36 protein-coding genes and 1 pseudogene (1 of these 37 running past the window's edge) are annotated in these 57,671 nt (G+C 64.6%); 18 read left to right on the top strand and 19 right to left on the bottom strand.

Annotation, left to right across the window (positions count from 1 at the left end; genetic code table 11):
* Both mce and JW958_07095 read left to right on the top strand, forming a co-directional pair.
* Positions 1-327 carry the 3' portion of a methylmalonyl-CoA epimerase gene (gene mce, locus JW958_07100; protein MBN1826015.1) on the top strand. It extends 21 nt beyond the left edge of the window, so the window shows 327 of its 348 coding nt (coding positions 22-348); its start codon lies off the left edge, out of view; its stop codon occupies positions 325-327.
* Between the two features lie 88 nt (positions 328-415).
* Positions 416-2,113, top strand: coding sequence for a glycosyltransferase family 39 protein (locus tag JW958_07095; GenBank protein MBN1826014.1), 1,698 nt, complete (start codon positions 416-418; stop codon positions 2,111-2,113).
* A 71-nt stretch (positions 2,114-2,184) separates the two neighbouring features.
* Here JW958_07095 and JW958_07090 read toward each other — a convergent pair whose 3' ends face one another.
* The 7 genes from JW958_07090 to JW958_07060 form a co-directional block, all read right to left on the bottom strand.
* Positions 2,185-2,982, bottom strand: a complete 798-nt coding sequence (locus JW958_07090; protein ID MBN1826013.1) for a hypothetical protein — start codon at positions 2,980-2,982, stop codon at positions 2,185-2,187.
* A 120-nt stretch (positions 2,983-3,102) separates the two neighbouring features.
* Positions 3,103-4,683, bottom strand: coding sequence for a T9SS type A sorting domain-containing protein (locus JW958_07085; GenBank protein MBN1826012.1), 1,581 nt, complete (start codon positions 4,681-4,683; stop codon positions 3,103-3,105).
* Between the two features lie 40 nt (positions 4,684-4,723).
* A complete protein-coding gene (locus JW958_07080; GenBank protein MBN1826011.1) occupies positions 4,724-5,734 on the bottom strand; it encodes a PorV/PorQ family protein in 1,011 nt (336 codons plus the stop codon).
* A gap of 14 nt (positions 5,735-5,748) precedes the next feature.
* Positions 5,749-9,063: a hypothetical protein gene (locus JW958_07075; GenBank protein ID MBN1826010.1), complete on the bottom strand. Its 3,315-nt coding sequence runs from the start codon at positions 9,061-9,063 to the stop codon at positions 5,749-5,751.
* Between the two features lie 5 nt (positions 9,064-9,068).
* Positions 9,069-11,732, bottom strand: a complete 2,664-nt coding sequence (locus tag JW958_07070) for a TonB-dependent receptor (GenBank protein MBN1826009.1) — start codon at positions 11,730-11,732, stop codon at positions 9,069-9,071.
* Between the two features lie 92 nt (positions 11,733-11,824).
* The gene (locus JW958_07065; protein ID MBN1826008.1) at positions 11,825-13,720 is read right to left on the bottom strand and encodes a T9SS type A sorting domain-containing protein; all 1,896 of its coding nucleotides are present in this window, start codon (positions 13,718-13,720) and stop codon (positions 11,825-11,827) included.
* A 113-nt stretch (positions 13,721-13,833) separates the two neighbouring features.
* A complete protein-coding gene (locus tag JW958_07060) occupies positions 13,834-14,901 on the bottom strand; it encodes a LacI family DNA-binding transcriptional regulator (protein MBN1826007.1) in 1,068 nt (355 codons plus the stop codon).
* A gap of 279 nt (positions 14,902-15,180) precedes the next feature.
* On the opposite strand from JW958_07060, the gene JW958_07055 reads away from it, so the two are divergent.
* Genes JW958_07055 through JW958_07045 form a run of 3 tightly spaced genes read left to right on the top strand, consistent with a single transcriptional unit; the run spans position 15,181 to position 21,135 of the window.
* The gene (locus JW958_07055; GenBank protein MBN1826006.1) at positions 15,181-19,056 is read left to right on the top strand and encodes a glycosyl transferase; all 3,876 of its coding nucleotides are present in this window, start codon (positions 15,181-15,183) and stop codon (positions 19,054-19,056) included.
* Positions 19,034-20,434 (top strand): beta-glucosidase, encoded by a 1,401-nt coding sequence (locus tag JW958_07050; GenBank protein ID MBN1826005.1) that lies wholly within the window; start codon positions 19,034-19,036, stop codon positions 20,432-20,434. The genes JW958_07055 and JW958_07050 overlap by 23 nt, the downstream gene beginning before the upstream one ends.
* Complete coding sequence (locus tag JW958_07045; protein ID MBN1826004.1) at positions 20,431-21,135, top strand: hypothetical protein; 705 nt, start codon at positions 20,431-20,433, stop codon at positions 21,133-21,135. The genes JW958_07050 and JW958_07045 overlap by 4 nt, the downstream gene beginning before the upstream one ends.
* 16 nt (positions 21,136-21,151) lie before the next feature.
* Here the strand turns inward: JW958_07045 and JW958_07040 are convergent, their stop codons facing one another.
* From JW958_07040 to JW958_07015, 6 genes are all read right to left on the bottom strand, one after another.
* Positions 21,152-24,346: a discoidin domain-containing protein gene (locus JW958_07040; GenBank protein MBN1826003.1), complete on the bottom strand. Its 3,195-nt coding sequence runs from the start codon at positions 24,344-24,346 to the stop codon at positions 21,152-21,154.
* A 7-nt stretch (positions 24,347-24,353) separates the two neighbouring features.
* Positions 24,354-25,175 carry a carbohydrate ABC transporter permease gene (locus tag JW958_07035; protein MBN1826002.1) on the bottom strand — a complete coding sequence of 274 codons (822 nt, stop codon included), beginning with the start codon at positions 25,173-25,175 and terminating at the stop codon, positions 24,354-24,356.
* Positions 25,172-26,056 carry a sugar ABC transporter permease gene (locus JW958_07030; protein ID MBN1826001.1) on the bottom strand — a complete coding sequence of 295 codons (885 nt, stop codon included), beginning with the start codon at positions 26,054-26,056 and terminating at the stop codon, positions 25,172-25,174. The genes JW958_07035 and JW958_07030 overlap by 4 nt, the downstream gene beginning before the upstream one ends.
* Positions 26,057-26,061: 5 nt before the next feature.
* Positions 26,062-27,414, bottom strand: coding sequence for a sugar ABC transporter substrate-binding protein (locus JW958_07025; protein ID MBN1826000.1), 1,353 nt, complete (start codon positions 27,412-27,414; stop codon positions 26,062-26,064).
* Positions 27,411-28,880, bottom strand: a complete 1,470-nt coding sequence (locus tag JW958_07020; protein ID MBN1825999.1) for a Tat pathway signal protein — start codon at positions 28,878-28,880, stop codon at positions 27,411-27,413. Before JW958_07020 ends, JW958_07025 begins: the two co-directional genes overlap by 4 nt.
* Before the next feature lie 160 nt (positions 28,881-29,040).
* Positions 29,041-30,060, bottom strand: coding sequence for a hypothetical protein (locus JW958_07015; GenBank protein ID MBN1825998.1), 1,020 nt, complete (start codon positions 30,058-30,060; stop codon positions 29,041-29,043).
* Positions 30,061-30,493: 433 nt separating this feature from the next.
* Between JW958_07015 and JW958_07010 the strand changes: the two genes are divergently transcribed.
* The 11 genes from JW958_07010 to JW958_06960 all read left to right on the top strand — a co-directional run bounded on the left by JW958_07010 (position 30,494) and on the right by JW958_06960 (position 44,845).
* A complete protein-coding gene (locus JW958_07010; GenBank protein ID MBN1825997.1) occupies positions 30,494-32,296 on the top strand; it encodes a 3-isopropylmalate dehydratase large subunit in 1,803 nt (600 codons plus the stop codon).
* Positions 32,297-32,326: 30 nt separating this feature from the next.
* Positions 32,327-33,595, top strand: coding sequence for a 3-isopropylmalate dehydratase large subunit (locus tag JW958_07005; GenBank protein MBN1825996.1), 1,269 nt, complete (start codon positions 32,327-32,329; stop codon positions 33,593-33,595).
* A complete protein-coding gene (locus JW958_07000; protein ID MBN1825995.1) occupies positions 33,592-34,074 on the top strand; it encodes a 3-isopropylmalate dehydratase in 483 nt (160 codons plus the stop codon). Before JW958_07005 ends, JW958_07000 begins: the two co-directional genes overlap by 4 nt.
* A 580-nt stretch (positions 34,075-34,654) precedes the next feature.
* Positions 34,655-35,977: a KamA family radical SAM protein gene (locus JW958_06995; GenBank protein MBN1825994.1), complete on the top strand. Its 1,323-nt coding sequence runs from the start codon at positions 34,655-34,657 to the stop codon at positions 35,975-35,977.
* A gap of 9 nt (positions 35,978-35,986) precedes the next feature.
* Positions 35,987-36,982 carry a D-alanine--D-alanine ligase gene (locus tag JW958_06990; GenBank protein MBN1825993.1) on the top strand — a complete coding sequence of 332 codons (996 nt, stop codon included), beginning with the start codon at positions 35,987-35,989 and terminating at the stop codon, positions 36,980-36,982.
* Positions 36,973-37,938, top strand: coding sequence for a D-alanine--D-alanine ligase (locus tag JW958_06985; protein MBN1825992.1), 966 nt, complete (start codon positions 36,973-36,975; stop codon positions 37,936-37,938). Before JW958_06990 ends, JW958_06985 begins: the two co-directional genes overlap by 10 nt.
* A complete protein-coding gene (locus JW958_06980) occupies positions 37,935-38,447 on the top strand; it encodes a GNAT family N-acetyltransferase (protein MBN1825991.1) in 513 nt (170 codons plus the stop codon). The genes JW958_06985 and JW958_06980 overlap by 4 nt, the downstream gene beginning before the upstream one ends.
* Positions 38,448-38,578: 131 nt before the next feature.
* Positions 38,579-39,397, top strand: a complete 819-nt coding sequence (locus JW958_06975; protein ID MBN1825990.1) for an ion transporter — start codon at positions 38,579-38,581, stop codon at positions 39,395-39,397.
* Between the two features lie 205 nt (positions 39,398-39,602).
* Positions 39,603-41,126: a PQQ-binding-like beta-propeller repeat protein gene (locus JW958_06970; GenBank protein ID MBN1825989.1), complete on the top strand. Its 1,524-nt coding sequence runs from the start codon at positions 39,603-39,605 to the stop codon at positions 41,124-41,126.
* A gap of 237 nt (positions 41,127-41,363) precedes the next feature.
* On the top strand, positions 41,364-43,490 hold the full coding sequence (locus JW958_06965) for an ankyrin repeat domain-containing protein (GenBank protein MBN1825988.1): 2,127 nt from the start codon (positions 41,364-41,366) through the stop codon (positions 43,488-43,490).
* A gap of 113 nt (positions 43,491-43,603) precedes the next feature.
* Positions 43,604-44,845 (top strand): sulfatase, encoded by a 1,242-nt coding sequence (locus tag JW958_06960; GenBank protein ID MBN1825987.1) that lies wholly within the window; start codon positions 43,604-43,606, stop codon positions 44,843-44,845.
* Positions 44,846-44,872: 27 nt separating this feature from the next.
* On the opposite strand, the gene JW958_06955 is transcribed toward JW958_06960, so the two are convergent.
* The 3 genes from JW958_06955 to JW958_06945 form a co-directional block, all read right to left on the bottom strand.
* Positions 44,873-45,829 (bottom strand): hypothetical protein, encoded by a 957-nt coding sequence (locus JW958_06955; GenBank protein MBN1825986.1) that lies wholly within the window; start codon positions 45,827-45,829, stop codon positions 44,873-44,875.
* Between the two features lie 106 nt (positions 45,830-45,935).
* Entirely contained in the window at positions 45,936-46,124 is a 189-nt protein-coding gene (locus tag JW958_06950; GenBank protein MBN1825985.1) for a hypothetical protein, read from the bottom strand.
* A 136-nt stretch (positions 46,125-46,260) separates the two neighbouring features.
* Entirely contained in the window at positions 46,261-49,632 is a 3,372-nt protein-coding gene (locus JW958_06945; GenBank protein MBN1825984.1) for a hypothetical protein, read from the bottom strand.
* A gap of 500 nt (positions 49,633-50,132) precedes the next feature.
* Between JW958_06945 and JW958_06940 the strand changes: the two genes are divergently transcribed.
* Positions 50,133-52,634: an alpha amylase C-terminal domain-containing protein gene (locus JW958_06940; GenBank protein MBN1825983.1), complete on the top strand. Its 2,502-nt coding sequence runs from the start codon at positions 50,133-50,135 to the stop codon at positions 52,632-52,634.
* A gap of 200 nt (positions 52,635-52,834) precedes the next feature.
* Here the strand turns inward: JW958_06940 and JW958_06935 are convergent.
* Positions 52,835-53,320 (bottom strand): annotated as a pseudogene (locus JW958_06935) (ATP-binding protein).
* Positions 53,321-53,328: 8 nt separating this feature from the next.
* Between JW958_06935 and JW958_06930 the strand changes: the two are divergent.
* Positions 53,329-53,757: a transcriptional regulator gene (locus JW958_06930; protein ID MBN1825982.1), complete on the top strand. Its 429-nt coding sequence runs from the start codon at positions 53,329-53,331 to the stop codon at positions 53,755-53,757.
* 20 nt (positions 53,758-53,777) lie between these two features.
* Here JW958_06930 and JW958_06925 read toward each other — a convergent pair whose 3' ends face one another.
* Positions 53,778-55,256, bottom strand: a complete 1,479-nt coding sequence (locus tag JW958_06925) for a hypothetical protein (GenBank protein ID MBN1825981.1) — start codon at positions 55,254-55,256, stop codon at positions 53,778-53,780.
* Complete coding sequence (locus JW958_06920; GenBank protein ID MBN1825980.1) at positions 55,253-57,046, bottom strand: ATP-binding protein; 1,794 nt, start codon at positions 57,044-57,046, stop codon at positions 55,253-55,255. The genes JW958_06925 and JW958_06920 overlap by 4 nt, the downstream gene beginning before the upstream one ends.
* Positions 57,047-57,671 lie beyond the last annotated feature (625 nt).

Raw genomic sequence — 57,671 nt, 5'->3', positions numbered from 1 at the left:
CTCTTCCATGGTCGGGAGCCTCACTGCGAGGAGATTCCGGACCAGGGGGTGCGGGCGACCTGCTTCCGCGTGGGCGAAACGTCGGTCGAGTTCCTGGAGAGCACGCGGGACGAGGGGCCGATCGGGAAGTACCTCGCCAAGAGAGGGAGCGGTATTCACCACCTCGCCATCCATGTCGAGGATATCGAGGGTGCGCTCGCCGAGTTGAAGGAGGCGGGCATCCCCCTGGTGGACGAGAAGCCGCGTCTCGGCGCGGAGGGGAAGAAGATCGCCTTTCTTCATCCCAAGGGGACGGGAGGAATCCTGATCGAGCTTTGCGAGGGATGAGTAGAAAGAGGCACCATCGCCTAGAATACGGTTGAGGTTTGTTACACAATCTATTGTAATTGTGTTTGTTGACCATGGGAGGGTAATCGTGTCGGAGGTCCGCCGGATCATTCCGGTCGCCGCCTTTCTCTTCCTCGCGGCGACGATCGGTTTCGGCGGGAATCTCGCGGCGGCGGTCGCCGTGGTCGCGGTCGCACTCCTCTCCCTCCTACCGCTTCCGGCGCGCCTCGCCCCCCCTGCGGACCGGATCGAGTCGTGGGCGGACAACCGGTTCCCCCTTCTCCTGCCGCTCCTCGCCCTTCTTCTCACAGTCTTCTACGCCTGGCTCTGGGGGGGACGGGGATATGGTTTCCAACCGGTGGTGCACGACGAGTTCGCCTACCTCTTCCAGGCGAAGTCCTTTCTCGCCGGGCGGCTTTTCTTCCCCCCACCACCGGACAGGGTCGCCTTCGACGCCTTCCATATATTGACCGACCCGGTCTACGCATCCAAGTATCCGCCCGGCCATGCGCTCCTCCTCCTTCCCGGTTCGGCGGCCGGTATTCCTTGGATCGGTCCTCTTCTCGCGTCTGGTCTCTCCCTGGTTCTTCTCGGCCTTCTCGCAAAGAGGGTGATCGGCGCCGGGGGCTCCCTGCTCCTCGTTTTCCTCTTCGGGATCGCGCCGGCGCAGGTGGAGAGCGCGACCACATACCTCTCCCAGACCGGGAATCTCCTCTTCCTTCTCGCAACCCTCTACTTCGCGGCGCGCGCCGTGGAGCGCGGGGGGAGGGCGAACGCGGCCCTCGCGGGAACCGCCCTCGGCCTCGCCTGGCTGACGCGCCCTCTGAACGCCTCCGTTCTCGCGCTCTTCCTGGCGGCGCTGATCGGATCGCGGCGGGAGGCGCGGAAGGCTCTCCTCCGGCCGGCGGCGATCGCGGCGGGGGGGATCCCTCTCCTCTTCCTGATCGGAACGGGCCTCGCCTACAACCGGGCGGTCACAGGCTCCCCCCTGGTCACGCCGTGGCAGCTCTACGCCAGGACGAGCCAGCCGGAGGACACCTTCGGTTTCGCCTCCGGTGAGGAGGAAATCGAGGAGCGTCCGGTCGGCCCCGGGAAGCGCCTATATAATGAAACGATTCTCTACCCGAACCGACTGCGCTACACGCCGGGGTTCGCGCTGGGGACTCTTTTCCGGATGCGGATCCCGATGACCGCCGGAGAGTCGTCTCCCCCTCTTCTCTTCCTCTTCCTCCTTCCTCTAATCGCCCTCCCCGGCGGGAGGAGGACGGCGCTCTGGACGCTTCTTTTCATCGCGCTCTCCCACGGCGCCTACCTCCTCTATTGGTTCCCCTGGGGGCGTTACTACCACGAGATCACCCCGGCGCTCCTCCTGCTCCCCCTTCTCGGGGCGCGCTCCGCCCTCGCCGCGGCGCGGCGGGCGGGGCGACCGGCGGCCGCCTGGTCGGTGATCCTCCTCTTCCTCCTGGGCACCGGCCTCGCGGCGGCGCGCCTCCCCTTCCACGTGGAGTATCGAAGAGCGAAGGCGCGCGCCCACGCCCGTTTCTACTCCGAGGTGGAGAGGAAGACGCCCGCCGGCTCGATCCTCTTCCTCCGCTACGGACGGGCGCACAACCCGGAGATCGACTTTTTGAACAACGACCCCGATCTCGCGGCGGCGGAGCGCGTCTTCGCCTACGATCTGGGCCCGGAGAGGAATCGGACACTCCTCGAGGAATGCTTCCCGGAGAGGCGCCCCTATCTTTACGACGAAAAACGCGGCGTGATTCTTCCCGGCTTCGGGGAGTAAGGCGGAGCGGGAAAAAAGAGAGCCGCCCCCGCCGAAGCGGAGGCGGCTCGGTGCCGTCTGAGATAGAGAATCTACCGGAAGAGGGTCTTCACGTCACCCCAGCTGGTCGCCTCGGTCGCGGTCGGACCGCCGAGGTCCTCGAACTCGAAGCTGCACCAGGTCGTCAGCACCTGGCCCACGGCGCCGCCGAGGAGTTCCTGCACGTACCCACCGACGCGGGCGTTGTCCAGCATTCCCCAGGTGCCGTAAGGCTCCGCCGGGTTCCCCTCGTCGAACGCGATGGGGCCGCTGGTGTAGTCCACGCTGTTGTAGGTGAGGTTGTAGGTGATGGTCGCCGGATTCGTAACCGAGAGACCGTTGGGAAGGTAGATCACCTCGAGGATGATCGCGTCACCCTTCACGTAGCTGATGCCGTGGTTCACCGTGAAGGAATAGAAGGGGAGGCGGCCGCCGAAGCAGGCGATCTCGCCGTCCGTGGTCCGGACGTTGAAACGCCCGTCCGTGTTCTGGGCCCACCAGGGAGCGACCATCAGGCCCGCCTCGGCGTTCCCCGTTCCGCTGATCACCAGCTCCGCTTTCAGACGGAAGCCGTCGCCGTTGTTGAACACGGCGCCCGCGACTCCGTCATCGGAGAGGTGCCAGTTGTGCAGATCGGCGTACCCGGACGTGCAGGTCCAATCGTCGTTGATGCAGACCTGCGACGGGTAGTTGTTCACGGTGGAGACCGTGTGCGTGAGGCAGTCTTCCCAGATGTTCAGATGGAACACGACCGAGTTGACGGCCGGCGTCGCCGCCGCCTGGGTCGCCGCGAAAGCCACCGCGACGACGACCAGAAGCGCCGTCCAAGCTCCGTTACCCTTACGTTTCATTGTCGTTCTCCTTTTCTCGGTTTCAGGTTTCTCTCTCCGTCATCCTACCGGCCGGTCCACTCACCTCCTCGCCTCCGGACCGGTTCGCACATAGGTCGTCTCTCTCGCTTCGTTTGTCTCTTACCTCAGAAGCACGCACCTCTTTATGAAAGTCTCCGTCTCCGTTTGGAGGCGGTAGTAATACACGCCGCTCGGAAGCCCGGCGCCGTTCCACTCGATCTGGTGGAAGCCGGCGCTCCTCTCTCCGTCGAAGAGGCGGGCGACCTCGCGCCCGGCCACGTTGTAGACCGTCAGCCTCGCCGAACCCCTCTCCGGCATGCGGAACCAGATGGTGGTCTCCCCCCGGAAGGGATTGGGCCGGTTCCCGGCGAGGAGCGCCGTCGGCGACTCCTCCTCCGCCGGCCCGTCCACGGCGACGAAACAGCCGGTGAATCCCGCCGCTTCCAGACCGGCCCGGATGTCGTCGTTCTGCGTGAACCGGCTCCAGACCGAACCGTTCAGGTAGTTCTCGATCATCAGAAGGATGGGGCCCTCGGAGATGCCGATCACATCCGGCCCCCACCAGGCGTAGTTGAGGTTAAAACCGTCCCGGAACCCGTACTCCATCCAGAGCTGGGAACCGTACGCATTGTACATGTTGCGGGTGGCCGCCATGACCACCTCCGGCGCGAAGGGGAGTGAACTGACCGTCGCCGAGGGGGTGATCGTCCCGTCGTCGTTCTGACCGGGGGGCGCCCCGCGGGCCGTGTAGCCGAAGGGACCGTCCCCCGCGGTGATTCCCCAGAGGCTGTCGCTGTAGCCGATGTGGTTGCCGGGATTGTCGATGCAGTACGCCCTCTGGGCGAGCGTGGCGCGCCGGGAGTTCTCGAAATAATCGATCCCCTTCGACTGCATGTAGGCGTCCTGGATGCAGCGGAAATCGATCCAGCAGTGCGAATACTGGTGGCCGAAGAGGGGCGGGAACTCCACGTAGGTGTAGCCGTAGTTGGTCCGCCAGTCGTAGCCGCTCGTCCAGGCGGTCCAGGAGTAGGCGGGCACCGGATGCGTGGGCGATCCGAGGGCGATGATGTAGAGGATCATCGCCTCGTTGTAGCCGATCCAGTCGCCGTATCCGGAGAATCCGGTGTCCGGCTTCCAGCCCATCCGGATCCCCCAGCCGGAGTGGATCCAATCCCACTCCGCCCGTGTGGTGATCGAGTCGGCCAGAGAGCGAACCTCCACGTCGAGGGAATCGGTCCCGTCGAAATATTCCTTCGCGTCGAAAATGCCCGCGAAGAGAAGAGCCGTGTCGATGGTGGAGAGCTCGCAGTCCCAGGTTCTCTCCGCGGTGTCCATGGTCAGGAAGTGATAGAAGAGCCCCTTGTAGCCCGCGAAGCCGCTCGAACCGCTCCCCTGGGGCGCGTTCCAGAAGGTCCGCAGTGCCGCCAGGATCCTCTCCCTCCCCTGCTCGCGTGTGATCCAACCGTGTTCGATGCCGATGCAGATCGCCGTGAGGCCGAACCCGGTGGAAGCGATGCTGCAGGGGGACCAGGATGCGCTCCGGTCCCGGATCAATCCCGTGGTCGGATTCGCCTCATTCCAGAAAAAATCGAAAGCGGTCCTCTGGAGCGAGTCCAGAAGCGCCTCATCGGTGATCTGCGCGTCCGCCGCGGCCACCGTCAGGAGGAGGAGCGCTCCGACCATCCACTTCATTCGTTTCATCGTTGTTTCCTACCTTCCGGGACCGCCTTCGCGGCGTCCGTCAGAAGCGCACCACGAAAGTGACGCGATGCGTGTCCTCCAGTCTTCCATGGTCCGCCCAGGCGTAATCCAGATCGAACCCGTAGGTCTCCATCACCTGCCGGAAGCCGAGCCCGAAGGTCCAACCGACCTCGGCGTCCTGCTGGAAAAGGTCTTGATACCCGCCACGCGCCGAAAACGCCTCTTTCCAGATCCATTCCGCGCCCATGCTGACGCTCTCCGTGTTGTCGCTGGGGTGGAAGGCGTCGATCGCCGTGAGTAACCGATGCTCCTCCCCGGTCCGGACCGGCCAGAGAAGGCCGACGCGGAACAGAACGGGGAGGGCGTACTCCTCCGTGTGCTGCTCCGCGGGAAGGGAGCTGTTGTCGCCGTAGATGTCGGTATCGGCGTCATACTGAATGCGGAGATCCCTCCCGCCGAACCCGGCCTTCGTTCCATAGTTCACGAGGCTCGACCCGATGCGGAGCCCGCCCTCGGTGATCCGGTAGAGAGTGCCCACATTCAACGTAACCGTGCGGAGGGAACTGTGCCAGATCCGCTGGTCCACATAGTTGATCTGCACTCCCGCGTCGAAGCGGTCGGTAATCCGCCGCCCGTAACCGAGACCGAACGCCAGATCCGCCGCGTCGAAACGCTCCCCCGTTCCGAGCGGTTGCTCGACCGTCCGCACGTCCATCTCTCCCGAGTTCAGAGACGTCACCGCCGCGAAGAACGTCCCGAGCGACCGCACCGGAATCGCCAGCGCGGCGTAGTCGTAGGAAATGTCCGCGAGCCAGGTGCTGTGCGTGAACATCAGCTCCCGGCGATCGAGGGCGCCGACGGCGGCGGGGTTGTAATAGGCGCCCTGGATCCCCTCCGCCGCGGACACCCCCGCGTTCCCCATGGCGGCGAAGCGCGCGCTCGGCTCGATGAGCAGGAACTGCCCGATCGCCGTCCCGGTCTTGCTCTGGGCGAAGACGCACCCCGGCGACGCCAGGATCAGGAGCGCGATGACGATCGTAAAGAAGCGCATTTTTCTTCCGCCGCTCATTTGATGATCGCGAACTTGCCGACGTGCGTGCCGACCCGGCCCGCGTCGACGTGATAGATGTACAGCCCGGGCGCGACGTCGAGGTTGTCCTTGGTGCGCAGATCCCAGGCCACGGCGCCGTCGTCCGATCCGTCGTGGTGGAGCGTCCGCACCAGCTCCCCCGTCACCGTGTAGATCCGGATCGTGCTGCCCCGGGGGAGGCCGCGGAACTCGATCCGCCGCTCGCCCCGCCCGGAGGTGGCGTACCTCTCCGCTTCGAAGGAGGCGGATCCCACGTACGGATTGGGCACCACGTAAGGGGCGAGCTCCGCCCCCTCTTCCTTCCCCTCGTCGATCCGCTCGCCGCTTGTCCGGAAGGCCAAGACGTCGTCCGCGCCGTAGGGACGCGTCAGGAACACCTCGTACACGTCCCCTCCGGCGGGCGGAATCATCTCTCCGCGTTCCCCCTGGCCGACCGTGTCGAGCTGGACGCGCCAGGTCACCATCGGCACTCCGGGAAGTCCGTCGGAATAGGTGACCACGTCGACGTACTCCGACGGATCGCTCAGGGTGCCGTCCCCGTCCACGTCGCGGAATCGGAAATCGAGATTTCCGTCCCCCTCTTCGGCGCGCGCGACCACGCGGAACTTGGCCGGCTTCGCCGGAAGGGGGAAGATCGCCAGCGACGTGTCCACCACGTCGTCCGAGAAGGTGACGGTGAGGTCGTCCGGGAAGCCGGGCCGCCTCAGGTTGATCGGGAGCACCTCCAAATAGGAGATCTTCAGGCGCGTGTTCGTCGGGCCGCCGGGGACGAACCCGGAGGCGGCGCTGTCCACGAAAACGGTGGCCGGCGTGCGGACCACTGGAAGCATGCCGTCCCCCACCGGTCCGGTTCCCTCGCCGTTCAAGTCCATGCCGCGGGAGAAGACGGTCCGGCCTTCGGTGCTGTCGACCAGCGAATAGGAAATGGCCCGCAGGCTGTCCTCCGAGGGGGTCTTGAATCGAATCTCGAAAACGTGTTCGTCCGGGACGAGGTTGGAGTTCACCACCAGGATCTCCGCCTCGCCCGAGCCGCGCCCCTCCCGGTGCGCCACCGTGTCCGTCTCGGCCCGCACGTACCCGGTGACCTTCGGCTCCGGCCGGACCGCCACCACGTTCTGCGGCAGGATCTCGCCCCCTCGGGGGGTCCGGGAGACGTTGATCGAGTTTTCGGAGGGATAGAAGCCGAGCGAATCGGATCCGTAATCGTAGGAGGTGACCGCGTAGTAGTACTTCCGCCCGTTGGTCACCGTCGAGTCGGTCCAGGTGTGCGTGATCCCCGTTTCGTCCCCCAGCCAGTAAGCCACCCCTTCCCAGGTCTGGTTCGAATACCCCGCGATCGAGTCGGCCACGTCGAACTGTGCGATCGGCCGGCCGTTGCCGATGGGGCCGGTGCCGGACCCGGTGGTGATCACCCGGGGATCGCGGAACTCCGGATCGGTGGAGCGATAGATCCTGTACCCCTCGAAATCGTTGGTGAAGGTGACCGGGTCGAAACCGTGCTCCGCCTGGTCGTCCCAGGAGAGCCGCACGAAGCCGTCGCCCGTTTCCGCGGTCAGCGTGGGGAGCGGCGGCGGCACGGCGAACTGATAGTTCGCGTCGTAGATCTGCTGGACCGTTTTCACCGTGTTGCGCAGTTCGCCCAGATTGGCGCCATAGGCGAGGGCGAGGCTGAACCGCTCCGTCTGGCCGGCGCGGAGGATGAAGGGTCCGGAGGCGAAGAGGAATCCGATGTTGTAGTTCGCGGCGAGCGCCGAGTCGAAGCGGTCCGCCGCGTTCGGATCGGTGAACTGATCGTAGAGGCGCTCGGGCCAGCGCGCGTCGTTCATGTAGAAGAGGATGCCGTCCACCTCCGGGTTCGGATTCCCCTGCCCGGCGCGGATCCGGTTCATCTTGAACCCGGTGAGACCGATCATGTCCGATTCGTTCAGATCCGTCTCGTCGAAGTAGGGCTCTCCGGCGGTCGGCATGCCGTCCCCTTCGCCGGTGTCCTCCGTCTCGGGAACGCCGTCGGCGCCGACGTCGTGCAACTCCGGGTTCCAGTCCATGTCCTCGTCGCCGGTCCACCACTCGCCGATTTTGTAAGCCGGCCGCTCCGTGAGGAGGCCGTAGGTCTCCTCGAACTTGTCCATGTCGTAGTAGAGGGAGGTCCACGCGCGGATGGCGTCCCTGCCGACGATCTTCTCGCCGGGGCCGCCGTCCCGCCTTTCGTTCAGGATGCCGTCTTCGTCGTTGTCGATCCCGTCCAGCGGAGCGCCGGGGGTCTCCAGATAGGCGTAGCCGAGATAGCCGGTGTCGCCGCATTTGCCGGAGAGGTCCACGCCGTGTCCGTATTTGTCCCAGGTGTAAACCAAATTGAGACCCGACGACTTGTCGAAGTAGGCGTTGTCGTCGTCGGACTCATAGATCCCGTCGCAGGAAAGAGCCGAGCCGCCGACGCCCGAATCCATATAGAGACCGAAAATGATGTTGTCGTTGTAGTCGGTGGTCCCCTCGTTGGTGATGTCGTAGTGCCAGAAGATGACGTTGCTCGCCTGGGGGTTGGACCACTGGAAACCGCGCACCTCGATCCGGAGCCCGAGCCCGTGACGGGTCGAGTCGCGGCTGTCCGGGTAGAAGTCCCAGGCGTCGTAGAAGTCATCGTCCATGACGGTGTAGCTTTCCTGGTCCGCCGCCGCCCTCTTTCCGAAGTAACCGTTCCAATCCCCCGACCAGCCCGGATCGTCCGGATCGTCCATGCGGTCCGGCCACTGGTACGGCCAGGTGCGCGGATCATGGCTCACCGCCGGGGAGCGGGCGAGGTTCAGAGTCGGATCCGCCTGGAAATAGCCGGGCCTGGGTTCAAAACGCATGACCCGGTTGTAGTAGGGGGAGATCCCCTGCCTCTCCCGGAACCCGGTCTCCATGATGTAGGCGTCCAGCCCGTTCCTCTGGGTGATCTTGGCGAGCACGAAGGGGGTGATGCCGTCGCAGTAATTCATGCCGCTCCCCTTCGGAACCTCGGCGGAGTGGAACACGGAAAGGTCCACGTTCCCCGGGTCGGGCGGATAGTCCCCCACCATCCCGAAGTTGTAGAAGATCGTGCGGAGGTCGGCCGCGTCGTGGTGCCCCGCGCGCTCGGCGTCGACTCGGCCGCGCTCGTCCGCGGAGACCAACGGCTGGAGTTCGCCCGCCGGCTTCGATACGCACAGGAGCGACAGCGCCGCCGCGGCGCCGAGAAGGCGGAGCCGCTTCGCCCGCCGGCCGGCTCCCTTTTCCCTCGTCTTCTTGGAATGGAAGAGGCCCGTCCGCACTTCGCCTACCCTCCCATGCCGAATTTCAAGCCCAGCTCGATCCGGCGCGCCTCGTAGAAGCGCGTGGGATCGGACAGGGATACCGCGTTGGCGACGGGGAACCGCGAATAGTAGGGGCTCCCCGTGTCGGGAAAAATGAAACCGTTGAAGAACCTCTCGTCGAGCAGATTGAAGACGCGGCAGAAGACGCTCATCTTCCCGCGGGCGGTCCGGACCGCCTTTTCCGCGCGCAGATCGATCAGCGCCGACGCCGGCTTCCGGCCCGAGTTCGCCTCGAGGCCGTAGCCGAAGCCGGACTCCAACACCGGCGTGTAGGGCTGGCCGCTCGCCGCGCGCAGGATGGCGCTCACCGTGAAGTTCTCCGGCCGGGAGAGGCTCACCGTCATGTTGAAGGTGTGTCTCTGGTCCCAGTCGAAGGGGATCTGCCGGGGGCGCGGGTCCTCCCCCGCCTCGGCGCGGGTCGCCGTCTCCCGGGGATCGCTCGAGTTCCCCCGAGCCATCTGCCAGGTGTAATCCATCGAGGCGCTCAGCATGCCGACGCGCCGCCGGTCCAGCGCCAGCGTGAAGCCGACGACGCTCCCGAAATCGATGTTGGTCAGGCGGGCGTACTCGGCGGCGTTATAGGTGGAGACGAATTCGACGCCGATCAGATCGCGGATGTCCTTGTAGAAGAGGGTCAGGTCCATGCCGAGATCCGGCGTGATCGCCTGTTTGTATCCGAACTCGTACTGGATCGTCTTCTCCGGCCCGATGTCCGGGTTCCCCATGACGCCGTAATCGATGCCGCCCGCCTGCAGATCCTTGAGAATTCGATAGTCCGCGTTGTCGAAGATCCTGCCGATGGGCGGGAACTGAACGAAATGACCGTAGGCGAAATGAAGCGCCGCCCGGTCCGTGATCGGATAGGCCACGCCCAACCGGGGGGAGAGAAAGGCCTTCCGGCTCGTATCCCGCGGGTGCGACTCGGGGGCGCCGCTGATGGAGTTCGCCGGATTGGCCGGATCGCCGGGGACGGTGGAGCGGGCGTCGAAGTAATCGAACCGCAGCCCCGCGCGCAGGGTAACGTCGTTCCACTCCACCTGGTCCTGCGCGAAGGCGGCGCCGATCACCGGCTCGTACTCGCTCACCTGCGGAAAGTCCGGCGAATCTTCCACGTGCCGCACCAGGGCTTCCACGCCGTCCACGGTGGTGTACACCAGATGGCCGGGCGTTCCGAAACGAATCGCCGGCAACTGGATCTCGCCGCCCACCTTGACCATATGTTCCTGCGTCGCCTGGCCGACCAGGGAGGTCTTCAGCAGAAACGTCTCGGTTCTCTGCTCGAAGCGGGTGAAATCCACGCCCTGGATGAAAGCGCCCGGCTCGTAGTTGTCGTCCGAGACCGTCGGTCCGGCCTGGTCGTACCGAACGTCGTACACGTCCTCGTAGACGTAGTCGGAATAATCGAAATAGTTGTGGCGAAGGCTCAGGTTATAGAAGAAAGAGCCGTTCAGGTCGTGATTGACGTCGATGCCGTGGACGAGCGAGAAGGTCCTCTGCGTCGCCAATCCCTCGGGATTGTAGCGGTACGCGAAATCGGCCCGCTTGTTCTCGATGTGGTTGAGGATGGCCTGATAGGAGACGCGGACTTTCCCCAGGGAGGTGTTGGTGATCTTCACCGCGCCGGACCATTCCTTGGAGAATCCGAGGGGAACTTCCGTGCTGTCTCCGTTCGGATAATAGATCTTGTTCTCGAAATCGGAGTCGTCCGTCGGGAGGAAGCGCCGCTCCGCGATGACGAAGCTCTGGTCCGTGTAGCGCTGCGCGTTCAAGAGGAAGACCGTCTCCGGGAGGCCCGTGGGGCCGCTCAGGGTGAACTGCGTGTTCCGCACGGAGGCGGGCTTTGTCGGATCGGCGGTAAAACGGCGATCCTCGCCGCCGGTCATCACGTGGTCGCCGGTGAACGCCTCGATGCTCCAGCGGAATTCCGGAGTCCCCCGCCGAAGGACGGCGTTCACGACGCCGCTCATCGCCTGGCCGTACTCGGCGTCGAAAGTGCCGCTGATCACCTGCACCTCCTGCAGGAGAGAACGGTCCAAGCGGAGGCTGGACTTGTTGTCGTAGGCGTTGTTCACGGTGACGCCGTCGACCTGGAACTGCACCTCGCCGATCCGCCCCCCGCGGAAGTGCCCGTCCACGACCCCCGCCTGCAGATTGACCACGTCCTGCAGTTCCTGCACCGGCAGATCCTCGATCTCGGCGGCGGTCAGCGTGACCATGGAGCTGGTGAGGTTGACCTCCACCACCGGCCGGTCCGCCACGACCTCGATCACCGACATCACGTCCGTCGACGCGGGGATATCCACGTCCAGCCAGACGGTCTGATCCGCGCTGACCACCACGTCCGTCACGATCACGGTCATGTGGCCCATTTTCGAAACCTGGAGACGGTAGACGCCCGCCGGGATCCCGATGAGATTGAAACGGCCCGCGCCGTCGGTGAGGGCGAACTGGGCCGTTTCCATCACCGTGACCGAAGCCCCCGTGATCGGCTTGTCCCGGTAATCGATAACGAAACCGGCGATCTTGCCGGTCGTTCCCGCCCACGCGGCGCAGGGGATCAGGACGGCGAGCAGCACCGCCGCCGCCGCACGAATCGCCCGGGCGCGTGGAAATGTCGCGTCGCCCAACACCGTCTCTCCGTTCTCGCCGAAGGGGATCGGCCCCCTCCCTCCACGGCGGGCGCGGGGCGGACCTCCGCCCCCGCCCGCCGGTGATCCCGTTACCGAATCAGCGTCATCTTTCCGGTCGTCGAACCGTTCCGGGCGCCGGTTCTCCCGTTCACCGAGCGGATCCGGTAGAAATAGACGCCGGCGCTTCCGTCGATGTTCCGGAGGTCGAAGGAGCGCAGGCCCGCCTCCTGATCGCCCAGGTTCTGCTTGCTCACCAGGCGCCCGCGGATGTCGAACACCTCGATGGTGACGTCGCTCCGCTCGGGCAGCATATAGCGGACCGTCGTGCCCCCGCGGAAGGGGTTCGGGAAGTTGCCGAGCACCCCGGGTTTCCTCGGCTGATCCGCCTCCTCCACGCCGACGGTCAAACAGGTCGGATCCAGGTAGGCCCAGACGGGGCAGCAGGTCCCGTTGTACTCGCGGAACCACCAGGTCCGGGTGCCGTAGCTGTCGCTGGTCGGCAGGAAGGAATCGCCGTCCAACAGATTGATGCCGAAGAAGAACGAGCCGTCCCCCCGGCCGGGCGGGTATCCGAACTTGGTCAGATCGATAGCCAGCTCGGCGGTGTAACCGGAGTCGGGCGTAACACCGAACGTGTCGACGGTCGTCCCCCCTTTGAGGGCGAGGGCGAGCCGGGCGCCGCCGAGAGAGTCGATCAGGTAAGGGAGATAATCACCCGGTAGGGCGGACCCGTCCCCGGCGACCTGGAAGGAGAGCCTCTGGCTGAGCAGCGTGGAGTCGGCGCTCAGCTGACCGCGATCGTCGATGCTGATCAACACGCCGTCCCAACGGTCGAACTCGGGGTGGTACTGCACCACCTGGTCCCGCACGTCGAACCCGAAATAGAGCGTGTCCTCACGGAAGAAGAGTTTCACCGTCGCGTCGGCGGGATCCAGAACGGCCGCCAGCCCGCCGTTCACCTCGGGCTGATACTGGCCCGCGCGGTGGGGTCCCACCGCGGGATAGGTTTCGCGGAGGGTGGAGTCGTCCCAGCGGATGTCGAAGGAGGGGACGTTGTCCCAAACCGTCTCGTCGAGCGCGCCGTCGATGATCGGCGGGTCGTAGGCGATCCCGTTCGATATCCGCAGCTCCGGCTCGATCACCGGAACCGGGCCGGAATGGATCGTCACGTCGGGGCGCGCGTGCACGCGGACTTCGCTGTAGAACGCGGTGTTCCCCCACGGTCCTTGCCACCAGACGCGGTTCCCGGACACCTTGGTCGCGTTGATCGGCCAGAACCAATCGGCGTCATAGACGGAGACGTTCCACTCGACGATGTCCCCTTCCGGCTGCGTCACGTCGTAGCCCATCGGGGTGAGGTTGAATCGCATCTCAATGGTGTAGCCCTGATCGATCACCGTGTCGTCGTTGGTGAGGCCGTTCACCACGGTCACGGCGTCCCAGTTGGCGATCTGCGTCGAATCCCGTTCCGTGCAGGGCGGGAAGTTCCCCCACCTGCCGATGAACCCGGGCTCTTTCCCCGGCGCCATGGAATCGGGACAATCCTGGTACCACCAGGAGTAGAAATACTCCGACGGCGGCTTGGGGGCGTACGTATCCGCGTGATCCTTGATCGCCATCAGCAACCCGTCGAAACGGTTGAAGGCCGGACCGCCGCCGATCGAGCTGTCCGGAATGACGGCGCCCAGATAGAGCTGATTGTCCGCCACGAGAAGTTTCAGAGTCGCGTGCGTGGGGTCCTTGGGTAGAACACCGATCTCCAGTTTCCAACCGCTCCCGGGGATACCGGCGTTTTCGCTCCATTGGACCGAAATCGATTCGGCCGACGCCCAGGCGGGTTCGTCCAGCACGCCGTCCAACGTGATGGCCGCTCCGTCGGTGGAGCGCGCCCAGATGGCGTCCTCCCGCGGAGCCTGGCCGAAGACGGTCGTCGACGCGATCAGAAGCGCGCCGATCAGTACGGCCGTTGTACCTCTCCCTCTCATTCCTCCATCCTCCTGCTTTCGCCGGTCCCGCCGGAGCGGAAGACCGATCGATCCTTCCCCGTTCGGCAATACGCGAAAAGAAATGGCCGGGCGTCGTGCCCGGCTCCCCGTCCTCATTCCCGTTCTTCTTCCCTCCCGTGGTTCGTCCATCGGCCCGAACGTTCCGGCGCCGCCGTTCCGTTCGGCGCGCCGCAGGAGCCGCGAACCACGAGAGAGGTCGGCAGGACCTGATACGCGAAAAACCGCTCCTCTTCCCGAGCGTGAATCGAGTCGAACCAAAGCTGCACGGCCCTCTTCCCCAGCTCCACCGCGTCCACCCGCACGGTCGTGAGGGGAGGACTGAGGAAGGCGGCGATGCTCATGTCGTCGAAACCGGTGATCGCCATCTCCTGCGGGACCCGGATCCCCGCGTCGGCGAGCGCGCTCAGCAGTCCGAAGGCCATCCAGTCGTTGGCGGCGAAAACCGCGGTGGGGCGCGGATCGAGCCGGAGAAGATGGGCCGCGCTCTCGTAGCCCGATTCCTGATCGAAATTGCCTTCGATTTCCAAGGCGGGATCGACCTCGATCCCTTCTTCATCCAACGCCCGGCGGTAACCCCTCCGCCTCTCCTCGGCGTCCACGTTCCCTGAAGGGCCGAGCACCATGGCGATGCGCCGGTGGCCCACCCCGATCAAATGGCGGACCATGGCGCGGGCTCCCTCGAAATTCGCGATGGAGATGACGGAGCAGTTTTCCGCGGGCATTCCCGGGTTGAGAAGGACGACGGGAAAGTGCCGTGCGAAATCGACCAGCGATCTCGCGGAGTCGACGTGAGGCGCCATGGCGATCAGCCCGTCGATCCGGCCGCGCATCGCCTGCGCCGCGGAAACCAGTTCCGCTTCGGCGGCGTGGGAGCTGGAGAGGAGGATCTGGTATTTCTCTTCGCGGGCCGCGGTGTCGATCCCGCGGATGATCTCGGAGAAGAATTCACCGTAAAGGTCGGGCAGGACGACACCGAGCGTGCCGGTGCGATTGGTGCTGAGGCTCCGCGCCGCTCCGTTCGGCCAATAATCCAGCCGTTGCGCCACCTCGAGAACGTGGCTGGTGGTGATCTCACTCACCAGTGGGCTGTCATTGAACACACGGGAAACGGTGGCAACCGACACGCCAGCTTCGCGGGCCACGTCCTTGATCGTCGCCATAGAGATGCTCCTCAAGGTCGGGAATCTTATCTCTCGGGCCGGACGAGGCTCGATCTTTGGGATCCCGGCCCACCCGGACTGATCCCACGACTCGATGTAACCGTTTACAAATGATCGCACATCTGACATACTTATGTCAAGCCTTGATGGAAAGTGAATAAAAAGGCACCATGCGCGGGGGTCCGAGAGAGCCCTGCGCGAGGGAAAAGGGGCCCGCCGCCCCCTCCTTCGCACAACTATCTGTAGTTTTAGGAGTTACAGACTTCGATGGAGAGGTCGTTGCGACAGACTTCCCACTTTCCCCCCCTCGACGGACGTGGAGAGAGGACCCCTCCCGCCCGATTTCTTGGCAACGGCCGGTATACCGTGCTCATGACCGGCGCGGGAACGGGAAGGTCGAGCTGGGAGGATTACGCGCTGACCCGTTGGAGCGGCGATCCCCTCGAGGACGACACCGGACTCCTCTTTTATCTTCGGGACGAAGAGAGCGGGAGGTTTTGGTCGATCGGCAGGCATCCCCTCCCATCGGGGGCCGCGGGTTACCGCGCGGAGTGGGAACCGGGGGTGGTCACCATCGACCGCCGGCAGGGGGGAATCGATGCCCGCATGGAGACGTGCGTACCCACCGGCGCGGACCTCGAAATCCGCAGAATCACGCTCGCCAACCGGTCCGTTCGGGAGCGTCGATTGGAACTGACCGGGTACGCGGAGATCGTGCTGGATCAACCAGGCGCGTACGCCGCCCACCCGGCGTTCTCCAAGCTCTTCGTGCAGACCGCGCACGACTCCCGGACGGGCGCGCTTTTCGCGAGACGCCGCGGCCGGTCCGGTTCGGAGCGACATCCCCGGATGTTCGCCGCGCTCTCCGGCGCGGGAAAGCTCGAGTTCGAGACGGACCGCGCCCTCTTTCTCGGCCGTGGTCGATCCCCGGCGGACCCGCTCGCCCTCAGCGCCGGCACGCCCCTCTCCGGTTCTTCCGGCAATGTGCTCGACCCCGTTTTCGCGCTCCGTCGAAAGGCGCTCCTGCGTCCGGGCGGCGAGGCTCGCTTCCTCTTCCTGATGGGCGTGGCGCCCGTCGAAGAGGACGCCCTCGCGCTGGTCCGGACCTGGACGGATGAAGGCGCGGCCGAGCGCGCATTCGCCGGATCCCGGGAGAGGGCGCGCGGATGCATCGACGACTCGGAACTCGGGGAGGACCGGGCGGAGTATTACGAGGCGCTCGCCGGAGCGATTCTTTACGGCCAACGTTCCCTTCGGGCCGCGCCGGAGGTGCTCGAATGTCTTCGGGGACGGCCGGAGGACCTCGCGCGTTTCGGCCTCTCTCCCGGTACGCCCTACATCGTCCTGCGCGCCGACTCTCCGGAGGGAGCCCTCCTTCTCCCGGAGATGCGAAGCGCCCTTCGCTACTGGAAAAAGTCGGGGATCGATTTTCCCCTCGTCGTTTTCACGAACGACCCGTCACTCGCCCAATCTCCGGAGAAACCGTTCGACGACGGAGGGACGGTGCACTTCATCGACCGGGAAACGATACCGGCGGAGAGGGCGGATCTCCTCGAGGCGGCGGCCCGCCTGGTCCTTACGAGGGAGATGCCCGATCTCTGCCGCGGAGGCGCCGTGGAGATCGTACCCCCCGCCGGGGAAACGGCGGGGAAAGCGCGACACGACGCCGGAGGCGCGAGCGTCTTCCCCGAAGGAGACGGCGATCTTCTTTTCCCCAACGGCTTCGGGGGATTCACGCCGGACGGCTCGGAGTACGTGATCCGCCTCCGCCCCGGGGCGGACGGAAAACTCCGTCTTCCCCCCCTCCCGTGGATCAACGTGATCGCCAACGACCGAGTCGGCTTCCTGGTGAGCGAGAGAGGCGCCGGTTGCACGTGGAGCGGGAACAGCCGCGAGCACCGTTTGACCCCATGGGCGAACGATCCCCTGCGCGATCCCCACGGCGAGGCGCTTTACATGCGCGACGAGGAGAGCGGCGAGTTCCGGTCCCCCCTTCCCGGACCGGCCGACGGCCCGGAAGAGTGCGAGGTACGGCACGGATTCGGATACACCCTCTTCCGGGGAAAGAGCCTCGGCATCGAGCAGGAGGTCACATTCTTCGTCCCCACGCGGGACCCGGTGAAGATCACACGCGTGCGCCTGACGAACCGGAGCGGTGAAACGCGCCGGCTCGGCCTTTTTTCGCATCGCCGTCTGGTGCTCGGCGCGACCCCCGAGGAGAGCGGCCGCTTCGTAGTCACCCGTTTCGAACCGAACGGGAAGGCGCTCCTCGCGGAAAACCGTTTCGCCGGCTCCTTCGCGCGGGCGGTGACATTCGCCGCCGCCGTCGCCCCGGCCGCGACCGGTCCGACCTATTACAGTTGCGACCGCGCCGCCTTTCTCGGCGCCGGAGGAGACGCGGCCCGTCCGGCGGCGCTCCTCCACGACGATCCGCCGGGGGGAGAGACGGGGGCGAACCTGGATCCTTGCTTCACGGAAAAAATATCGATCGAACTCCCGCCCGGCGGTTCGGCGGAGTGCGCCTTCCTCTTCGGAGAGGGATCGAATGCGGAGGAGGTCCGGTCGCTGATCGCGCGGTACCGGGCGGACGGGGCGGTCGAACGCGCCCTGGACGTCGCGCGGGAGGAGTGGCGGCGGATGCGATCCGGCCTGTGCATCCGAACGCCGGTCCCCGCCCTCGACATCATGGTGAACGGCTGGCTCCCCTATCAGGCCGTCGCCTGCCGATTACGGGGGAGAACCGCCCTCTACCAGTCCGGCGGCGCCTTCGGCTTCCGCGATCAGATCCAGGACGCCTCGGCGCTCGTCTACCTTCGCCCGGAAAAAACCCGCGAACAGATCCTCCTTCACGCGGCGCATCAGTTCGTCGAGGGAGACGTCCTGCACTGGTGGCATCCCCCGGAAGACGCGGGCATCCGCACGCGGTTCGCCGACGATCGGCTCTGGTTACCATACATAACGACTTTTTATGTCGAAACGTCCGGGGACGATGCCGTCTGGCGCGTCCCGATTCCCTACCTGACGGCGCCTCTTCCGGCGGAGGGCGTCGACGAAGTGTTTGTCCGACCCCGCCCATCCGGGTTGTCCGGCGACCTCTACGACCACTGCGTCCGGGCGATCGATCTCTCTCTCGCCGTGGGCGATCACCGGCTCCCCCTCTTCGGCACCGGGGACTGGAACGACGGCATGAACCGGGTGGGACGCCTGGGGAAAGGGGAAAGCGTCTGGATGGGGTTCTTCCTCTTCGCCCTGCTGGAACGATTCATCCCGGTCTGCGAGGAGCGTGGGGACGCCGAACGCGCCGCCCGGTACCGCGCCGCGCGCGAGGGACTCGGGAAGGCGCTGAACGATTCCGGTTGGGACGGCGACTGGTATCTCCGGGGCTTCTACGACGACGGGACTCCACTCGGATCGCGGGAGAGCGCGGAGTGCCGCATCGACGCGCTGGCCCAGGCGTGGTCGGTCCTCTCCGGCGCGGCGCCCCCGGATCGCGCCGAACGAGCGCTCGACTCCGCCGAAAAGCACCTGGTCTCGGAAAAGGATGGCCTGATCCGCCTGCTCACTCCTCCCTTCGCCGACACGCCGCAGGATCCCGGATACATCAAGGGATACCTGCCCGGCGTCCGCGAAAACGGCGGGCAGTACACACACGCCGCTCTCTGGCTGGTCGCGGCCCTGGCCGAGCGAGGACGGCGCGGACGCGCGGCGGATCTCCTCGAGATGCTCTCGCCGGTCACGCGCGCCGGCTCGCCGGAAGGGGTCGCCGTCTACCGCGCCGAGCCCTATGTGATCGCCGCGGACGTTTACGGCGAGCCGCCCCATCTGGGGCGCGGCGGCTGGACCTGGTACACCGGCTCGGCGGCCTGGATGTACCGGGTCGCCGTCGAATCGATCCTGGGCCTCCGCCTGGAGGGAGGGAAGGCGCTCCGGATCCGGCCGCGCGTGCCGGACGAGTGGCCGCGCTGTTCCGTTCGATTCCGGGTTCCGGGGAGAGAGACGGTCTACGAAATCGAGATGGAGAACCCGAACCGCCGCGCGGAAAAGGTGACGGCGGCGGAATTGGACGGCCGCCCCCTTCCGGTGGAAAAAGGCTCCGTTCGCATCCCCTTCGACGAGGACGGCCAAACCCATCATGTCCGAATCATCCTGGGCTGAAAAGAACGATCCCCCTCCGCGCTCCTCCCGTTTCCCCGAGGGTTTTCTCTGGGGGGCGGCGACCTCCGCCTATCAGATCGAAGGATCTCCTCTGGCGGACGGGGCGGGGCCGAGCAATTGGCACCGTTTCACCCACGCCCCCGGCGGGACCGAGGACGGCTCCACCGGCGACGTGGCATCCGATCACTACCGGCGCGCCGGCGGCGACGCGGATCTCATGAAGGAGATGGGGCTCGGCGCCTACCGCTTCAGCATCGCCTGGTCCCGGATCTTCCCCGATGGAGGGAACTCGATCAACCGGGCGGGCCTCGATTTCTACTCCCGCCTCGTCGATCTCCTTCTCGATCGGGGGATCCGACCCTGCGCCACCCTCTACCACTGGGACCATCCCGCCGCTCTGGACGAGCGCGGCGGATGGCTCGATCCCTCCATGGAGGAACGATTCGCCGCCTACGCGTCGGTGGCCTTCCGCGCGCTCGGCGATCGGGTCTCCATGTGGATGACGATCAACGAGCCCTGGGTGATCGCCCATGCTGGATTCATGGCGGGAGTACATCCCCCCGGACATCGGAGCGCGGCGGAGACGGCGAAGGTCTCGCGCGCCCTCCTTCGGGCCCACGGCCTCGCCCTCCGGGCGGGGCGGGCCGAGGGGGCGGCGCCCATCGGCCTGGTGGCCAACCTGGAGCCCAAGGAGCCGGCCTCGGACGCCGAAGAAGACCGGGCGGCGGCGGAACGGGGCGACATCTACATGAACCGCCAGTATCTCGATCCGGTCTTGCTCGGGCGGCCGCCCGCGGGTCTCCCGGATATCTACGGCCCGGCGTGGGTCGACTACACGCCCGAGGATCTGGCGCTCATCGGCGAACCGATCGATTTTCTGGGCGTCAACTACTACACGCGCGCCGTGGTGCGGCGCGACGGCGGCGCGCTGCCGGATCGCGAATCGTCGGTGCGCTTGGAGGACTCTCTTTATACCGAAACCGGTTGGGAGGTCCACCCCGAAGGGCTCACGCGCGTTCTTCTGCGGCTGAAGGAGCTCTACGGGAGCATCCCCCTCTACGTGACGGAGAACGGCGCCGCTTTCCCCGATCCGCCCCGCGCGGAGGGAGAGACGGTGGAGGATCCACTCCGCGTCGCCTACCTGCGTTCCCACCTGAAAGCGGCGCGCGAGGCGATCCGCCGCGGCGCGGGCCTGCGCGGCTACTTCGTCTGGTCCCTCATGGACAATTTGGAATGGAGCCGGGGGTTCACCAAACGGTTCGGCGTTTTTCACGTCGACTATGCCACCCAAAAGCGAACGTGGAAGAGGAGCGGCCGCTTCTACCGGAAAGTGATCGAGACGAACGGCGGCGTTCTCGACGGGGAGGAACGAGGATGATCGGATCCGCAAGGGAGGACCGGGGGGCGCGCGCCGCGGCGGCCGTCCTTCTGCTTCTGGTGATCGGAGCTATCGCGCCCGCCCGCGCCGGCGCCCCCTTTCCCGACCCCCGTCGCTTCGAGGGGGACATCGCCGCCTTCGAAGCGGCCGACCGGGAGTGCTTCCCACCCGAAGGAGCGCTCCTCTGCATCGGAAGCTCCAGTATGCGGATGTGGCACCCCACTCTCGCCGCGGACCTCGCGCCGGCGACGGTGATTCCCCGCGGGTTCGGCGGGAGCACCATGCTGGACGCCCTCTTCTTCGCGGGGAGGATCGTTCTCCCCTACCGCCCCTCGGCGATCCTCCTCTACGAGGGGGACAACGACATCGCCCTCGGCGTGCCGCCGGAAAAGGTGTTCGCGGCATTCGACTCGTTCGTCTCCCTCGTCCGCGCGTCCCTCCCCGGCACGAAGATTCACGTTATCTCCGTCAAACCGAGCCCCTCCCGGCGGGAGTTTCTTCCGGAGACGATCCGCGTGAACCGGCTGCTGCGCGAGGCGTGCGACGCCGACACCCTTCTCGCCTTCATCGACGTGGCCTCGCCCATGCTGAACGAGAAGGGGGAGCCGATCGAGGAACTCTTCCTCGAGGACATGCTCCACATGAACGAGAAGGGGTACGCGGTCTGGCGCGAAGTGGTGCGGAAAGCGATTTACGAATAAAGGTCTCGCGGCGCCGTCACCGCTTCAGCACGACCCGCGCCGGAAGGGCGCGCACGAGGATTTCCCCCTCCGGGCCGGGCGAGGCGGGCGCGCCGTTCACGGTCGCCGACTCGATCGATCCATCGAAGGGGGCGCGGAGTTCGATTCCGCCGGGGGGCATCGCCGTCCCCTCCACGTCGATTCGCGTCTCCTCCCCCTCGTGCAGCATGATGAATCCGATCGTCCCGTAGGGGGTCTGTAGATTCTTCACGCTCACCCCCTCGCCGGCCAGCCATTCGACGGGTATTCCCGCTCCCACGACGATCGCCCCGTCCGATTCGCGGACGAAGGCGAGCATGTCGAGCACGGAACGGATGAAGTCGGAGCCGACCCATGTGTGCGGCATGTCGCCGATGAAACGGGGGAGCCTCTCCTCTTTCCAGACCACTTCCGCCCAGTGGTTCCAACCTTGCGGCCGCCTGTAACGGAGGAACCACTCCAGCATCCCGGCGATCTCCCCCCGCATGCCGAGACGGGCGAAGGCGCCGATGTTCCGGAGCTCATAGGGGGTGAACGCCTCCCACTTGCCGGTGGTCCGCCGTTCCTCGAAGAACTCCCCGTACCGTTCGAAGGTGCGGCGGATGGCCCCCTCGGGGGCGAGATCCCCGGCGCCGACGGGAGAGAGAGCGATTGTGGTCGACGTGGGATCGAAATCTCCCAGGTCGGCGCATCCGGGAACGTAGTCGATCCCGTGGTGCTCCATCGCCGCCGCGATGGAGGCGGCCAGATCGGCGGCGAACTCCTCCGCGACCGCGGCCCAGCGTTCCCTCTCCGCCTCGCGCCCGACGACGCCGGCGAGGTAGGCCGCGTCCCGGAATCCGCGGAGCGCCCAGAAGTCGTCCCAGTAGGAGTGCATCGGTTTCGCCGAGTATCCTTCATGGCTGATCGAAGGGGGAAGGAGCCCGAAGAAGTGTCTCTTCTCCGGCGTACGGTACTCGTCGGTGCGCCTCGTGCCGCGCAAGGAGTCGAGGTACGCCGCCGCCGCCTCGGCGCGGGGCCACATCTCATCGGCGAGCGCGCGATCCTTCGTATAGCGAACGATCTCGGCGATCAGGAAGAGGAACTCGCCTGAGCTGTCGTGCTCCGGAACGGGATCGGCGCCCCGGTCGTCGACGACGCAGGGGATCTTGCCGCTCTCGTACTGGTGCGGCGCGAACCATTCGAGGAACTCCCGAGCCGGCTCGTCGATCCCGAGGCGGAGGAGCGCCGAGGAGGTGAGCGCCCCGTCCCGTATCCAGGAGCGGGCGTAGGAGCGCGTCCCGGGACGGATCGCGGGACCGGCGCGGTTCACCAGGATGTAGCCGATCTGGCTCTTCAGCGTGTTTTCCACCTCCTTGTCGGGGAGGTCGATCGTCACCGGTCCGAGGCGTTCCCGCCATCTCTCGATCGCTTTCTCCAGTTCCCGGTCGACCCATTCCGCGGCGGCGGCCTCTCCCTCCTCCTCCGGAAGGATCGGCTCACCGTCGAGAGGGATTACCCAATCGACACGCATCTCTTCGCCGGGGGGAATATAATAGGGGTAGACGAACACAGCCGACGCGGCGCCGAAGGGATCGGTCACGGAATCCCAGTCTTTGCAAAAAGGAATGTATCCATTACCCCAACGCGATTCCGTAAACATCTTGATCCTCATTCCCTTTTCGAAAACGGCGGGAAAAGAACCATCCGGTTTTCGCAAGAAAAATACCCATTTCCTTCCATTCACACGCACCTTCGATCCGCTATTCTCGATCGAATCCACTCTCGCCGTCCCGCCGGTTACATTCAGAAACTGATAGGGAGGATTGACCTGGAAAGGCCGGAGAGCCAATAGGAACTGGCCCCTTTGGGGATATCTCTTTTTGTTTCTCAATCGATAATGCATGACCATTGATGATGCCGCCTCCTTCTCCACCGCAAAAGCGGTGATTTCAAGAAGAAGGTCGCGGTGTCGTCGGGTCACCGTCGGAACAGGAAAGAGACTCTCCTTGAGGGAATAAGTGATCTCCGATCCGTCCCAACCGGTAGTATAGAGATCATCGAATAGGAACGGCTCGATGGAGAACGATCCCGGCCCGACCTCCACGGCCCCGTCTTCGCTGATCAATCCGTTGACGATTCCGCCGTCGGCGCCGACCGTCGTCCAGTAGACCGCCTCGCCGGTCATCCCTCTCGGGTACATCCCCCGGGGCGAGTTCTCCGTGATCCTCTCGAAGATGTCGTTTCTCGTCGCCGCCCATTCGAGCGGTTGGATCCGTATTTCTTTAATCCCAAGATGTGTAGACTTCATATCCAATCGAAGCCTGGTCGCCTCCGTCTCGGGCAGAAAGACCAATTCCAATCTATAGAAATTTACACCACCGCAGTAGATTGTTCGCCATTTCGCATCGCGTATCAGGCGCCATTCGTTTCCATCATCCGAAACCCGAATATCGATCTTACGTGGACGAACATGCCACAGTACATACAGCCCGGAGAGTTCCCGGGGGACGCCCAGATCGAATTCGATCCAATGATCGGTGTCGCCTTCGACAGTACTCCAATAGGTGTTATCGTCCCCGTCGATCGCCTTCTCCGGTTCATGTCCCGGCCGGAAGGACGAACAGCCGGCGACGACCGGCGCGGGGGGATTCGGATTGGGCGGCGGGAGGGGCGTGAGGGCGAGGTCGTCGATCCAGACCGTCCCCGAACCCCCGCTCCCGGCGGTGACGGCGAACTCGATCGCCGCGATCTCCGACGGTTCGCCCCCGCCCGCCGGTCCCCAGGCGAAGGAGATCTTCCTCTTCTTGATCCGGATCGTCTCCCACTCGTTCGGAAATTCGTGGTCCCGGAGAACCGACCACCAGACGTTCTCGCCGGTCGCGTCGATCAGCTTGAACTCCAGATGGTTCGGAGGCGCGTCGCCGCGCACGCGGAAGGTGAAGGCGTAGTTCTCCGGGAGATTGACGGCGAAATCCTTGCGGAAGACGGCGTAGCCGGCGCCGGAGAGAAAACGGAAATCGACGCGGAGCGCGCCGTTCTCCTCGCGGAGAACCGCCTCCACCCCGTCGGAGGGATGGGCGGTCCATCCATCGAGGCTTGCGAAGTCGTCGAGAAGGATCGTCTCCGTCCCCGAGACGGTGTCCGCCGCGCCGGCGGACGAAACGATCGAGAGGACGGCGGCGAGAAGAAAAAGGGCGAGCCCATTTTTCATCGGTCTTCTAACCTTTCACCCCGCCCGCCATGATCCCCTTTACGTAGACCCTCTGGAAGAAGAGGAAGACGGCGAGAACCGGGAGGGTGGTGATCACCGAGCCGGCCATCATCAGCTCCGTGTCCTGCACGTGCTCGCCGACGAGGCCCGCCAGCGCCACCGGGAGCGTGTACTTCGCCTCGTCGCTCAGCATGATGAGCGGCCAGAGGAAGTCGTTCCAAACGCTGATGAAGGTGAACGCCGCAAGCGTGACCAGAATCGGACGGATCAGGGGGAGCACCACGACGCGGAAGATGCGGAACTCGCCGGCGCCGTCGATGCGCGCCGCGTCGAGAAGATCGTCCGGCACCCCCTGCACGTACTGGCGGATGAGGAAGATGCCGAAGATGTTCGCCAGGTAAGGAATGAAGACCCCCGCGTAGGTGTTCACGAGCCCCATCTGCTTGAGAAGAAGGAAGAGGGGGAGCATGCCGACCTGCGCCGGGATCATCAGCCCCATGAGGAGAACGCGGAAGAGGCGTTCCCGTCCCGGAAAACGGAGCTTCCCGAAGGCGTAGCCGGCCATGGAATTGATCAGCAGGGAGAGAAGGGTCACCGAGACGCTGATGATCGAGCTGTTCAGCAGGCATCGCGTCAGGTCGAGGCGGGTGAAAAGCGCCCGGTAATGTTCGAGGGTCGCCTCGCGGGGGATGAAGCGGGGCGGGACGGTCGCCGCCTCGCCTGTGTGCATGAAGGACGCCGCGATCATCCAGAGAAGAGGGGTAAGAGTCACCACCGCCCCCAAAAGGAGCATCGCGTAGAGAACCGGCGCGCCGAGCTTCCTCCTCATTCCTGCTCCTCCCGGCGGAACCGCAGTTGGATCATCGTCCCGGCCATGACGATCACGAAGAGGAGGAAAGCGATCGCCGACGCCTTACCGAGGCGCCACCATCGGAAACCCTCTTCGTACATCAACAGGATCACGCTGGTGGTGCTCCGGAGCGGTCCCCCCTGGGTCATCACGTAAGGCTCGGCGAAGAGCTGGAAGGAGCCGATCATGGTGAGCACGCTGACGAAGAGAAAGGTCGGCGCGAGGCCGGGGAGGGTGATATGGCGGAAGCTCCGCAGGAAGCCGGCGCCGTCGACGCGGGCCGCCTCGTAGAGTTCCTCCGGTATGCTCTGCAGCCCCGCGATGAAGATGAGCATGTTGTAGCCGAAGTTCTTCCAGACGGACATCAGAATGATGGCGGGCATCGCCCAGGCCGGGTCGCCGAGCCAGTCCACGGCGGGGACGCCGCACTTCGCCAGCGCGAAGTTGAGGAGGCCGTAGCGCGGGTGGTACAGATAGCGCCAGACGATCGCGACCGCCACCAGCGTGGTGACGACCGGCGCGAAATAGACGGTCCGGAAAACTCCCTTGAAGCGGACGAGCCGCGCGTTCACCAGGAGCGCGGCCGCCAAGGAGGTGAGCACCGAGAGGGGCCCGCCCAGAAAAACGAAATACGCCGTGTTCCGGAGCGCGTTCCAGAACTCCCCGCCCCGGAGGGTCCCCGCGTAGTTGCGGAACCCCACGAAACGCGCGTTCTTCAGGGACCCGATGGAGTAGATATCGAAATCGGTCAGGCTGAGAACGAAACCGGCCAGGATGGGGAGGAAAAAGAAGACCACGATCAGGAAGAAGGCCGGCGTGAGGAAGAACCACGCCGCCCGGCTCTGCCGCCGTTCGACGATCCCGCTCACGACCCTTCCTCCGGAGAAGCCGCGGTTTCCCTCTCCCGTTCGATCATCCAACGCCTCTTCTCCAGAATCCGATCCACGTCCCGGTCGAGCGCCGCTAGGGCCGAGTCGGGGGGCGCGCTGCCGCGTATCGCCTCCTCGGCGCGCATCATCACCCGCGTGGCGATCTGCTCCCACTCGGGAACCTTGGGCGTGGAGACCACCCGCCGGAGCTGCGTTTCGAAAGCGTTGATTCTCGGATCGCCGGCGAGGGCGGAATCCCGCCACGCCTCGACGCGCGCCGGCAGGTCTCCGGTGAGATGGTAGAAACGGAGCTGGTTCTCGGGGCGGGAAAGAAACTCCACGAGCCGCCAGGCGTCCTCCTTTTCACGAGATTCCCGGAAAAGAACGAGGCTCGATCCGCCGGCGAGGGAGACCCCCGCGTCGGCGGATCCCGGACCGGGAAGGGGCGCGACCGCCCACTCGTCCTGCAACTCCTCCGGGAGCCGGTTCCGGAACTCACCCAGGTTCCAGGGACCGGTGATGTACATCGCGAAATAGCCGCGCGCGAATTCCCGGTAGAGGTTGGACACCTCCGTGTTGCTCACCGGCGGGGCGAGACCGTCACGGAAGAGATCGATGTAGAACCGGAACGCGCGCCGAAAGGCGGGGCCCGAGAAAGCGCCCCGCGTGCCGTTTTCCGCGAGGAGGGTCGACCCCGCCTGGAGGCCGAAGATCACCGCCTGCGTCGGCTCGTTGGTCGGCAGAAAGACGGCGTAATGATCGGGATCGGCGGACGCCTTGATCTCCATCATCGCCTCCCGCCACTCCTCCCACGTCTCCGGAACGGCGTCCCGTCCGGTGCGCGCCAGGATATCCTTTCGATAGAAAAGAACGCGTGTGTCCACGTACCAGGGGATTCCGTAGAGCGCGCCGTCGATGATGTTTGTGTCCCAGATGCCGGGGAAGAAAGACTCCTCCGGGACGCCGGCGGAGCGCGCCGCGCGCTCGTCCAGCCGCTCCAGCGCGCGGAGGGCGACGAACTCGGCGATCCACGTGTTGCCGATCTGGGCGACGTCCGGCGTGGACCGGCCGACGTGAGCGGTGAGAAGCTTCTCGTGAGCCGCCGACCAGGGGATCTGCTGCACCTCGACGTGAAGCCCCGGGTTCTCCCCCTCGAAACCGCTCATTAGCTCCTGAACCACCTCCCCCTCCCTCCCCATCGCCCAAAAACGGAGGGTGCGGCGGGCGTCGCCCGAGTCCCGGCAGGAGACGCCGAGCGCCGCCGCGAACGAGAGGAAAAGGAGAAAGCGGAAGAGCGTTCGGGCGGTGAAACGGCCGGGGGCGCGCCGCCGGTCACCGTCCCGGGTCATCGGTCGGCCCGCGCGGTGTCCAACCACCCGCCCGTGAAGCCGGCCGCCCGGAGACCCCGTAGGATGTGCGGGTTGCGCCGCATCACGCTCCATACCAACCCGGTCCTGTGGTTCTCGATCATCGCCAGGATCGGACCCTGGTCGATCCCGATGTAGTCGGTGTCATACCAGCCCTTCGCGCCGTGCACGCGTCCGTGCTGCACCGGCACGTCGAGGACGAATGTCGGATTGAAGGAGTCTAGGAATCCGTAGTCGGAGAAAAGGCGGCCGCCGTGCTCGGCGCGCATGGCGAGAAGGGTCGGGAGGACGACATCGGGGGCGAAGGCGATCGACGCGGCGGCCGCCGACGGGCAGAGGGTGCCGTCGTCCTGGATCTCCGTGAACGAGGCGCCCCTCGCCCAATAGGTTTGGAATCGCCTCTCCCTCCCGCCGATCGTCCATTGTCCATGCACCGGTCCGTCGCAGGCGGTGAGCCCCCAGGCGAGTTCGCCGTAGCCGATCCAACCGCCCGGGTTTTCGACGGCGTAATCCCTCTGGGAGAGCGCCGCGCGGCGGGAGTTCTCGAAATAGTCGATTCCCTTTTCACGAGTGAAACGATCTTGGACGCCGCGGAAGTCGATCCATACGTGGGTGTATTGATGGCCGAAGAGGGGAGCGAAACCGATCTGTTCGCGGCCGTGGAACTCGCCCCAGCGGTACCCGGCGAGCCACGCCTCGTAGGCGTCCGCGCCGACAGGGTGGGTGGGCGAGGCGAGGGCGAGAATGTAGAGAATCATCGCCTCGTTGTAACCGCGCCAGTCATAGGGGAGGAAGCCCGCCTCCGGCGTCCAGCCGTGGACGATCATCGGCGCGCGGGGCTGCGCCCAGGTCCAATCGACGCGGGCGTAGAGGGAATCCGTCGCCGCCCGGATTTCCCCCTCCACCGGCTCGTCGCGGTCGAAATATCCGCGGCAGAAGAGGGCGCCGGCCAGGAGGAGGGCGGTGTCGACGGTGGAGAGCTCCACCTCGCCGAAACGGCATCCCGTCTCGCGGTCGAGGAAATGATAGAAGAAGCCGCGGTGCCCGGCGCAGGCGGAGGGATCGGTCCCCCGGGGCGCTCGAAGGAAGAAGTGGAGTGTCGTGCGGACCCGTTCCGCCGCGGCCTCCCGGGTGACGTATCCCCGCTCCGCGCCGATCGGGTAGGCGGTGAGCGCGAAACCGGTGGCGGCCGTGCTCATGAAGGAACGGGTCGGGGCGCGGTCCGGCGCGAGCCCGGTGCGGGGATCGGCGGTCTCCCAGAAATAGAGGAAGGTCCTCTCCTCGAGCGTGTCGAGAAAAGCCTCCGCCCGTTCGGCGGAGAAGGAAACGCTTTCGCGCGCCTCCTCGGAAGCACCCCCGCATCCGGCCGCGACCGCCGCGACCGCGATTACCGCCGCGCCGGGAATGAGACGAAACCGTCTAAGGAGAGGATGTAAACGTTTTCGCATCGCCGCGCCTTTCGTGGACAGGGTGGCACGCGGCGCGCCGGCTTGTCAACCGGCGGCGTTTCGGAAGAATGATGAGGCGCTCGAGGAGAGGGTGTGTAGGGGAAAAAACGCGGGGCGCCTGCGCGCGCCCCCCGCGTTCTTTTCACCTCGGAGAGACGGATCAGGGAACGACCTTCACCGCGCGGCAGGGACAGGCCGACGTCACGACCCAGACGTGGTCGTCCATGACCGTCATGTCCCCGCTGAGGCCCTGGTGATACAGAGTGCGGAGCACGGTGCCGTCGTCCTTGTCGACCACATAGAGGGTGTCCACCGCGCCGCCTATGTCGGAGACGATCACGACCCAGAGATCCTCGCCGTCGAAGGCGAGTCCGCGAGGGTGTTCGCTCCCCCGGGGGCTCGGAATCGCGCCGGTCTCCGTCCCGTCCGGCAGATAGCGATGGATGAGACCGTCCCCCCGGTCCCCGAGCGAATTCAAGTCACTTCCCACGTAAAAGGCTTCGCCGTCCCAGGCGACGCCGCCCGCGGCCGCACTGTACGCGATGTCGAAGCTGCCGTAGGTTTCCCCCGTCAGGGGATCCCGCTCGAACAGCTTGGGACCGCCATCGAAGTCCGTCGCCCAGAGATTATCTCCGTCCCAGGTAATCGCGCCGGTCCAATTGGAGAGACCGTCTATGGTGTCCACGATGACGCCCAGCGCGACGTCGACCTTGTAGATGTCCTCCATCCATCCGGTGATCCAAAGGGCCTCGCCGTCGTTGGTCATGCCGTTCGCCCCGCCGTCCCGGAGGACCACCGAGTCGACGCGCGCGCCGTGATCGTCGTTCAGATAGACGACGGCGTAGGCGGTGTCGAGCAAGGAGCCGGCACGGGCTTCCACCGCGACGGCGATCGTGTCCCCCGACGCGTAACGGTGCGTGACCACGGCGTCGTCCGCCCAGTCCGTATCCCACGCCCCGTCGTTTTCCCAGTCCCAGCGGAACCGGATCGACGCGCTCCCGGCGTCGCTTCCCGATGCGTTGAAGGAGAAATCGGTGAGCACCGTCCCGGAAGAGGGCGCCGCGATCAGCGAGGCGGTCAGATGAGTCGCGTCGTTCCCCGTGGGGGAATCGTCGTCGTCCCCGCACCCGGATACGGAAAGGAGAAGAACAAACGCCAGCATTCCGACCAACACCTTCATGGTCACTCCCTCCCATGCAAAACGAATACAACATTCCGTCTCGTTCCTTGCGAACCGACGGATCGCTCGTCCCCGTCGACACTAAATCTCGAATCCTTATGGGCCAAGCCTTTTCCGTCTTCGCTTCCTCCCATCGGCGCGCACCCTCCGGAAAAGCCGGTGCGGCGCGAATACGCGCCCGGCCGCTCCCGATTCCGATTGACTTGCCGGGTTGCTCCGGATACACTTTTCTTCGTCCGTATCATATTGCATGATAACTAGTTAGGCGATGTCGTCCCGGAAGATCGCCCGCTCTTCTTTCTTCGATCCTGAGGGCGGGCGGTCCCCGTCCGCGCTCGGAACCGCTCCCGGCTCCGCGCCCGAGCAACCGCCTTTCGAGTCTCATTCCATCCGCCGGTACCGGATCTCCATCCGGCCGGCGAGGAGAACGAACATGGGGAAGACCATCATCGAAAAGATCCTCGGCGCCCATGGCGGCAAGGAGGTTTCTCCCGGCGAGATCGTCGACATCACGATCGACGTCCGCGTGGCCCGCGACTTCGGCGGCGCCAACGTCGTGAAAAACATCCGCGAAAACGGTTTGGGGATCGATGATCCGTCCAAAACCTTTTTCACGTTCGACTGTAATCCCGGCGGATCGGATCAGAAATACGCCACCAACCAACAGATCTGCCGCCTCTTCGCGCGCGAACACGGGATCCGTGTGTACGACATCGACCAGGGGATCGGGACCCATCTGGCGATCGACGAAGGGCTCGCGGTTCCGGGATCCACCCTCGTCTCCACCGACTCCCACGCCAACATCCTGGGAGCGATCGGCGCCTTCGGCCAGGGGATGGGAGACGTGGACATCGCCCACGCCTGGGCTTTCGGCCGGGTCTGGTTCAAGGTCCCTCCATCCGTGAAGATCCTCTTCCGGGGGAAGCCGGCGCCGGAGGCGGGGCCGAAAGACCTCGTGCTCGCCGCACTCCGGAAGCTCGGCGCGAACACGCTGCTCGGATACGCCGCGGAGTTTTACGGCGAAGTCATCGACGAACTGGATCTCGCCGGCCGAGTGACCATGGCCTCCATGGCGACCGAGATGGCCGGTATCATCGCCCTATTCCCTCCGAACAGCATGATACTGGACTTCTGCTCGCGGGCGGCAGGCCGGCGGCTGGACCCGGTCCTCGCCGATCCGGACGCCGTTTATGCCCAAACCTTCGAGATCGACGTGACGGATCTCGCCCCGCAGATCTCACGGCCGGGACACCCTGAGGACGTTGTGGACGTAGCCTCCGTCGCCGGCTCGAAAATCGATTCCGCCTTCATCGGATCGTGCACGAACGGACGGTATGAGGACATGGCGGCCGCCGCCGCGGTTTTGAAGGGGCGCCGGGTGGCGCCCGGGGTCGTGCTGAAAATCGTCCCCGGCACCGACGCGGTCTGGAGGCGCTGCCTTGACGAAGGGATCATCGATATCTTCAAGAAGGCGGGGGCCCTGGTGGGGAACGCGGGATGCGCGGGATGCGCCGCCGGGCAGATCGGGCAGAACGGTCCGGGCGAGGTCACGATCAGCACCGGAAACCGGAACTTCGCCGGCAAACAGGGGAAGGGCGAAGTGTATCTCGCCTCGCCCGAAACCGTGGCGGCTTCGGCGATCGCCGGCGTGATCACCCTTCCCGGCTCCATGCCCGCCGAGCCGGTCCTCTTCTCCCCCGGCAAGCGGACGGCGGCCGAGACGGGCGCGAAACCGGCGCCGAAAAAGACCGACCGGCCGACCGTGTTCCGAGGCAGGGCTTGGGTGATCGACGTAGACAACATCGACACGGACATGATCTATCACAACCGTTATCTCGCCATCACCGACATCCGGGAGATGGGCCAGTATACCTTCGACAATCTCGCGGGCTACGAGGACTTCGCGAAAAACGCCCGGCCCGGCGACATCGTCGTCGTTCCCAAAAACTTCGGCGCCGGATCGTCGAGACAACAGGCGGTGGACTGTTTCGAGAGCCTGGGCGTTTCCTGCATCGTCGGCGAGTCCTTCGGCGCGATCTACGAACGGAACGCCATCAACAAAGGATTTCCGATCGTGACGGCGCGGCTGATCGGCGAAGGGATCGAGAACGGGCAGATCATCGAGGTCGACCTCGACAACGGCAGGATCAAGATCCCTTCAGGGAAGGAGATCCGAGGCGCTTTTTCCGACGTTCAAATGGCGATCTATAAAAAGGGCGGCCTGCTGGGCGGCTGAGCAGGCCCGGACCGCACAGAGGGTGAGAGCATGGGTAAAACGTTCGCAGAGAAAGTGCTGGCCGCGAAATCGGGCCAGGCTGAGGTGGTCCCCGGGCAGATCGTGATCGTGAGCCCCGACCATCTGCTGACCCACGACAACACCTCGGCGATCGTGGGCAAGATCAAGGATGATCTCGAGGAACACGGCGTGGCGCGCGCGGAGATGCCGGTGATCGTGCTGGATCACGTCATCCCGGCGGCGTCGGAGAAGCACGCCGCCAATCATCGAACCGCCCGGGAGTTCGCCGAGAAACAAAAGCTACCGCACTTCTACGACATCGGCGTCGGCGTTTGCCACCAAGTGCTGATGGAGAAAGGGCACGCCCTCCCGGGGCGGCTCATCGTGGGGAGCGACTCCCACACCTGCTCCTACGGCGCCGTCGGCGTCTTCTCCACCGGCGTGGACCGCACAGAATCCGCCGCGCTCTACCTCCGCGGCGAAACCTGGCTCCGCGTGCCGGACACCATCAAGATCACTCTTCACGGGAAGCTTCGCCCCGGCGTCTCCGCGAAGGACCTCGTGCTGACCATCATCGGCGACATCGGCGCCGACGGCGCGGCTTATCAGGCGGTGGAGTTCCACGGCGACGTAAAGAACCTCTCCATCGAGGAGCGTTTCACCATCGCCAACATGGGCGTGGAGATGGGCGCCAAGATCGCCGTCTTCCCCGTCGACGGCGCGGCGCGGGCTTATCTCGCCTCCATCGGCGTCGACGAGAAAGCGTACGAGCCCGTATGGGCCGATGAAGACGCGCACTACATCCGCAAGCTCTCCTACGACATGGACGCCATCGAGCCGGTCGTCGCCGCCCCCCACACGGTGGACAACATCAAAAAGGTGAGCGAACTCGAGGGGCTGGAGATCGATCAGTGCTTGATCGGCACCTGCACCAACGGGCGGCTGAGTGATTTCGCCGCCGCGGCGTCGATCTTGAAGGGGAAGAAGGTGTCGCCCCGCACGCGGCTCCTCGTTCTCCCCGCGTCCCGCGCGATCTACGAAGAAGCGATGGAGAAGGGAATACTGGCGATCCTCTCCCGGGCGGGCGGCGTGGTGCTCCCGCCGGGATGCGGGCCCTGCCTGGGCGCCCACCAGGGCGCGCTCGCCCCGGGCGAGAAGTGTCTCAGCACGGCGAACCGGAACTTCAAGGGACGCATGGGCTGTAAAGAGGCCGAGATCTATCTGGCAGGCCCGGAGACGGTGGCCGCCTCGGCGATCCACGGACGGTTGACCGATCCGCGCAAGGAGATGACCCGATGACAGTCTGGAAATACGGGGACGACGTCAACACGGACATGCTGTTTCCGGGTAAATACACCTACACCTGCGCCACGGCGGAAGAGATCAAGCCGCATCTTCTCGAGGACCTGGATCCCGAATTCGCGGGGAAGGCGCGGGAAGGCGATATTATTTTCGGTGGAAAGAACTTCGGATGCGGTTCCTCCCGCGAACAACCCACCCTCGGGCTGAAGGCGGTTGGTGTTCGGGCGATCGTGGCGAAAAGTTTCGCCCGGATCTTCTACCGTTCCTCCATCAATCAAGGACTGCTCCTCGTCGAGTGCCCCGAGGCGGTGGACGCCTACAAAGAAGGCGACGGGGTGGAACTGGACGCGACGGCCGGCGAGATCCGCGTCGGCGGGAAGGCCTTCGCCTTCCCCAAGCTCCCGCCCGAGATCCTGGCGATCCGGGACGCCGGCGGGCTTCTCCCCTACACCCGTGAGATGCTGAAAAAAAAGTAGGCCGCATGGGTCGGAGGGGCGCCCGATACGAGGCGCCCCTCCCCTTCGCTCTCTTCGAGAACCCACCCCGTCCCAAAAGCCACATCTTTTTATCGACCTGATAACAACGCCTTAGGCCCATCTCCCCAGAATCATCTTTAAGTCCCGGCGCTCCCGAAGCGCGAGGATGCCTCCGGAATCGGGCCGGACCGGGCTTCATCGCCCCCCACGATTTTCCCGGCAGGCGGAAAAGGACCCCAAGAAAAAGAACAGCCGGATCCCTTTTCGGACGATTACCGATTGACAGAGCGGGAAGACAGGCAAAAAATGCCGTTCTCGAAGAGGGAGCACGGCGGAGGGGACCCGGGCGGCCGGTTCCGGCCCTTCGCGGCGCAACCTCTCGTGTGCGGGGCGGCGGGGAGGGACCTCGCTTCGTTTTGAGGTGAACCATTTTTCACCCGAAGCGAATCTCTCTCCGATCCGACCGGCCGCCGGCGACCGGTTTCGCGGAGCGTCCCGCGGAGAGCAATGGGGTTCGTTTCCATTAAAGGAGGAACACTCCTCTGGAGTGTGGAGTTCCGTGCGACAAAATATGAATCGGATGGCTCCGAAAAGAACGCGGAGAAAATCCGCGGCAGTCGCTGTTCACGAAGAAACGACCTTGATCGAGGAACCTCCCGGTCCCGGCTTGACCACCAGGATCTTGCGGGACCGTGAACCCTTCTCCATTTCCGAACTTCTCCCGTCTCCCACTGATTGGAAACCGCGCCAGTCACGGCCCAGCACGAGCGCGCGATCGCGTGATTTCCTCCGGCGCCACTTCCCCGGAACGGGGCTCGCCGAATGGAACGACTGGAAGTGGCAGATGCGGAACCGGTTCGTATCGATCGAATCGCTTCGTCGGATCCTGGCGATCTCTCCCGGCGAAGAAGCCGCGATCCGGGGCATTCACCGCGCGCTCCCCGTGGGAATCACCCCCTATTACGCGAGCCTCATCGATCCGGAGGACGCCGGCCAACCCCTGCGCCGCACCGTCATGCCGGTCACGGACGAGTTGGTCGTCGGACCGGGCGAAAAGCTCGATCCCCTCGCCGAGGACGCCTACAGCCCGGTGCCGGGGCTCGTCCACCGTTACCCGGACCGCGCCCTCTTCCTCGTGGTCGGCACCTGCTCGGTCTATTGTCGATACTGCACCCGATCCCGAGCGGTGGGAAATCCATCGGAATACCGCTTCGGCCGCACGCAATGGGAGCGCGCCCTCGCCTACATCGAAGCGACGCCTTCCATTCGGGACGTGCTCCTCTCGGGCGGCGATCCCTTCTGTCTTTCGGACCAACAGCTGGAATACCTGCTGGCGCGGCTCCGTCGGATCCCTCACGTCGAGTTTCTGCGGATCGGCACCAAGATACCCGTCGTCCTCCCGCAGAGGATCCGTCCCCCCCTCGTCCGGATGCTGCGCCGGTACGCCCCTCTGGCGGTCAGCATTCATTTCACGCACCCCGACGAGCTGACGCCGGAGGTGGAGGAAGCCTGCACCCGCCTCGCCGACGCCGGGATCATGCTCGGCAGCCAGACGGTCCTCCTCAAGGGAATCAACGACGACGTGCACACGATGAAACGGTTGTTCCACGGGCTGCTTCGGATCCGCGTCCGTCCCTACTACGTGTATCAGTGCGATCCGATCATCGGCTCCGCTCACTTCCGCACCCCCGTGGAGAAGGCGATCGAGCTGATCGAAGGGCTCCGGGGACACACCACCGGATACGCGGTGCCCTCTTTCGTCATCGACGCGCCGGGAGGCGGCGGCAAGATCCCGATCCAGCCGCAATATATGATCGGCCGCGAGGGGGACGACATCCTCCTCCGCAATTACGAGGGGAAGGTCTTCCGATATCACGATCCGCTCCCTCCGTCGGACGACTAGGAGAGGGAGATGCGAGTCGGTTTCACCTTCGACCGGAAAGAAGATCACCTGGCCGGGGGCATGGCCCCGGAACAGGCGGCCGAATTCGACGGCGCCGGCACCATCGACGCCATCGGACGCGCCGTCGCCTCACTCGGCCACGAGGTCGATCCCGTCGGCAACGTGAAGAGCCTGGTCCGCCGCCTCGCCGCGGGGGACCGCTGGGAGCTGGTCTTCAACATCGCCGAGGGGGTTACGGGGTTCGGCCGGGAAGCGCAGATCCCCGCCCTCCTGGAGGCGTACGGCATCCCTTACACCTTTTCCGATCCCCTGGCGCTCTGCGTCACCCTTCACAAGGCGACGGCCAAGAGAGTCGCGGCGTCCCTCGGCGTTCCGACCCCTCCATTCGGGGTCGTCGAATCGGAAGAGGACATTCGAAACATCAGACTCCCCTTCCCTCTCTTCGCCAAACCGCTGGCGGAGGGCTCGAGCAAGGGGATCTCGGCGGCTTCGGTGATCCGTTCCGGGGCCGAGTTGGAAGCGGTCTGCCGGGATCTTCTCCGCCGATTCGAGCAGCCGGTCCTGGTCGAAGCCTATCTCCCGGGACGGGAGTTCACCGTGGGCGTTCTGGGAACGGGCCCGGGCGCGGAAACGCTGGGCGTGCTGGAGATCACGCTCGCCGGAAACGCCGAGCGGGGGGCCTATTCCTTCGACAACAAACAGCGCTTCGCCGACCGGGTGGGGTACGCCCTCTGCGACGATCCCGCGCTCGCCGGCGCCTGTTCGTCCGTCGCACTCGATGCGTGGCGGGCCCTCGGCTGCCGCGACGCGGGTCGGGTCGACATCCGTCTCGACGAATCCGGCGGTCCGCAGTTCCTGGAGATCAACCCTCTGGCCGGGCTCGATCCGGTCTCGGGCGACCTGCCCATCCTCTGCCGCTCGGCGGGCGTCCCCTACGAGACGCTCATCAAGCGCATCATCGAATCGGCCTCGCGCCGATGCGAGGCGAACCGGCCGTGCGCATAGTCGTTCTGCACACGGAAGTCCTCCCCGGCGCCCGACCGGACGAGGCGGGAATCGTGAACGACGCCATCGAGGTCGCCGCGGCGCTCGACAAGGCGGGGCATGACACCCGGCGCGCCTCCCTCCGGCACCGGGATCTCACGGCGCTCACCGAAGAACTCCGAGACGCCCGCCCCGATCTGGTCTTCAATCTCGTGGACGAGACGGAGGGGCTTCACCACCTGAACGTCCTCGCCCCCCTCCTTCTGGAGATGCTCGGTCTCCCGTTCACGGGGTGCCGGCATCAGGCGATGGCGGTGACGACCGACAAGGTCCTCGCCAAACGCGCGCTCCGCCTCGCCGGCGTAAGAACCCCCGATTGGATCTCCCCGGATGAGGGCGGCGGGGAGGCCCGCCCGGGGACCTACCTGCTCAAGCCCCGCTACGGCGACGCGTCCATCGGTTTGGACGAGGATCACCTCGAGATGTACCGCGATCCGGAGTCGGCGCGCCGCCGCGCGACGGCGGACCGGTTCGCCGAAGCCTTCGTGGAGGGGAGGGAATTCAACGTCGGGATCATCGACGAAGGGGGCGCGCCCCGCGTATTGCCGATCGCGGAGATCGATTTTCACGACTACCCGGAGGGGAAACCGAAGATCGTCGGATACCGGGCCAAGTGGGACGAATCCTCCTTCGAATACGGCCACACGGCGAGAAACTTCGACTTCCCCGCCGGCGACGAACCCCTCCTCGGGCGACTCGGGGAGACGGCGCTTCTCTGCTGGCGCCTTTTCGGCCTGGGCGGCTACGGGCGCGTCGACTTCCGGGTCGACGGCGAGGGAATCCCCTGGGTGCTCGAGGTGAACGGCAACCCCGGGCTGGGGAGCGACGCCGGGCTCGCGGCGGCGGCGGAGAGGGCCGGTATCGGATACGGCGAACTGATCGAGACCATCGCGCGGGAGGCGCTCCGACGGTCATGACGGACGGGAACCGCAAGGACATTCGATTCCGTGAAGAGCCGCGCCCGGCGGATATCGATGAGGTACGAACCATCGTCTCCTCCACCGGTTTTTTCTCGGACGACGAAATCGGCGTGGCCGCGGAATTGGTCGAGACCCGGCTCCGGGACGGCGAGGCGAGCGGCTATCTCTTTCTCTTCGCCGAGCGAGAGGGGAAAGTCCTCGGCTACGGTTGCTACGGCGAGATCCCCTGCACCAGGGGAAGCTGGGATCTCTACTGGATCGCCGTTCGGGAGGAGGCACGGGGCCTCGGCCTCGGAACGGAGATTCTCCTCCGCGTCGAGGAGATCGTGCGCCGGGCGGGTGGACGCCACCTCTACGCGGAGACGGCCGGCAAGGAGCGGTACGCCTCCACGCGCGCCTTCTACGAACGGCGCGGGTACGAAGCCGCGGCGGTTCTCGACGATTTCTACGCCCCCGGCGACGCCAAGTTCCTCTATCGGAAGATCCTCGCCCCCTCCTCCCCGTAATCCCCCTCCGTCCCCGGGGCGCGCCGGCCACCGCGGCGCGTGGTTTGGGCGCAAGGATGTTGTTTCACCCTTCCCGCGCCGTTACAGTTACCGCGTCACGGCCCATAGCGGAGCCGGAGCGGGGAGGCACCATGACTGACGAAACCCGCCGCGGCGGGATGCGCGCCAAGCTGCACGAAGTGATCTTCGAGGCGGACACGAGGGCGGGGAAGCTTTTCGACCTGGCGCTCATCTGGTGCATCCTCCTCAGCGTCCTCGCGGTGATGCTCGACAGCGTCCGCTCGATCCACGCGGCCCACGGCCGTTTCCTGATCGGAGTCGAGTGGTTCTTCACGATCGTCTTCACCGTCGAGTACATCCTCCGCCTCTCCTGCATCGGCCGGCCGGCCCGCTACGCGAAGAGCTTCTTCGGCGTCATCGATCTCCTGTCGGTGATCCCGACCTACCTGAGCCTTCTCCTGCCGGGGAGCCAGTACCTGCTCGTCATACGGATCCTACGGGTCCTCCGGATCTTCCGGGTGCTGAAGCTCGCCCGCTTCCTTCACGAGGCGAACGCCATGGTCCGCGCCCTGCGCGCGAGCAGCCGGAAGATCGTGGTCTTCTTCTCCGCCATCCTCGCGATGGTCGTCATCTTCGGATCGATCATGTACCTCGTGGAAGGGGAGGCGAACGGATTCACGAGCATCCCCCGGAGCGTGTACTGGGCGATCGTCACGATGACCACCGTCGGCTATGGCGACATCTCCCCCCAAACAGCGCTGGGTCAGGCCATCGCGGCGGCGCTCATGATCCTCGGCTTCGCCATCATCGCCGTTCCCACCGGGATCGTGGCGACCGAACTCAGCCGCGCCGAAGGGACGGAGGTGAGCACCCAGGCGTGCCCCCAGTGCGGCGCCGAGGGACACGAACAGGGCGCGAAGTACTGCAAGGAGTGCGGCGCGGCTCTCTGACCCCCGGCCTCCGAACCGCGCGGCCGGAAACCCGCGTCGCCCTTCTCGACGGCCCCCACGATTTTCCCCGATCGCCACGCGATCTCCCCTCAAAACCCGGGGCGCGCGCCGGGGCGTAACGCCCGCGTAACGGAGATGCTCTACCCTGCCCGCGTGACGACCACGAATGGTCCGTTTTCCGAAACCCCGGACAAGGAGGAGAATCATGAGGAGAAACCGTTTTCATTCGTTGGTGAAAAGCGCGCCGCCGCTTCTGATCATTCTGTCGTCGTGTGTATGGAGCGCGGCGGCCGCCGATCCGACCGAGACCAAGGTGACCGCGTCGGACGCAGGCCTCGGCGACCGTTTCGGTAGCGGCGTCGCGATCGCGGGAGAGTACGCCGTGATCGGCGCCCAGGCCGACAACGACGGAGCCGGCGATGCCGGCTCGGCCTATGTCCTCGATCTCGCCACGGCGGCGGAGCTGCGCAAGCTCCACGCCTCCGACGCGGCCGGCAGCGATTTCTTCGGTTGCGCCGTCGCGGCCCTCGGCGACCACGCCGTCGTCGGTGCTCTCCGGGACGACCACGTCGCGGTCGACGCGGGTTCCGCCTACCTCTTCGACCTCACCGATGGGACGGAGCTGCGGAAGTTCACCGCCGGCGACGCATCGGCAAACGACTGGCTCGGGAATTCGGTGGCCCTCTCCCCTTCCTACGTTCTGGCCGGGGCGTACAAGGCCGACCAGAGCACGTCGATTTACGATAGCGGGGCCGCGTATCTTTTCGACGCCGCCACGGGCACGCAGCTCTTCAAGCTGACCGCTTCCGACGCGGGGAAACAGGATTGGTTCGGCTACGCGGTGGCGGTGTCGGACGCCTACGCCGTCGTCGGGGCTCCCACCTGGGATGGAATCGGTGTGCACGCGAACTGCGGCGCCGTCTATGTCTTCGACGTCTCCACGGGGGCGCAGATCCGGCGGATCACCACGCCGGACGAGGGGCAGGAGGACCGGTTCGGCAACGCGCTGGCCATCTCGGGAGACACACTTCTCGTGGGAGCCTATTGGGACGGGGAAAGCGCCCCCGGAGTAGCCTACCTCTTCGACCTCTCCACGGGAGAGCTGATCCGCGAGTTGGTCCCTTCGGAGCCGGAAGGGGGCGGTGACTGGTTCGGCAGCTCGGTGGCGCTCTCCGGGAACTACGCGCTCGTCGGCGCGTCCCAACAGGGGTACGGCACCGAGCTCCCCGGATTCGCCTGCGTCTTCGACATCACGACGGGACAGGAGTTGTGGAAGCTGACCGCCTCCGACCGGGCGAACGACGACAACTTCGGAGTCTCCGTCGCCATCCAAGGCCCCACGGCTCTCGTCGCCGCCGACATGAACGACGACAACGGGACAAACTCCGGCTCGGCGTATTTCTACGAGCCGATCTCCCCTTCGACCGGTGTCGGCGCGGCCGTCGCTCCGAAGAGGATTGTTCCACGAAATCATCCCAACCCGTTCAATCCGAACACCGAGATCCGTTTCACCCTCCCCTCCGAAGCGCGCGTTTCCCTGGAGATCTATGACGTGAGCGGAAGGTTGCGCCGCACGCTCCTCCGGGGAGAGCGCCTCGCCGCGGGTGAGGTGCGAGCGGCTTGGGAAGGCGCCGGCGACGACGGCCGCCCCCTGCCGAGCGGCGTCTATTTTTACCGAATCGAGGCGGGTCAACTTCGAGCGGCTGGGAAAATGACCCTGGTGAGGTGATCCTTCCCCATCGGGCGAGATCGAGCGTATGCGGAGGCGCGGGAGCGGAAAACCCCGCGCCTCCTCTTTTTCATTCGTCCGGCTCGGCGATTCGACGTACATCCCGCCGCGCGGTTCCCGAACCGGCCCCACGCGTCCCCCCTTTCCTTCAACGCGCGATGCGCCGGCGGCGTCTATAAGGAGGGCCACCGACAACCACTCGATCTCATCCTGTTTCCATTGACCGGGAGGAAAAGCATGCCCGCTCCAACGCGCCGTCTCGCCTCGGCCTTGCTCTTTTCGCTGTTCCTCGCGCTCCCCGCCGCGCTCTCCGCCGGAGAGATCCACGACGCGGCGGCGGCGGGCGATCTCGCCGCGCTTCGCGCCGCCCTCGATCGAAACCCGAACGCCGCGAACGAACCGGACGCCGAGGGGATTCCGCCTCTCTGCCTCGCCGCCCGGGAAGGTCGCGTCGACGCCGCCCGTATCCTCATCGACCGGGGGGCGGACATCGGACTCGGCGACGGGGATGATACCCGGGCGATCCACTACGCCGCCATCGGCGGGCATCCGCGTTTGATCGACCTCTTCCTCGAGCGGGGAGTGCGGATCGACGTTCAGGACCGAAACGGAACGACGCCGCTGATCTTCGCGATCTCCCAGAGACGGTTCGACACCGCCGACCGGTTGATCGAAAAAGGGGCGGACCCGTCGATCGCGAATGGGAGCGGGGCGACCCCCCTGCACTACGCCGCCGTGCGCGGCGCCCGTGATATCGCCCGGAAGCTGATCGCACGCGGCGCGGATGTGAACGCGGTGACGGACGGAAAGGAGACACCGCTCCATTTCGCCGCCGTCTGGGCGGACGACATCGAGATCGTGAATCTCCTCTTGGAGAACGGCGCGGAAACGGAGATCAAGGACGACTACGGAAGAACCCCCTTCTGTTTGACCGCGCGGGAGACGGGGAACGCCGACATCGGGAAGAGACTCCTCCACCACGGAGCGGACCCCAACACGGTGGACCGCTTCGGCTCCACGCCTCTCAATCTGGCCGCCTGGCGCGGCTTCGGGCGTTTCGTGAACCTGCTCCTCGACAGCGGCGCGACCGTCCCCTTACGGGGTCAAGAGGCGGAAGAGATCACTTTGTTCGCGGCCAATCGAGGGCTCGACCGTCTTTTCACCGTTCTGGCCGATGGGGGCGCGGACCTGACGATCCGGAACGGTTTCGACGGATCGCTCCTCCACTCCGCCGCCGCCGGGGGATCGATGGAGATCGTCCGATCCCTCGCCGGACGGGGGCTCACGATCGGCGAGAAGGACCGCTACGGTTGGACGCCCCTCCACAGCGCCGCCGAGAAGGGGCGGACGGAGGTCATCCGGTGGCTCCTCGCCGAAGAGGTCGACATCGACGCGAAAAGCCTTTCGGGATTGACGGCGCTCCATCTCGCCGACCAAAACGAGAGAGAAGACGCGGCCCGCATGCTCCGGGCGAAAGGAGCGGACGATTCCCCCCGGCGCTTCCCCGACCTTCGCGGGCCCTACCTCGGCCGGCCCCTCCCCGGAAAGGACCCGCTTCTGTTCGCCCTCGACATCGTGTCGACGAACCGCTCCGAACACGGCTCCATCGCCTTCTCGCCGGACGGAAGGGAGGCGTACTGGTCTTCCTCCTACGAAAGCGACTCCGGCTATTCCTACTCCCGTATTCTGACCTCCCGGACCGAAGGGGGCCGGTGGACGGCGCCGGATTTCGCCCCGTTCTCGGCGATCCCCCGCATGGGGGACGACGTCCCCTTCTTCCACCCCGACGGGACGAGGCTCTTCTTCGACTCCGGACGCCCGAACGAACCGGGAGGAGAGAGAGGCGCCGAGCGCATCTGGGTCATGGAAAAGGAAGGGGACGGCTGGTCCGAACCGCGACGGATCGAAGGCGGCCCGAACGACCGGAACATCCACTGGCAGTTCTCGGTGGCGGCCAACGGCGACATCTACTTCGGATCGGGCGGGGATCTCTGGATTTCGCGCCCCCTCGGCGGCCTCCGTTACGCCGAGGCGGAGAAGCTTCCGGGAGCGATCAACCACGAGGAATACCGCGAAGACTCCCCCTTCATCGCGCCCGACGAAAGCTACCTCCTCTTCTCCGGAAGCCGCCGCCCGGACACCATCGGCCAAGTGGACCTCTACATCTCTTTCCGGGATCGCGAGGGACTCTGGACGGAGCCGGTGAACGTCGGGGAACCGATCAACTCCGCCGCCCACGACATGTGCCCCATCATCTCTTCGGACGGCAAGTTTCTCTTTTTCCACAGCGGCCGGAGCGGCTCCACCGACATCTATTGGGTCGACTCGGGCTTCATCGAAAAGCTGCGGCCGGGGAGAATGTAGAAAGAGAAGGACCTGCCGACAAATCCGGCGATTCGGCGGAAAAGACCGGCGTCTGGTATACTATATCATCCGCCGGTTGCGCGGAGATCCGTCCCCGTTCGGGAGGTGGTCCCTTGTCCTGGAAGCTTCGTTTTCCGGTCTTTCTGCTCTCCGCGGCGCTCTCTCTTTCGGGCTGCGGGAAAACGGCGGACCGGCCGATGAACATCCTGATCATCCTGGTCGACACGCTGCGCGCCGACCACGTCGGCTCCTATGGTTACGCTCGGAGCACCACGCCCCATCTCGATCGTTTGTCCGAGGAGTCCTCCGTCTTCGATCACGCCTATAGCCACAGTCCTTGGACGATGCCTTCCGTCGCCTCCCTTCTTACTTCACTCACCCCCAGGGACCACGGAATCACGGATTGGCAGCAGCCCCTGGACGAGCGTTTCCTCACCCTCGCCGAGTGGCTTTCGACGAAGGGATACTCGACCGCCGCGTTCGTCAGCCACATCATTTTCCGCCGCAAGTTTCATTTTGATCAGGGGTTCCGTCATTACGACCAATCCGTCCTCCGGATCGGCCAATCCGAGTCGATCAGCACCTCGAAAGAAGTGACCGACCTCGCCGTTCGCTGGTTGCGGGAGCGTGAAGACGCCCCCTTCTTCCTCTGGGTCCACTACTTCGACCCGCACAGCGTCTATCTCTCCCACGAGGGCTTCGCATTCGGCGATCATCCCATCGACCGCTACGACAGCGAAATCGCTTTCACCGACAATCAGATCGGGCGCCTTCTCGACGCGGTACGAGAGGAGGGGATTCTGGACGACACGATCATCCTCTTCGTCGCCGATCACGGCGAGGAGTTCCTCGACCACGGCGGACTGGAGCACAGCCGGACCCTCTTCGAGGAGTTGATCCGCGTTCCCCTCATGATCCGCGTTCCCGGCGTCTCCCCCGACCGGATCCGCGAGATCGTCGGTATGCAGGACCTGGCGCCCACGCTTCTCGACCTGGCCGGAATCGAAATTCCCGCCGAATTCCGGGGCGAATCGATCCCGCTCGTCGACGGGCGTTTCCAGCCGGGAGAAGACCGGACCATCTTCGCCGAAACGCTCCGTTTCGCCGACAAGCGGGGGATCCGAACCGGACGGTGGAAGCTGATCGAGGACCGCGAAAACGGCGCCGTCTCCCTTTACGACCTCGAGATGGACCCGGGAGAATCCCGGGACGCCGCCGCCGACAATCCCGACGTTTTCCGGAAAATGAAAGGGGTCCTCGACGGTTACTATGAAGTTCCGCGCGCCAGCATCGGCGAGGTGGAGCTGTCGGAAGAGCTGAAAAACGATCTCAAGAGCCTCGGTTATCTCCGCTGATACGAAGGCGCCTCGCGCCCGTTCGGATCAGGAGGAAATCCTTCCTTCCCGGGACCGCAACCATTCGACGATCAGTACGAGGGAAATCGGGATCGCCTCGAACCAAATCCGAAACTCGTGTATGACCGAATAGTAAAGCAGCCCGGCGGTGAAGAGCGCGAGTACCGTCAAATAGAGCCGGGTCGTCTCGTCACGGAGCCGGGGAAGCGCGGCGAATATTCCCGCGAGAAAGGTGCCGCCGTTGGCGAGAAGAGGGTGGGCGAGCCGGGGCTCGGCGAGGATCCGGAGGTTGTAAAGGAAACGCGAGGCGTTCTCCTTCTCCGGTGTGCACCAGCCTACGGCGCGCATCGACAAGAAGAGTGGAGCCCCTCCCAGAAGCCCGGCGGCGGCTTTCGCCGCGGCGCAGACGGCGACGAGCGCGGCGGTCCGGGAGATCCTTCCCCTCCGATCGCCGAGAAGAAAGAGCGGAGCCACGCACCCGATCATCAACGTCTCCTTGAAGAGAATTCCGATCGGAAGCAGCAGGAAGAGCGGCCGGATCCACCTCCTCTGAACAAAAAGAACGAAACAGCAGAAGAAGAAGAGGGCGGGCATGTCCCACGGATAGATCCTCGTAAGCAGCCCCCCGATCTTGACCGGCATGTATCCCCAGGTCACCCCCGCGTATAGGCCGAATATCATGAAAAGCGAATGCCGCGCGCTGATCGCCATGACGACCGCGCAACACGGAATGAACCAGGCGATATTCCATACCGCCGGTCGCCGGTTCGGGTTGTCGATTCCCGCGAGAAGATGCTGCGCCAGATAATTCGACGCCACACGAGGTTTCCACGGTTCGAGCATGAAGGGATAGTAGCCGCCCCCCGGAGCCACGCTGGAAAAGATGTCCACGCTTTGCGGACTCAGCTTGGCGACCCGGAGAGACTGTTGGAAGAGGCTCGCCGAAAGGCCGAGTATGATGATGACGCACAACCAGATACGCATGAAACGATTGTAGGAGCGGGTCCGTGGAGTGTCAAGACGAAGCCGCTCCCCCCGGCCGGAAGAGGAGGGCGGGAACGGCCGCGCGGACGGGGCGATGGCGGCGCGTCTATCCTCCCTCTTCCTCGAGACCGGCGCCCCCGCCGCCGATCGCGTCGAGAACGCTCATCCCCTCCATGAAGGAGAGCATCTCCTTCGCCGAGGAGAAAAGCGCCTCCTCGCCGCTCCCCACGTGACGGATTCTGCCGTGGAAACGCTCGTCCTCCGAAGGGACGAGGCGGACGATGAAGGTCGACATCCCTTTCCTCCGTACGTCTTCCCTCCGCCCCGCGGGAATCGAACCGCGCTCCCGCGGCGGGGGCCGACTGTTTTCACACTCGATGCGCGCGCTCGATGTTTCACGGGAAGTGTAGGGGAGGCTCGTTACGCGGGGATTACGCGGTTTCCTCTTCGGGCTCGAAGGAAACCACCTTGTCCGCGAGCGCCTTCATGCGGCCGGAGGGGAGAAGGTCGAGTTCCCGGACCATCGTCTCTTCGTACCGGTGATAGTCGTCCAGCGCTTCACGGCGGTTACCGAGCCGGTGATGCGCCTGCACGAGATGATAATGAAACTCCTCGCGGTAGGGGTCCTGGGCGATCCCGGACCGGCAGAGGGGGACGACCTCCTCCCAGCGTTTCTCCTCCGCGAAAAGCGACAGCAGGCGTCCGGTCGCGCGGATCAGACGGTCCCGAAGCCGCTCCCTCTCTTCGGCGGCGAACTCCTCGAACGGCGCGTCGGCGAGAAACTCCCCCCGGTAGATCTCCAGCGCCTTCCGGTAGCCCGCCTCGGACTTCCGCTTGTCCCCCGCCCCCCACCCGTTCTCGGCCTCCCGGACGGCCTCCTGGAATTCGTCGGCGTCGTAAGAGCAGCCCTCTCCCGGCTCCAGCCGGACCGCTTCGTTGTAGAAACGGACATAGCGGGAGTCGCGCGCGCCGCGCCGCGCCGGTTCGAGGATCTTTCTCAGAAGGTGGATCGTCTGCCGGAGGTTGTTCGTTCCCTTCGACGGGTCCGCGTCGGGCCAAAGCGTCTCGATCACCACGTCGCGCGGCACCCAGCGGAAACGATGAACCAGGAGAAGCTGGAAGAGACGGAGCGCGCGTGCCGATTTCCAATCATCCAGGGAGAGAGAGCGTTTTCCGATCTTCACCTGGAGCGGGCCTAGGGCGCGAATCGACAGGGGAACGTCGGGGAGGGAATCCATCTCCTCCGCGCGCTCACCGGCGGCTTTGCCGGTCGCCGTTTCCTCGTTCCCTTGACGGGCGAGCGCGGCGCGGGCGTCCTCCCCGCCGATTCTCGCGAGGAGATCCACCGCGCGGACCGAGATCTTCTCGTCGGGGCTCTCGAGCAGGACAACGAGGGAAGGCACGGCCCTCTCCCCGATCTCCGCGAGGAGTTCCGCCGCGTAATCGGTCTCGATCCCCCTCCGCACCGCCTCGATCAGCACGGGAACCGCCCGTTCGGGCTCCAGCGCGAGAAAGAGGAAGGAATGCTCCATCGACTCCGCCCCCCGAAGAAGCTCCCGGAGAACCCTCCCCGTCGCTTTCTCGGGCACGGCCCCGGCGGCGAGACGAATCAGGAGGAGGCGGTGGAGATGGTAGCGCATGCCGACGCGGCGAATGATCCTCTCGGCTCGCCGCCACCACGTCGCCGCGTTCCCGCGTTTCGTTTGCGCCTCGAGGATTCCGAGGAGAACGCAGTTTTCCGACTCCTGGTAGATGTCCTTGAGACGAACGGAGACGTCCAGCGCGGCCCGCGCCAGACGGAGCGCCTCGCGGCGGTTCCCCGAAGCCAGCGCCGTCTCGGCGAGCCGCGTCATCGATATGGTGCGAAGACCGATCTCGCCGAGGAGATCGCCCAGCCCCAGGGCGGCTTCAGCCCAGACGCGCGCCTCCGCCGGATCCCCGTCGATGAGCGCGCACTTCGCGAGCGCGAGACGACAGTAGCCCTCCATGACCGGATACTCGAGGCTCTCGGCCATGCGCAGCCCTTCCCGGGCCAGTTCCCCCGCCGCGCCGGTCTCCGCGGTCTCCGCCGTGATGTGGGCGAGCACGCCGAGACTGTGGCACACCTGCCGGTAGTCCTTCCCCTTTCGAAAGGAGACCAGGGCTTCCCGCACCGCCTCTTTGGCGCGGCGGAACTCGCCGCGGCGGTAGTGAATGTTGCCGGGCAGGAGATAGAACATCCGGTCTTCCGCCGCGCGTCCCCCTCCCCTCCGGGAGACCGTTCTCGCCCGCCGGAGAACCCTCTCCCCTTCGTCGAGCCGCCCCAGTTCGCACGCCGAGATGCCGAGCATGCCGAGGATCCTCAGACGAACGGGGGCCGGTTTCGCGCCGGGCTGATCCATGGCTTTCTCGCAGAGGGACATGCAACCCCGGTTGTCTCCGCGGCGGAGACGGATCTGCGCCAGGAGACTCATCAGCTCCACCCGGCGCGCGCCGGGCGGGCAGGCGCGGAGCGCCCTCCTGTAGATCGCCTCCGCTTCCTCCCATCGCCCGGGAATCTCCGTGGCGCGGCCGAGCACGAGAAGGGCGGCGGGGCGCTCGTCGAGCAGGTTCTTGGGAAGGCGCGACAGGGTGCGGCGGATCAGATCGTACTGCCCCGATCGGAGAAGATCCTCGCCCGCCTTTTCCACCAGATCCAGCGTGGCTTTCACGTTCCCCTCCTCGGCGCGGACGGCGAGCGCCTCCGCCCAAGCCCCCGCCCTGCCGAGAACCGCCGCGGCGCGCTTCCGCAACTGCCGCGCCTCCTCTCCCCCCTCGCGTTCCAACCGCCCCCTCAGGAAATCGCGGAAGATGTGATGGTATCGGAACGCGGTCCTCTCTTCGTCCACCGGGAAGGTGAAAAGGTTCCGCCGGGAAAGCTCCTCGAGAAAGCGCCGGCTGTTCTTCTCGCCCAGAATCCGGTCGCAGAGATCCGCTTCCAGGCGGGGGAGAACGGAGGTGCGGATCAGAAAACCGCACAGCTCGGGCTCCAGCGCGCGCAACACCTCCTCGGCGAAGAAGGCGAACCATCCCCGGCCTTCCTCGGCCATTCGACCGAGCGTTCCCTCGATCGCCCGGTTCGACGGCCGCCCCAACGACTGAAAGAGGATCTCGATCCCCGCCGGCCATCCCTCGGTCCGGGCGACGATCCGGTCCCCCACCGCGGGATCGAGACGGGCGTCGGGAAAGTGGAGGCGGTAGAGCCGCGCCGCTTCTTCGGCGTCGAACTCGAGTTCGTCGGAAGTGAGGCGGGCGACCGCCCCGAGCGATTGCAGCTTCATGGTCGCGATGGGAAGGGGTTCGCGGGAGGCGAGAACCAGCGTGGAGCCGGGGGGAAGGAATCGGATCATTCTCTCCAGAAGCCGCATGACCGGTCCGGAGCGGGCGACCATATGGACGTCGTCCAAAACGAGAACCTTTCCCCCCTTTTCCTTGGAGAGGGCGCGCACCATGTGGGCGAGCACACGGTTCGCGAAGTCCGCGTCTCCCCCCTCGGGAAGCGTAAGACTTTCCTTCGGCTTCGCCGAGAACGCCGCGTGGAGGTGCGCGCAGAACCGCCCCAGCCCGGCGTCCGTCTCGTCGATGGAGTACCAGACGACCGGTCGCTCGGAGGAGCGGGCGGCGGCGGAGAGAAAGGAGGTCTTCCCGAACCCCGCGCCGGCGGTCACGAGAACGAGCGTCTTGTCCGCCCATTCCGGCCAGAGCGGGTCGAGTCGTCTACGCGGCAGGTAGGATGCGGGTCCCGGGGGAATCGCCAGCTTAGCGTGGTTGATCGGAACGATCATGGCCGCTCGGGGTGCCGGGGGGAACGGCTCCTCCCCTCGTCTCGGTTCGTTCTTCGGTAACGCCCGCGCTCCGCCTTCGGGTCGAGGGATGGATGAAAGGCTTACAGGTGCCTATTGTACCAGTCGATTCCCTTCGGCGCAATCGGGGGCGTCTCCTTCGACGGCGATACGGCGAGGAACCGTGGCGCACCGGAGTCCCGCGGCTCTACGCCCTCTCCACCGCCGACGGATCGATCAAGCGGTCGGTGGAGACCGGCTCCCTCGGCTGGGAGATCCGCGGCTCCGCCCCGATCGTCGCGAGAAACGGAATCATCGTCGCCGGGAACAACGACGGGCGACCGGTACTTCGCGATTCGGGACGACGGAGCGGAAGGGACGATCCTGGACGTGCTCGACGTGAATCCCGACGGTCATCCCGATGACGGCCACGCCCGCGCCTTGTGCGCGGAGGCCGGATCGTTTATAATAGTTATTGAAAACACTAAAGATAGGAGACTCCGTTGAATGGAAATCGCCTCGGGGCGTTTTGCGCCCTCGCGGGAATAATGCTCTTTTCGGTTTTGGTCTCGCCGGCCGAGTGCCCGGCCGCCGCTCCGGACGGAAACGTCGAATGGGACGGGATTTCCCACGTTTCCCGGCTCGACCGGAGGCCCATCTGCCCCGTCGACGGGGAAACCTTCGAGGTCCTTTTTCAAACCTACGGGAATGATCTGACCTCCGCGCGGGTCCGTGTGGAAGACGGCGACGGCGCGTGGATCACCGCGTCGAAGATCTCCGCCCGCGGACCTTACGATGTCTGGTCCGCGCAGGTGCCGGCCACCGAGGCGGATCAACTCTCCTATTACATCGAACTCACCGACGGCGGAGAGACCGATTATCTCGGCGCCGGATGGATGTCCGCCGGCCCGCCCGTCGGAGATATGTTCACGATCGATTACGCGACGCTCGAGCACGCGCCGGTCGGCGCGACCCTTCTGGGCGGCGGCGGGACGGTCTTCAAGGTCTGGTCTCCGTCGAGCTCCACGGCGCACGTTCGCGGGGAGTTCAACGGGTGGGGACTCGGGAATCCGATGAACAAGGTGGGCGACCACTTCATCGCGCGCGTGTCGAACGCCTCCGACCGCCAGATGTACAAGTTTTTCTTCGACGGCTCCCATTGGAACACCGACGCCCGCGCCCGCGCCCTCGATCCCGGCGACAACTACAACGCCGTCATCGAGGATCCCCTCCGTTACGAATGGCAGACCGAAGACTTTTCGCCTCCCCCCTTCGAGGAGATGGTGGTCTATCAGCTGCATGTCGGCACTTTCTCCGGGCGGAACGATCCCTACGGCTCCACCTCCTTTCCGGCCGGCTATCTCGACGTCGCCGCGAGGGCTTCGCATCTCGCCGAACTGGGCGTCAACGCGGTCATGCTGAATCCGATCACCGAGTTCCCCTGGGATTACTCGGCCGGTTACAACCCGATCACCGCCTGGGCGCCCGAATCGGTCTACGGCGATCCGGACGACTTCAAGGCGATGATCGACGCGCTCCACGCCGAGGGGATCGCCGTTCTGCTCGACATCGTGTGGAACCACGTCTCCTACAGCGACAACTACCTCTGGAACTACGACGGCACCCAGCTCTATTTCGACGACCCCGCCGTCGAGACGCCCTGGGGGAGCCAGGCCGACTTCGACGACGAGGGGGTCCGCGACTACTACGCCCACAGCGCGCTCATGTGGCTCGAGGAGTACCGGCTCGACGGTTTCCGGATGGACGCCACGGGATACATGAACATCGCGCCCCAGGAGGCGTCCGGCTGGAGTCTGATGCAACGGCTGAACGACGAGATGAACAATCGATGCGTCGACAAGATCGCGATCGCCGAACAGCTCCCGGACAACTCGTGGGTGACCCGGCCGACGTCGCTCGGCGGGGCGGGATTCGATTCACAGTACAATGACGCCTTCACCGACCGTCTCCGTGAGGAGCTTTTCGACGCCGCCTACGGAGATCCCGAGATGTGGAAGATCTCGGACATCGTCGGCGGGAGCGGCTCCTATCTCGAACACGGATACGTGACCAACTACCTGGAGCTTCACGACGAGGCGTGGCCGTCGAGCGGCGGCCAGAGAATGGTCCAGTCGATCGACGCCACCTCCCCCCACGACGACCAATGGGCGAAGGGGCGGACCAAGCTGGGACAGGGGTTGGTGATGACCGCCCCCGGCATCCCGGCGATGCTCCAGGGGACGGAGTGGCTGGAGGATTCGGACTTCGGAACCGACGCGGAAAACCGGATCGACTGGTCGAAGAAAACGACCTACGCCGGCATTTTCGATTACTACAAGGATCTCGTCGCCCTTCGGACCGGCAATCCCGCCCTCCGATCGGACGCGGGTCTCGATATCTTTCACGTCAACGAATCAGTAAACGTGATCGCCTTTCAGAGGTACGGCGGCGACGAGGTGCTCGTGGTGGTCGCCAACTTGGGCAACTCCGACTATGCGTCCTACAGGGTCGGGCTGCCGCAGCCGGGCCTGTGGCACGAGGCTTTGAACAGCCAAGCCCCGGAGTACGAGGGGAGCGGGCCCGTCAATCCGGGCGATCTCACCGCCGAGGCGATCGCCTATGACGGCTATGCCCAGTCCATGGCGATCGCCCTTCCGAAGGCCGGGCTCGTCGTTCTGCGCAAGGGATCGCTTGTTTCGGTGGACGGCGGAGTACCCGGGGCGGGTCCGGCGCGGATCCTCGGCGCCCATCCCAATCCGTTCAATCCGAGCACCGAGATCGTCTTCAACCTCCCCGCGGCGGGCAACGCCCGCGTGCGGGTCTTCGACATCTCCGGGCGGGCGGTCCGGACTCTGGCGGACCGCGACTTCGACGCAGGCGAGCACGCCTTGCCGTGGAACGGCCGGGACGACCGAGGAAACGCCGTCGCCTCCGGCGTCTACCTCGTGCGAATGGACGCCGGCGATCGCATGAGCGACACCGCGAAAATCGTGCTTCTGCGCTAGAGGATCGCGTCGCCGGCGTGTTTCCGCGAGCGGGCTTCACCCGACTGTCGCACCAGGCGGCGGGTTCCGCCTCGTCCAACTCGGGGACGCCGCGCCGTCGATCCGGCCGTCCCAGGAGAGCGAGTGCGTCCCGGGCTCCCTTCGATCATCGAGAAGAGGACGGATGAGCCTCTCTCCCTAATCAGAAGTCGCTCCCTCACTCATCCCCCCTCCCTCCACCTCGGCCGGTCGAGGCTCCGGTACTGGATCGCCTCGGCGACGTGGGGCGCGGCGATCGCGTCGCTCCCGGCGAGGTCGGCGATGGTGCGCGCGACGCGGAGGATGCGGGCGTAGGCGCGGGCGGAGAGCTCCAGCTTCTCCATCGCATCCCGGAGAAGCCTCTCCCCTTCCCGGTCGGGCCGGCAAAACGCCTCGATCTCGCGCGTCCCCATGCGGGCGTTGGTGAAGAGGCCGGGGATCTTCGCGAATCGGGCGCGCTCCGCCCGCCGCGCCGACTCCACCCTCTCCCGGACCGCGGCGGAAGGTTCCCCGCGGGTGACGCCGGACAGGTCGCCGTAGGAAACACGCGGCACCTCCACGTGCAGGTCGATCCTGTCGAGAAGCGGCCCCGACACGCGCCCCACGTAGCGCCTCACCTCGCCGGGAGTGCAGGCGCACCGCCCCTCGCCGTAGTACCCGCACGGACACCGTTGCGTTGCCTTTTACCGGTTTACGGCTCCGAGCATCTAAACCCCTTGATCCTGCTTATCCTAGGGAACTCAAGACGTTAGGGAGCCATCTTCGAAAGCGGAGATTGGACCTTGGACTCCTCCAGCGGGAGGTAGCCGAGCAAATCGGGGTATCGAAAGACACCTACCGACTCTGGGAAAGCAACGCAACCCATCCGTTGCCCCGGCAGTGGCCGGGGATCATCAGCTTTCTGGACTATCAGCCGTCCTTAGCAGAGGACAGCTTTGGCGCCCGACTCCGTGGGACCCGGCTGTCACGTGGGCTGACACAGCTCGCAGTCTCCATCATTCTAGGAGTTGATCCAGGGAGTGTTTCGCGGTGGGAAACTAGGGGAAAGCGCCCACGGGAGGATATCGAGGAACGAGTGCTCCATTGGCTTCGCGGCTCGCAGTAGTTGGTGTTCCACCAGATATGTTACGCCTTTGAGGCCGACGGCTTATTATCCGCCCTGGCATCGATCAAGATAATGTCCCGGCAGCCCTCCAGATTGAGGTCCTTCAAGATGTCGAACACCCGCTTATGTTCCCTCTCGGAGAAGAAAATGATGGCCTTCAGTAGACTCTCAGCATCGCTGGCTTTCTGGTAGATTTCCCCCTGGCGTCGCAAGTTCCTTTTCAATTGCGCGTTGGTTGCCAGCTTGAATTCGACAATCGACTTACCCTTTCTCCCTCGTGAGATCTTGAAATCGGCGGGCCCCCTGCCGTCGTCCACCTCCCGGCTCACATCCGAAGGTGTTCCAAACCACGTCAGCCGATAAAGGATGTGTAGATCCGATTCCCGCCTCACAGGATTCCCTTTTGAATAAAAGATCCGATACCCTCCCTTGTTCTCAATGATGTCTTTCAAAAACTCCAGCCTTGCCCGGGCTTCTGGAAGAGTATTGCCTGAAATGCCGTAGAACCCTGATTGCTGCCTCAGGAGCTCAATCAGGATTCCGACCTGCCGAACATAGCGCTCCTCGGACTCGGATACCTTCCCTTCGCTGATCTCTCTTGCACGATCCCCATTTTCCTCTTTGTATTTTATGTAGTACTCAATCAGCGATGGGAACTTTCTAAGAGCCGCGCTCACCGCACTATTCCATTCCTCCCGCGTCGGCTCCTCTGCGAGTCGCTGATGGAAGTAGTTATTGACCTCAGCTCGTAACTGCTCGTTGGAGACGGACTCTGCAATCCGGTCAAACTCGTTGAAGAGATCCGGTCGGTTGATCCATACGTCGTCCTTCGTAAGGATGTCGTGGGGAGTTAGAAGGACGTAGTCACCCGCAAAGCACGGGAGGTCGTATTCGCCAGATTCCCACGATTCCGTCCTGTAGTTGAACCGTACGCGCTTCACCCTCACACGCCTTCTCAATTTCTTGTCGATATGCTTCTTGCCGAAGGCCTGCGTGTACTCTAAGAGAAACTCCTTTATAAGATTCGTCGTGAAGTCACTGATCTTGTCGTGGCCAACGCCCGGTGATATCAAACACAGCTTCTCTAGATGACTCCCGCGCGCAATCTTCTCCTTCCCGAAGTCCGCAAAAATGGAATTCAAATTCGCATTCAGCGCCCTTGCAAAGTCGCGTCCCAGACCGCTTCCACGATTTCCGGATTCCGAATATCCAAGCCAATTCTGGTGTACTTCGCTGAACACGTACCATCCGAGGAGCAGCCCTCTGTTGACGCTTCCCCTCACTGACCTATCCCGGAGGAATTTCAGGTATCGGATGATACTCTCGTGAAGGTCCTGGTACACTTCCTTCCGGCTATTGAAGAGAAGGAAAGGATCTACGAAGAGAGGCAGATCGGAAATCAACGAGATGTTGAAAGCGCCATACCTGCGAAGATCAGACGGGGCCACCCCAAATACGTCCGAGAAATAGGTGTTCTTGTTCTTCGCCTTCGCTTTCATGCTTCTGGCAGCCCCAACAGTGTCTGTATCAGGTCACGTATCTCATGGCGTTCGCCGCCCCCATCATCTAGCCGATCCATCTCCAAGAGTTCGTCACACGTCATGCCCTCAATGAGTCGATGAACCCGTGGTCCAAACGTAGCCTTCATATCTGCATACGCATCATACGGGGCCAGAGTGAGCCCAGCGCGCTTTATCGCCTCCTCATGTACGTAGTTCTCGATTTCCCGCCTATTCAGAATGTGGAAGACTCCGCCATCAGATTCACACTGCCTCTTCCAATTCATCTTCCTGCCCGGTATCGTATCCGACGCCGACTTCCGATCGCTATCCACGATCACAGCAAAACGCCTATTTAGACGCTTCATCGCTCTCAAATCTATCCAGTGCTTCAGGCAGTCGCCACTGTAGGGAATGAATCCGATATTTTTATCTTCGAACAACGCGTCAACATGCCCAGCCTCTTTGAGGATTCTCGCCGCCTGCTGGAAGAAGAACACGTCGTCCGGCCCCTCAACGAACACACACGCATCAAAGCCCGTAATCTGATCGGCCGGTTCGACCCCGAGCTCCGAGGCGATCTGCGCCCGATCCAGCTCTGGAGCCTGCACAGCCCTCGCCTTGTCCGCTTCTCGCACGACAAGTGCTAGATCATCCACTGGTGATGCCCCCGCGAAGACCGGTGAATGAGACGAGATGACGATTTGCGTGCCTTCCCCAGTAAGGGTTCTAAGCGATGTAACTAGCTCCCGCTGAAGAGCCGGATGAAGGCAGTTCTCCGGTTCCTCGATTCCGAAAATCGTGTCACCGGCAGATCGCCCGCGCTCGGCAAGATACTGAAAGAATGCCACCATCATCAAACGACGCAAACCACTACCTCTCCGTTCGACTGACGTTTCCACCCCAGCGCCGTCCGTTCCATATATATCAAAGGTAACTGCCTTGTCCCATGTGAAGCTCGGGTGGGCACTCAGTCGTGAAAAAGCGTCAGTGTGGTGCGTCAGGAGCTCGAATAGTCTGTCGATTTCCACTTGGAGCCCGTCTTGAATAGCCTTTGAAAAGGACTCCCTGGTTTCTCGAACCCTTTCATGCTCAGATACCGCTCTAATGATTGATCGGAACTGTCCTTGAAATGAAGTCTCCTCAACCCCAAGCCTCGTGTCGGCCTCAAACATAACAAAGCCAGGCAGAAGCCCTTTGATCGTCCTCCACAGATCACTCCGGTCGGGCAACTCCAGAGCCCGGTCCTCAGCCTTTACTTTTCGCTTCTCAGCCTCAGCCCGGAGCGAAGCTCTCTTCCCTTTATTGGTAATACCCCGGCCGGATTTCTTTGTTTCGATTTCACACTCAGCACACCGCTCATTCAGTTCCTTCTCTTTCAGGGCAGCAAGCCCAGAAAACATCTCGTTGGCATAGTCACGGACGATCACCTCAATGCGGAATTTCCCAAGATTGCTCCGGGGATAGGTCTTCCTTAGCCGCAGATGCCCACTTGCGTCGAGCAGATTCTCTTCGGCCAGGGTCGTCTCAACGGACTCCTCGAGACAGACAACATCAGGAAGATCCGAGAATGCTACCTCTATAACTACGTCAGCCTCAGCTGCGGAGCCGTGGTGGATATCGGAAGAAGCAAGACCCGGCTTCTCCTCCAAGAACGTCTGCAAGGCCCTCAGAATACTAGACTTGCCGCTGTCGTTTTTGCCAACAAGAGTAGCAAGTTGCCCCAAGCGCGTCTCGGACAGATCCGCAAACGGCCTGTAGTTCTCAATTCTGATGCTGTGTACTCGCATGACCACCTCATTCTCTTTCTTATGAGTCTCCTACGGTTCAAGCGAAACACGCCAGATCGTGAAAGTCAATGACCGCTATTAGTTGTCTCTTTGTTCGCTCCGAGAATGTGTTCGTGGACTCGCGTTCGGGACTTTCGCCCACCTCCCCGACGTGACGTTTTCCTGCGACGATGGTAGTATGACGGAAGCATTTCTTTCCATTTATCACAGAAAGCGGGCCACTGGACGGCGTCGGGGTGCTTGTTGAAAAAGGTTCTAATTGCGTCCAGCCGCTCGTGGTGCACCAGTTAGGGTAGGTTTAGGTTACCCAAACAGGACATCATCAAGAACGAGAGAACCGCTAAGACTAGCGGTTTTCTTGAAACCGCCGTGGATGGTCGAGGACTGGACATCTGGGCGTCACACCGAAACGATCCACAACCTAGGTGGGAATTGGACTACATTCCTTCAGGGTACAGCACTCCGCAGTACAGCCCCGTCAAGTCATGCAGGCATCCCTACCCACGACCGCGCTATTTACAGCGTCCCTTCTGGGCCACTGGTCAACGACAATTACTCTTTCCCCTCGGCGACAATTACACTTCCCCGTTTTCTAGATTTGTTCATCCCCTCTTGGGGTGGGGGG

This window comes from Candidatus Eisenbacteria bacterium (assembly GCA_016930695.1).
In the GTDB taxonomy this organism is placed as follows: domain Bacteria; phylum Orphanbacterota; class Orphanbacteria; order Orphanbacterales; family Orphanbacteraceae; genus JAFGGD01.
The sequence above is the reverse complement of the archived record's forward strand: the minus strand, read 5'-3'. Positions and strand labels throughout refer to the sequence as shown.

Bases quoted from the DNA above. Each gene is read 5' to 3' on its own strand.
- JW958_07035 (MBN1826002.1), bottom strand. From the start codon at position 25,175: ATGAGGAGGAAGCTCGGCGCGCCGGTTCTCTACGCGATGCTCCTTTTG.
- JW958_07000 (MBN1825995.1), top strand. From the start codon at position 33,592: ATGACAGTCTGGAAATACGGGGACGACGTCAACACGGACATGCTGTTT.
- JW958_06975 (MBN1825990.1), top strand. From the start codon at position 38,579: ATGACTGACGAAACCCGCCGCGGCGGGATGCGCGCCAAGCTGCACGAA.
- JW958_06955 (MBN1825986.1), bottom strand. From the start codon at position 45,829: ATGCGTATCTGGTTGTGCGTCATCATCATACTCGGCCTTTCGGCGAGC.
- JW958_06965 (MBN1825988.1), top strand. From the start codon at position 41,364: ATGCCCGCTCCAACGCGCCGTCTCGCCTCGGCCTTGCTCTTTTCGCTG.
- JW958_06970 (MBN1825989.1), top strand. From the start codon at position 39,603: ATGAGGAGAAACCGTTTTCATTCGTTGGTGAAAAGCGCGCCGCCGCTT.
- JW958_06950 (MBN1825985.1), bottom strand. From the start codon at position 46,124: ATGTCGACCTTCATCGTCCGCCTCGTCCCTTCGGAGGACGAGCGTTTC.
- JW958_07090 (MBN1826013.1), bottom strand. From the start codon at position 2,982: ATGAAACGTAAGGGTAACGGAGCTTGGACGGCGCTTCTGGTCGTCGTC.
- JW958_07060 (MBN1826007.1), bottom strand. From the start codon at position 14,901: ATGGCGACGATCAAGGACGTGGCCCGCGAAGCTGGCGTGTCGGTTGCC.
- JW958_06925 (MBN1825981.1), bottom strand. From the start codon at position 55,256: ATGAAAGCGAAGGCGAAGAACAAGAACACCTATTTCTCGGACGTATTT.
- JW958_06945 (MBN1825984.1), bottom strand. From the start codon at position 49,632: ATGATCGTTCCGATCAACCACGCTAAGCTGGCGATTCCCCCGGGACCC.
- JW958_06980 (MBN1825991.1), top strand. From the start codon at position 37,935: ATGACGGACGGGAACCGCAAGGACATTCGATTCCGTGAAGAGCCGCGC.
- JW958_07005 (MBN1825996.1), top strand. From the start codon at position 32,327: ATGGGTAAAACGTTCGCAGAGAAAGTGCTGGCCGCGAAATCGGGCCAG.
- JW958_07015 (MBN1825998.1), bottom strand. From the start codon at position 30,060: ATGAAGGTGTTGGTCGGAATGCTGGCGTTTGTTCTTCTCCTTTCCGTA.
- JW958_07065 (MBN1826008.1), bottom strand. From the start codon at position 13,720: ATGAGAGGGAGAGGTACAACGGCCGTACTGATCGGCGCGCTTCTGATC.
- JW958_07045 (MBN1826004.1), top strand. From the start codon at position 20,431: ATGATCGGATCCGCAAGGGAGGACCGGGGGGCGCGCGCCGCGGCGGCC.
- JW958_06920 (MBN1825980.1), bottom strand. From the start codon at position 57,046: ATGCGAGTACACAGCATCAGAATTGAGAACTACAGGCCGTTTGCGGAT.
- JW958_07050 (MBN1826005.1), top strand. From the start codon at position 19,034: ATGTCCGAATCATCCTGGGCTGAAAAGAACGATCCCCCTCCGCGCTCC.
- JW958_07025 (MBN1826000.1), bottom strand. From the start codon at position 27,414: ATGACCCGGGACGGTGACCGGCGGCGCGCCCCCGGCCGTTTCACCGCC.
- JW958_06990 (MBN1825993.1), top strand. From the start codon at position 35,987: ATGCGAGTCGGTTTCACCTTCGACCGGAAAGAAGATCACCTGGCCGGG.
- JW958_06995 (MBN1825994.1), top strand. From the start codon at position 34,655: ATGGCTCCGAAAAGAACGCGGAGAAAATCCGCGGCAGTCGCTGTTCAC.
- JW958_07020 (MBN1825999.1), bottom strand. From the start codon at position 28,880: ATGCGAAAACGTTTACATCCTCTCCTTAGACGGTTTCGTCTCATTCCC.
- JW958_07010 (MBN1825997.1), top strand. From the start codon at position 30,494: ATGGGGAAGACCATCATCGAAAAGATCCTCGGCGCCCATGGCGGCAAG.
- JW958_07040 (MBN1826003.1), bottom strand. From the start codon at position 24,346: ATGAAAAATGGGCTCGCCCTTTTTCTTCTCGCCGCCGTCCTCTCGATC.
- JW958_07080 (MBN1826011.1), bottom strand. From the start codon at position 5,734: ATGCGCTTCTTTACGATCGTCATCGCGCTCCTGATCCTGGCGTCGCCG.
- JW958_07085 (MBN1826012.1), bottom strand. From the start codon at position 4,683: ATGAAACGAATGAAGTGGATGGTCGGAGCGCTCCTCCTCCTGACGGTG.